Consider the following 54,656-nt stretch of genomic DNA (forward strand, 5'->3'; position numbering starts at 1 on the left):
CTGAAATTTTTATGCAAAAAAATGCGTATTAACTTGGTGCCATCCCCATTGATTAGACAAAGATATGTTTATAGGGTTCACGTCCTTTGAGCTCAATAATCATGCCGACATTGTGAACACACTGTGATTCCCACAGGGCGATAGTTGAAATAGAAGAAGAAACAAAAGATTCATCAAATCTTCGGCTCGACCGCGTAGACGGTCCTGTCCTCACCGAGGGCATCCATCAGCCCGCGGTGGCGTCTCACGCAGCTCTCGCACTCACCGCAGTGGATAGGCTTTCCGTCCTCAGTGAAGCCCTTCGGCATGTAGCAGGAGTTGGAGTACTCGTACTTTGCATTCAACTCCTTCAGAAGCCTCGCGATGCCCTTCTTGTCGAGGTCTATGAGCGGTGCAACTACCTTAACCTCCGCCATCGTCCCGTACTTTAGCATCCCGTTCATCTTTTCCACGAACTCAGGTGTGTTGTCCGGGAACGTGGCGCCCTCCTCAGCGTTGAAGCCGACTATTATGTCCCCACCCCCAAGGGCATCCAGCAGGGAAGCGGCAACGCTTATGAGGACGACATTTCTAGCGGGAACCCAGACGCTCTTCGCCGTCTCCTGAGCAACACTCATGTCCTCAAGCTCTTCTCCAGTGACCTTTGGCGTCTCCCCACCGACGAGGGTTGTCCCTCTGAGCTTTGAGAACTCTTCGAGGAAGTCGAGCCTTACTATTCTCAGCGGAACGTCCAGCTCCTTCGAGAAGAAGTCCGCCACCCTGTTCGTAACCTTCTCCTCGTTGCTGCCGTAGTTAACTGTCAGCATTATGACCTCGTCGTAGTTCTTCTTCGCCCAGTAGAGGCAGGCCGTACTGTCAAGCCCGCCGCTGAAGAGAACGACCGCGCGCTTCATTCTACCACCTCCGGAAGCAGTTTAATGCCCAGTTTCTTAGCTCTCTTCCTAAGCTTCTTGTCGTAGGTTGCAAGAGCCCCAACTTCCTTAGCTATGGTCAACACCACCGAGTCGTTGTAGTGTGTTAAGGAAAGGCTTTGGAGGGTCTCAAACGCCTTTGTCAGGTACCTCCTGTCGTCTACGGGTTTTGTTCTCTCGTCTTCAACTATCTGCTCTACGAGTTCCCTGGCCTCTTCACTTGAGAAGCCGAGCTTTCTGAAGTTCCAGACGACTTCGTAAATGACAATGGTTGGCACGATCCATTTCTCCAGAGAGGGGGAGTGCAGGAGTTCAAAGGCCTCCCTGTGGCGGGGCATCTCCTCAACCGCCGCGTATAGGAAAACGTTGGTGTCTATCACGGCCTCCATGCCATTTCCTCCTCCATGGCCTCCTCTTCGAGCCTCTCAAGCTCCTCTTCGGTTATCTTCCTGCCGAGCCTGAAGGTTTTCCACTTCCTTTTGGCCCGTTTAATCACTATCTCGTCCCCCCTGAGCTCAACGTCGAGGTACTCGCCTTCCTTTATCCCGAGGGCCTTTCTTATCTCAGCTGGAATCGTTATCTGGTAGTTGCGGGTGACCTTCGTCAGTGGCATAGTATCTCACCATAATGTAGTTATTTAATGTACTAAATAAGCATTATCACTGCCCCATCGATATCACGCGATAGTTGAAGATGGTGATAATACCAGTACACCTCCTCCTGTGATTTATAACTGTTTAGGGCGGCCATTGACATTGAGAGCCGGGAAGTGTTAACAGTCTGGATTACTCCCACCAGAAACCTGTGGATTGCCAAAGGTTCATTGGGACTGTTTTAAACTCCTGTGAGGGGATACCGGTTTTTCTGGTTGATAGGGCTGTCTGGTACCCATCTGCGTTCAATAGTTTGAAGTTGCCCTTTATTCACGTGACTTTTGGACCCAGGAATTATGTTGAGCGCTGGTTTAGAACTGTTAAGGGGCGGATTAAGCGTTTCTGGAATAATTTCAGGGGTAAAGACTGGAGGAGGGTTCACAGGTTTATCTTCCTGTTTGCCTTCTGGTATAATCTCGTTAGGACGCACTCCACGCTGGATAAGCCCCCGGGCAATATTACCGAATGGTTTCAGGAGGTGATGCCCCAGTTATCCTAACAGTATCAACTAACGATAAAGAACGTAACCAACGGACCACCTATTCGTTATTTTTCCATTACCAGGAGTTTATTTATCCCTAAATAACACGATATTAAAATCATTAAATACGATTTTTTATTATTATAAAACGGAAAATTTATAAGCTTAATAGTTTAATCATGTCATGCAGAATATTACTAAGGAGATATCTATAATGTGGAGGAAAGTGCTAGGCCTGTTGATGGGATTGTTAGTCTTGGGAGCAGGTGGTGGAATGGTTAGTGCGTCAGAGCCAGAGACAAATGCTGATTATTCATTCTCGTATTACTGGAACGGACATTTCATAGGGAAAGTTGGTATAGCTTCCACGTATCTACCTAAAGTAGCGGTAATTAATCAGGATGGCCTTGCCACACCCCAACAAACTTTTGTCCTTAGAGTGAAACTCGGAAAAGGATGGAAAAGTGGATGGAATCACTATTATTACCCGGTTAGCAGTGGGCATTGGCTTTCTGTTGAGGTTGAGGTTGTAAAACCATCAACGTCCACCCATGTTGGAGTACTAACTGGGACAAATGGCATTTTTGTTGTGGAATCGGGATCCAGCGAGTCAAAAACGGAGATGGCATATAAGGAGTTCGTTAAGAATGCAGTAGACGCATTAGCGGGAATTCTTGGATTACCAAATTTTATAGATCCTCTCTTCAATATTGGGGAAAGTGAGAGGGGAAGTTATGCTATCCAAACTTCAGGGGATGTGGCCTATGACGTCAAGAAGATAACAATTAGATTCTATGGGGATTCAAGATTTAGAGGCACTGACTATGGGGCAGGGGTAACTTGGAGTATAGTAAATCCACAGGAGGCCGATTACGAATTCAGAGTAAGTGGTGGCGCAACACTATATATTGTTGGATACTCTCATAACAGCATCCCAATACTCTCCAAAATAACTCGCATTGTTCCTTCCTCTATAATTGGAAAAACCGGAAGAAGTGCAAGTGTTACAACGGTTACAAAGGTCTATTATGGAAACAAAAACAACAACTGAGGGGGATTTTTCATGAGTACACAGAGGTTTATGGCCCTTTTGGCTATTTTTATCTTATCTCTCTCTATTTTCATTCCATACTTAAAATACCAAGAGTATAAAACACGAGAGGAAATGAGATTAGACCTCAATGTCAGTGCCAAGCTGGTTGAATCCCACTTCCAAAATTACAGAGCAAGCTACAATTCTACCTCCTCCACATACCTTAACAAGAAGGTAGATGAAGATGACAGCAGAGTTGCCATTGACCGGGTATTATTGCTCAGGAGTAAGCTGATACAGCTGAACATATCCAAAAACAAAATTGAGGATGTGGATAGATGCCTCAACAAGACCTACAACTTTTATCACACGGAAGAATTTTATGATGCTCTCACACAGGCAAGGGTCTGTGCAATACTGGCATCAGACTACCTCGGTTCCCATCTCGTGGCCACTAACAGAACAGAGTTTCTTGATTATACCTTCAAAGAACTCCAGAATATCACGATCATCAAAGATGATATTGAGGGCAGATGGGAGGAGAAGATGAAAAATGGTGTGGAGTTTACAGACTACATGGTCACTGGACTAAAAATAGAACACAATTTAATCGAAGCCGAGATCTTTTTAAACAGGTCTGCTATCTCTTTGGAAAAGTTAAAACAAGAACATACCCCCACAACCCCTGAAGAGGCAGAAAACCTAACACTGTTGGGAAGCAGAATAACAAATGACTTGGAATACGCTAGGAGCTTTTTGGAGGATGCGTTAGTACTGATGAGGCACGTGAATATGGGAAACTTCCAGCCAACGGAGCTCGAAAGCGAGGTGGACATGCTCAGAAAAAATCTATCCGAAATTGATAGACCCTGCAACATCACCGTGATGATGGCTAAAGTTGCGTGCGATTGGAAGGATTATCATAAAAGGAGAGGCATCATCGCTCTTCAAAAAGGATACTACTCTGCAGCAAATTATCACCTTCTCTACAGCATTGCCATTGCAGAAGGACTTAGGGAGTTTAAAAGCTTAGCACTGGAATTCAACAGTTCAAAAAGCTTAACAGACAAAGCTAAGATTATCCTGAGGTTAAGGGGAGAAGCCATAAACAGTCTCGAAGAATGCTCTAGGGATACAATAACATCCTTATACCTAAAAGACCCTACAGGTTGGTATTTCAAACGAGCTGAAAATACCCTTCGGAATACATTAAACCCCGAAATACCCTACAGTATATACAGGACTCACGATTATGACTCCCACATTGTTTATGACTACGAGATGACAAAAGTTCTGGCTCAAAAGTTCTGTCCATATCTTACTGTAATGACAAAGGGCTATGAATGAACTAAAAACTGTGAACAATGTCTGCTTTTATTCCCTTTGTTTTCCCTCCAAGTTACCTAAGGTTAGAACCCACCGTGAAACTTAAGCGCTGTTCCCAATTAAGAATTAAATGGGGGCTTCATTCACTCCAAAGCCAGCCCCACAATTTCCCCCACGCTTAAAAACCCTTCCTCCTCAAGGTAGCGCTCAATGCCCGCGTTTATCTCCCGGAACACCTTCCAGCCGCGGAGGGAAACGGCTGTGCCAATCTGGAGCGCTGAGGCTCCAGCCAAGAGGAACTCAACTGCGTCCTGCCAGGTAGTTATTCCACCAATGCCAATCACCGGTATCTCGAGGGTTCTCGCGAGGTCGTAGACCGCCCTCAGGGAAATTGGCTTGACGCCCGGCCCGGAGTAGCCGCCGACCTTGTTGCTCAAAATCGGCCTTCTGGCGTAGACGTCTATTGCTATCGCCTTTAGGGTGTTTATCGCCGAGACTGCATCAGCTCCCGCTCTCTCTGCCGCCAAGCCGAGCTTCGTTATGTCGTCAATGTTGGGGGTGAGCTTGGCTATGACGGGCCTATCCGTCGCGTCTTTGACAGCCCTGACGACCTCATAGACGTTCTCCGGTCTCTGCCCTATCTCCATGCCGTAGCCCTTGGCGTGGGGGCAGGAGAGATTGAGCTCGAAGGCGTCAGCAACGTCGCTCAGCTTTTCAGCAAGGAATGCAAACTCCTTGGGGGTTCCGCCGAAGATAGAAACTATAAGCGGGAAGTCGAACGTGTAACCTTCAATCATCTCGAGAAAGCCCTTCCACCCCGGATTTGGGAGGCCCATCGCGTTTATCAGGCCGTGGGGGAGCTCGACTATCGTGGGGTTGTCGTAGCCCTTTCTAGGCTCGATGCCAATAGACTTGGTAACGACTCCTCCCGCGCCTTCCTCGTGCGCCCGTATCCACTGCTCGGGAACCTTGTCATTTATCCCTGATGCGAGAATGAGCGGGTTCTCGAACTTAATTCCAAAGAGCTCGAGCTTTAGGCTGGCCATCCTTACACACCATTGGCAAAAGGGCGTGGGGGAACTTAAGTTTTTTGCATCAGAAAAGCCACACCCACTGGACATGCTAATGGCGGCGGACGCGCCCGGAGGTGGGGACCCTCCCCCGCCCGGCCTCCACCGGGACTTGTTCTCCCCCGTTTGCCCCACGAGCGCCGGGCGTCCCGCCTACCGCTGCTCCCTTCCGGGCCTGACGGGGTTCGACGGGCAAAGGGTCTTGGCACGGCCCTTCAGCCGTACCCGACCCACCGCCGGCCCCGTGGGACGAGGGATCATAACTCCTCCCGGGTTCGGCCGGACGGCTTTGGGAACCGCCCTCCGGGCTTCGGCCCCCGCATATCGACGGTTTCGGGTTCCAGGGGACGCCGAACCCCCCAGCCTAGTCCGCCGCCATTGCCTATTAGATGGGGCGGGTATATAAAGATTTGGTTCTTCTGGAACTAGCACCAAACTTGCAAAGAAGCATGTTTAGAAAAGTATAGTTAAAGGGAGTTTCACTCCCCGTCTCCTTTGCTTCCCTTCATCTCTTCGAGCTTCTTTATGAGTCTGTCCACGATTTCCATGAACGCCTTCGCCGCTATCGTATCCTCGTAGAGGACTATCGGGATTCCGTTGTCGCTGGCTTCCCTCGCCTTGAGGTCGATGGGAATCTCCCCAAGGAAGTCCACGCCCTCCTTTTCGGCGAGCTTTCTCCCACCGCCCTTGCCGAAGAGGTCTATCTCGTTTCCGCAGTGCGGGCAGATGAGGTAGCTCATGTTCTCCACAACCGCTATGTACGGAACCTCCATGCGCTTCATCATGTTGACGGCCTTCCCAGTGTCGAGGAGCGCTACTTCCTGGGGCGTGGTGACGATTATGGCGGCATCGAGCGGTATGCTCTGTGTAACTGTGAGTATCTGGTCCCCCGTTCCCGGCGGGAAGTCAATTATCATGAAGTCGAGCTCTCCCCACTTCACATCCCCGAGAAGCTGCTTGACGGCCTTGGTGACCAGTGAGCCTCTCCATATGACGGGCTGATCCTCGGGGACGAGGAAGCCCATGCTCATGATCTTTATCGGAGTCGTCTGCCCCATGAAGTCGTTCATCGGCGGGAGCATCTCAAAGCTGCCGTCCTCGCGCTTTTCTGCCAGAACGTCCGCCTTGTCAACGCCGAGCATCTTGGCGACGTTTGGACCGTGTATGTCCGCATCGAGTATCCCAACAAAGTGGCCCTTCCTCGCCAGGGCCGTTGCGAGGTTGACGGCGACAGTGCTCTTCCCAACGCCACCCTTACCGCTGAGAACGGCTATCTTGTACTTCCACTTCTTCTGCTTCTCTTCAATCCTCTGGGCGAGAGGATCGGCCCCGAGGCCACCTATGTTGAGAGTAGGAGCTTTGATCGTCATCTTAAACCACCTCCAGAGGAGGTTGTTCGGTAAACTTAAAAGCTTTGCCCCAAAATTTGACAGTATTACTCATATTTGAGTACTCAAAGGGGCACCACCACCGGAACTCCCCTCACCTCGCCTATCTCAACGTCCACACCGTAGACCTCCCTGAACAGCTCGCCGTCGAGAACTTCAATTCCTCCATCTGCCATTATCTCACCGCCCTTCATGAACACGAACCTCTTCGCGAAGCGCAGCGCAAGGTTGACGTCGTGCATCACCAGAATGGAAGTCTTCCCTTCGGAAGAGAACCCACGCGCGAGCCTCATCACCTCAAGCTGGCTCTTAATATCGAGGTTGTTTGTGGGTTCGTCCATCATGAGGATTTTCGGCTCCTGCGCCAGAGCCCTCGCCACGCTAACCTTCTGGAGCTCGCCACCGCTCAGCTTGTTTGTGGTCTTGAGGGCGAGGTGTTCTATCCCGAGCTTTCTCAACGCACTCCTCACGGCTTCCACATCCCGCTTTGAAGGCCTCAGCCCCATATACGGCCTCCTCCCGAGGAGAACCGTATCAAACACCGTCATGAACCCGGGCTCAGTCCTCTGGGGAACGTAGGCCACAAGCTTCGCGAACTCGTCCCGAGGATACGCCTCGATGGGCCTTTCAAAGACCTTAACCCCCCCGCACTTGAGGATTCCGGAGAGGCACTTCAGCAAGGTGCTCTTGCCAGCGCCGTTCGGCCCGAGGATCGCGACAAACTCCCCTCCTCCTATCTCCAAGTTTATTCCCCTCAGGACTTCGGCCCCGTTGTATGAGTAGCGGAGGTTTCTTACCTCAATGACCTTCATCTCCTCCCCTCCATTCTCACCAGCAGGTAGATGAAAGCCGGAGCGCCGAGGAATGAGGTCACTATGCCAACGGGGAGCACCATTGGGGCCAGAATCAGCCTCGCAACGGTGTCCGCTGTAACAAGGAGGAGCGCACCTGCGAGGGCAGAGAGGGGCACGAGGAAGCGGTAGTCCCCTCCCGCGACGAGCCTTATCGCGTGGGGGGCTATGAGCCCGATGAAGCCTATTACCCCAACGAAGGCGACGCCCACGGCGGTTATGAGGGCCGCGAGGAACGTGGATATCAAACGAACCCTCTCGACGTCCACGCCGACGCTTTTTGCAACTTCCTCACCGACGGCTGACGCGTTAAGATCCCACCTCTTCACGACGAAGTAGATGAAGACGGGCGTGAAAACTAGGAGCATTATCATGTCCTCCCGCCAGGTGGCCCTCCCGAGGTCGCCGAAGCTCCAGTAGACCATTGCGGCAAGCTGAAGCTCGTCGGCGAAGTACTGGACGAGCGTCGTCAGCGCCACAAAGAGGGAGCTCATTGCCACCCCCGCAAGGATTATCGCTTCTGGAGAGAGCCCTTTGAGCCTCGCGAGGAGAAGAATCACGCCCACCGCAATCATGGCTCCCAGGAAAGCGAACAGCACCACCGCGTAGGGGTTATTAAGGGAGATTCTGCCGGAGCTTTCCGCGTAGCCCGCTCCGAGGATTATGGCGAGGGAAGCGCCGAACATCGCCCCGTGTGAAACCCCCATCGTGAAGGGGGTCGCCAGGGGGTTCCTCAGGAAGCCCTGCATCACTGCACCTGAAACTGCCAGCGCCGCCCCAACCAGGAGGCCGGCCACTATGCGCGGCAGGCGGATGTTCCAGACCACGAGAGAAGCACTCTCGCTCCCCCTCCCGATGAGCGCATTAAGAACCTCCCGGATGGAGAGGTAGTAAGAACCGTGGGAGAGGGAGTAGAGGCTAACCAGAACCGTAAAGAGAAATAAAAGGAGGCCGATGGAGAGCTTTCTTGCAACGTAGCCCTCGTAGTCCATAGGCATCACGGGGAAGTCGGTAGGGAATACTTAACGGTTCCGTTCTCAAGGTCTATCTTCCCGAAGCCGCCGAACTGGTTCGCCATATCCCTGTAGACGGGCTTCCCGATGAGGAAGGAGTATATCTCGTCGGCTTTCTTTGCGGGGTCAACGTCCTCGAAGCGTCCTGGATAGAGGACTTTGCCGATGTAGTAGGCATCGGCGAGGGCCGTCCCTATGTTGGTGGTGTAGAAGTTGAAGGGGAGCAGGCCGTAGAGGTTGCCGTTCTTCACGGCCTCAAGGGAGTTGTAGAAGTCGGAGTTCTCGCTGTAGTCGTCGAGGACGAGCTTTAAGCCACCCTCGTCGAGGAAGATGTAGTCGGGCTGCCACTCAAGGAGCTTCTCCTTGTCTATGGAGTGGTGGCCGGTTCCAAGTTCCTTCGCCACGTTATCCGCGTGGACTACATTGAAAGGCGGGTAATCCCCCTCGGTGCTCTCGATGCCGTGGGCGCCCTTGTAGCCTATCCCGCCGACGTAGACCCTCTTCGGCTCAACGCCCTCGGTGCGCTTCGCGAGATCGTCCTGGGTGGACTTGATGAAGTCTATGACCTCTTTGGCCCTCTTCTCCTTCCCGAGTATCCTCCCAGCGAGCTCAATGGACTTAAAGAGCTCCTCGTCCTTGAAGATGGCAAGCTGACCGTAGCTGAGAACCACAACTGGAATGCCCGTTTTCTCTTGGATTTCATCTGCGGTCTTTTTATCAACGTAGGTCAGGAATATCACGTCCGGCTTGAGGTTTATCAGTGCCTCAAAGTTGGGGAGCTTGCCCGGCCCGCCGGGCCCTATGCTCGGCAGCTCCTTAAGCTCGGGATGTGCTATGATGTAAGGCCTCCCGAAGGAGTACTTCTTCTCGAAGTCCTCGACGCCAACAACCGTATCGCTAGCGTTGAGGTAAACTATGAGCCTAAGCGCTCCGGGCCCGGCGGCGACAACCTTTGTGACCTCGGCGGGCACTTCAACCGTCCTTCCAATCGCATCGGTAACCGTCACGGTTCCCTTCCCGGTATCAGAGCCGTTGCTGCTCCCGATGCAACCGCTGACCGCTACCACGAGAAACACGAGGAAAAGCGCCAGTAGCTTCCTCATCTTCATTCCCTCCCCCCGAGTTCAACTATTCCGCGGCCGATAACGCCTAGGTACTTCTCCCCGGCGCAGGAGAGGCAGTATGGCTTTCCATCCACGTAAACGGCCCTCGTTTCCATGACGAGCTCTCCGCAACTGGAGCAGCGGAGGCTGTTGAAGATGGGCGCCTGCTCTATCGGAGGAATCTTTACCCGCTCGATTTTGAACTCCTCCCTCGGCAGGTGGAGCATCCTCATAGCGGCCTCCTCCCACAGCTCCCAGAGGCGTTTCCTCTCCTCAGGTGTCCCTTTACGCTCCTTCACGACCCTGTTGAAGAGCTCCGTAGCACCGGACGGGTAGTACTTCGCCAGTTTCTCAGCATCAGCGTAGACCCTAACCCCCTCCCAGGTCGAGCGCTTCACGAGCGTTAAAGCCGTCTTTCCGAGGTCGAGGTAGATAAGGGAGTTGTTCCCGAGTGTGCAGCCCGTTGCGACCTGGACGCCGTCCGTGAAGCAGCTGTTGACCTCGACTATCGCCAAGATCGACTCATCGACGCTTCCTGAGTAGTCAAGCCTTCCGACGCCGAGTTCCTCCATCGCCACCAGCGACGCCCTTATTCCAAGCGCGAGGTAGGGGCATACGTGCCCGTGGAACTCCCTCGCGTACTCCAGGATGCCCTCTGCATTCCTCTCCCCAACGAGTTTGTTGAGCGTGAGCATGGTATCACCAATTTGAGATAAAGTAGCACGATTTTTAACAATTTTTTAATCTGAGTGTTATGAACAAAAGGTTAAAACCCCTTCGGAGGAGAGGCACCATTTCCCAAAATGGGAGCATTATTCAGAAAATACAGAGAAGAGTGCGTGGGCTTCAGACCAGCTCCCTGCCCGTTCCTGTCATCACGAGCTTCCCGTGCTTGACCCCCTTGAGGCTGAGCAGTCTGTCCGCTATCTCCTTTATCCTGCTCGCTTTCCCCTTGACGATGACGACCTCGAGGCAGTTGTGCTCGTCCATGTGGACGTGTATGCTCGACACTATCTCCGTCAAGTAGTCGTGCTGGAGGTCGAGGAGCTCCTTAACAACCTCCGCCTCATCGTGGTTGTAGAGGAGGGTTATCGTTCCCGCCACTTCCCTATCACCTTCCTCCCACTCGTGGCGGATTATAAAATCTCTCATCATGTCCCTTATGGCCTCGCTCCTGTTCACGTACCCCTTATCCTCGATTATCCTGTCGAACCTGTCAAGAAGCTCCTTGGGAACGGAGACACCGAAACGTATTACACTCATGAACATCCCCCTCCAAAGTACGTCAACATTCTTTTTTAAATTTAGTTTAACCTTCGGTTCTGAACCTCTGCGGAAGCCTACAGGCCGCGGTGGATTCTCCGGAGGTCATCCCTCGTGTTCACGTTGAAGAAGCTCTCCCTCCACTCCGCGGGCAGCTCTTCTATTTCAAGGTAGCAGGCGTCGCTCTCCCTTATCGCCTGGTTTATCGCGTAGTTTCCTGCCGCTATCTGTTCTCCCAGGAGCTTTTGGAACCCCTTGGAATAGGCCGCGTGTAGGGGCTCAATGTAACCGTTGGCCCAGCGGGGGACGCACGCTAGCTTTTTGGTTTCGTAAAAGCGCTCTATCATGTAATCAACGAACTCGGGAACGAGGAGGGGCATGTCTCCGGCGACCACGAAGGCATCGCCCATATCCAGTGCGGTGTAAACCCCCCCTATCGGGCCCACGGTGAGTTTGTCCACCACAACAGCGTAGCCAAGTTTCTCCAGCTCCCCGACGTTCTCGGGGGAGGTCACCAGAACTATCTCCCTAATTCCTGCGGCTCTTTCGAGCCTCTCAAGCGCGTGGAGCAGAAGAGGTTTGCCACCGACCCTGAAGAGCAGCTTGTTACCCCTGAAACGCGTCCCTCTTCCCCCTGCGAGCACCGCGCCTATCATTGTGCTCCCCTAAAAAGATTGGGGAGGAACGTTATAAACCTGCCCTTTGGAGTTCCCTTAACTCTTCGAGCCTCAAAAGAACCTCTTCCCTGTTTCTTATAAGGTTCTGCCTGGCGACCTCTTTTCCGTCCTTAAGGTAGACCAGTGTCGGGACGTTGAGGACGTCAAAGCGGTTCACCAGGTCGCTCCACTCCTCCGCATTCACGTGGATTACTTTAATTTCAGGGAACTCCTCGCTGACCTCCTTCATAAAGTTCTCCACAAGCCTGCACGGGGGACAGCCTGGGATTGAGAACCACAGCACAGCCTTCCCTTTTTCGAAGTCCACCTTTCCGTCGTACTCGACTATCATCTCGACCACCTCAAACGTTTGCCCTCTTCAGGAGCAGGGAGTTCGTGACGACGCTCACGCTGCTTACGCTCATCGCACCTGCGGCCCACTCGGGCTGGAACTCAATTCCGAAGAGGAGGAACGCCAGCCCCGCCGCGAAGGGTATGAGCATCGTGTTGTAGAACATGGCCCAGAAGATGTTCTGCTTTATCTTCCCGAGTGTCCTCTGGCTGAGCTTTATGGCCTTAACCACGTCCCTCGGGTCGTTTTTCATGAGCACGATGTCGCCGCTCTCCATCGCTATGTCCGTCGCGTTCCCGACCGCTACCCCTATGTCGGCCTGTGCCAGGGCCGGAGCGTCGTTGATACCATCTCCCACGAAGATAACTATCTCGCCCTTCTCCTGGAGTTTCTTCACCTCGTTGGCCTTGTCTCCCGGCAGAACCTCTGCCAGAATGTAGTCCACGCCGAGGGTTCTCCCTATTGCCTCCGCCGTCCTCCTGTTGTCGCCGGTAATCATGCCGACCTTCTTGCCCATCCTGTGGAGCTCCTCGATGGCCTCCCTGGCGCCTTCTTTTATCGTGTCCGCTATTCCGAGAATGCCCGCTATCTGCTCGTCTATCGCCACAACGACAGCAGTCTTGGCCTCGTTTTCGAGCCTCTGGAGGGTCTCCTCCACCGCTCCAAGGTTGAGGCCCCTCTCCACCATAAGTTTCCTGTTTCCAGCCAATACCTCCTTTCCTCCGATAACGGCCCTGACTCCTTTCCCAGTAATCGCCTCAAACTCCGCCGGCTCCTCAACCTCAAGCCCGAGCTCCTTCGCCTTCCTCACAACTGCCTCTCCCAGCGGGTGCTCGGAGCGCTTTTCAGCCGAAGCGACGAGCCTAAGGAACTCCTCTTCACTCATTCCAAGCGCGATGACGTCTGTAACCTCCGGCTGTCCCTTGGTGAGCGTTCCCGTCTTGTCGAAAAGAACGACGGTTGCCTTCCTCGCTATCTCCAGCACCTCTCCGTTCTTTATGAGGATGCCCATCTCAGCCCCTTTTCCCATCCCGACGGTCAGGGCCGTTGGGGTCGCCAATCCGAAGGCACAGGGGCAGGCTATGACGAGGACGCTGAGGAGCGTCGTGAAGGCAAATAGTACCGGCTCGTCCGCGATGAAGTACCAGTAGGCGAAGGAAAGGAGGGCTATCGTGAGCACCGCCGGGATGAAATAGGCCACGATTCTGTCAGCGAGCCGCTGTATCGGCGGCTTCGTGTTCTGTGCCTCCTCGACGAGCCTTATTATCTGGGCCAGAACCGTGTCCCTGCCAACGCGCTTTGCCTCAACCTTAAGCACGGAGTTCCTGTTTATCGTTCCGCCTATGACCTCGTCGCCCTTCCTCTTCAGGTTGGGCACCGGTTCGCCGGTTATCATCGACTCGTCGACGTAGCTCTCGCCCTCGAGGACAACCCCGTCAACCGGAATTCTCTCGCCGGGTTTGACTATCACGATGTCGCCGACTTTTACCTCACCTATCGGAACCTCGATCTCCTTCCCGTCCATTAAAACCAGGGCTTTCTTCGCCTGAAGACCCATGAGCTTCTTTATGGCCTCGCTTGTCCTCCCTTTCGCCCTCGTCTCAAGGAACCTGCCGAGCAGAAGGAAGGCCATGAGAAGAACGCTGGCCTCGTAGAAGTTGAACTCCTCAGGAATTATCCCGATGGTTGCCAGGACGCTCGCAAAGTATGCCGAACCTATGCCGAGGGAGTACATGACCTCCATCGTCAGCGTTTTATGCTTGAGCGAGGAGATCGCCTTCCCGAATATCCCCCTCCCCGCGTAGGCTATTGCTACCGTTGCCAGGACGAACTGGATCGGCATTAGGTATGGTATCTCTATCCCAAAACGGTCCACCTGCATGGAGGCGAAGAGCGCTATCCCGATGCTCCACGCAACGGCCAGCTTCTTCTTCATGTCCCTGAGGGCCTTTTCCCTAAGCTCCCTCTCGACGTCGTGGGTCTCTTCTCCCTCCACACCAATGAACTGGTAGCCGACGCTCTCAACGGCCTTCCTGATGTCCTCCAGATCTACAACGCTCGGCTCATAGCTTACTTTTGCGGTCTCCGTTCCGAGGTTGACGCTTGCTTCTAGAACACCCGGGAGTTCTTTAAGGGCCGCCTCTATCGTCTTGGCACACATGGCACAGGTCATTCCACCTATCTTGACCACCACATCCTTCCTCTCGCGAACCACTGTGTAGCCGACGTCCTCAATGGCCTTGATAATCCGGTTCAAACCGACCTCGGACTCGTTGAAGCTGACGAAGACAGTTTCTGTTCCTAGATTTGCTTTGGCGTCCTTCACGCCCGGAAGTTCCTTTAGGGCGGTCTCTATGGTTTTAACGCACATGGCACACGTCATACCGTTGACCTTGAGAGTGATCTCCATTTTCTTCACCGATAGTTATTACGCTGCCAGCCTTATGGGGGTTATTTTTTACACTTTGAAAAATTCAAGCGAAGAATTTTTATAGTTTGAAAACAAGATATAGGCGGTGACTGGAATGACACTGGATGAACTGGACCTAAAGCTTATCTACCTCCTGATGGACAATTCGAGACTCAGCATCTCCGAACTGGCCGAGAGGCTTGGCGTAAGCAGGCCCACGGTAAGGGCAAGGCTGGAGAAGCTTGAGAAGGAAGGGATGATACAGGGCTACACGATAAAGCTCAACCCCGACCTGCTCAGGGCCCACAACGTCGTTGCCCTAATCGTAAAAACGGACGAACCGGATAAGATGAAGGGTTTTGAGGAGATAATCGAGATAAACCGCTTCACGAGCAGAAAGTACCTGATAAAGATCGCGGTTGAGAGCATGGAGGAGTTGAGGAAAGTCATTGAGGGGGCAGGTTTTGAGGTGCTCGAGATAATGCCAATACTGGAGAGCATAGAGAAAAAGACCCCACCCAAGGTCAAGGTGCCCTTTAAGTGCGACTACTGCGGGAAGGAGATAGTGGGCGAGCCCATCGTTTACAAATACCGCAACAAGGTGTACTTCTTCTGCTGCCCGACGTGCTTCAGGGAGTTCAGGAAGACGAGGGAGAACCTGGAAAAGCTAAAGAACCCCGAGGGACACCATGAGCATTGATTTCTCCTGCCCCTTCAACCTTTTGCAGTCATCCTAACTAATAAAAAGAGCGGGGAAGGAAGAGAGTCACTCCTCCGGCTTCGGGAGGGTGACTTCGACACCGAGAACCTTCCACATTGCCTTGATCTGCTCGCGCATCTCGTCTATGGCCTCTGGCTGCTTGAAGAGGTGCTTGAACCTGCCCTGGTACTTGAGGTACTCCTCGATGGGCTTCTTGAACTCAATGGCGACTATCTTGCCGCCTTCGCGTTTGACCTTGGCGCCTCCTCCCGGTGCCTGTATTTTGATGTTGTGGAAGTCGCCGTTCTCGATCTCGAAGAGCGGCCAGACGCCGGTCTCGATGGCGAGCCTTGTTATCTCTACACTCTTTTCAGGTGGAGCACGCCACCCCGGCACACAGGTACACTGTACCTGCACAAACGCCGGTCCGTCGACCTTGGCCGCTTTCTTCATCTTCCTCACGAAGTCGAAGGGGTTGGCAACGCTTGCAGTGGCAACGTACGGAATCTGGTGGGCGGCCGCTATCAGAGCAACCCACTTCTTGGGCTTGTCCTCACCGATGGAGAGCTTGCCCGGCGGGCTGGTGGTTGTCCAGGCACCGTAGGGGGTGGAGCTTGACCTCTGTATTCCGGTGTTCATGTATGCCTCGTTGTCGTACATGAGGTAAACGACGTTGTGCCTCCTCTCGAGCATACCGCTCAAAGCCTGCATACCGATGTCGGCGGTTCCGCCGTCACCGCCTATGGCGAGTATCTTGCCCTTTCTGCCGAGCTTCTTCCAGGCCGCCTCAACACCGCTTGCCGCGGCCGCGGCGTTCTCGAAGGCCACGTGAACCCACGGGGCCCTCCACGCGGTGTACGGGAAGACGGCGCTAACGACCTCCATACATCCGGTGGCCTGGGCTACGGCGAAGGCGTTTGGATCTCCGAACTTCTCTTCCATGGCCTCGCTGAAGGCCTTGGTGGCGAGCTTGAGAGCGATGGCACAGCCACAGCCTGCACAGGCTGCATGCCCGGGTGCCCAGTACTCGCGGGTGGTAATCGGGGGTTTCCTAACGGCCATTTTCCTCACCTCACAGTATCTCCTTCCTCAATCCAATCCAGGTGACCTCATCAACCTTCTCGCCGTTGAGGGCCTTCCTGCTTATCTCAAGGACTTCGTCGAGGTTCTGGAACGTGACGTCCCTTCCACCGAGCCCGAGTATGAAGTCGAGGATTATCGGCTTCTCCTTGCAGTTGATGAGGGCCCTGCTGAAGTCTTGGAAGAGGGCTCCACCGACGCTGAATGTGACGTTCTTCTCGAGGAGCGCGAGAACCTTGGCCTTCTTTGCCAGCTCCCTAACCTCTTCAACCGGGAACGGCCTGTAGACGGTGAGCTTCGCCGCTCCGACCTTGATGCCCTTCTCCCTGAGAGCATCAACGTACTCCTTGACGGTACCGGCGAGAGAACCCATGGTGACAAAGATTATCTCGGCGTCCTCAGTGCGGTACTCCTCAATCTTCTGGTACTTTCTGCCGAACTTCTTCTCGAACTCGGCGAAGACCTCGTCAATGACCTTCTTGGCGTTCTCGTTGGCCTCCCAGACCGTGTATCTGGCCTCCATGTAGTGGGCCGGGAACGCTAAAGTTCCCTGGGTTATCGGCCTGCTCGGGTCGAGGTAAGCATATTTGGGCTCGTACTCACCGAGGAACTCATCAACGACCTCCTGGTCGGGTATCTCGACGGGCTCGACCGTGTGGGTGAGGATGAAGGCGTCGAAGCCGACCATTGCCGGAAGGAGAACCCTCTCATCCTCGGCGACCTTAAAGGCGGCGAGGATAAGGTCAAGGGCTTCCTGGTTGTTCTCGGCGTAGAACTGGAGCCATCCGGTGTCGCGCTCGCTTATCGTGTCCTGCCAGTCGTTCCAGATGTTGATGGGAGCGCTGAGTGAGCGGTTTCCAACGGCAATGACTATAGGAAGCCTCATTCCCGCTGCTATGAAAAGTATCTCGTGCATCAAAGCGAGACCCTGGGAGGCGGTGGCGGTGAAGGTTCTAACCCCAGCGGCGCTTGCTCCAACACAGGCTGAAATAGCGGAGTGCTCGCTCTCGACCTTGATGAACTCCGCGTCAAGCTCACCATCGGCGACGAACTCACTTATCTTCTCTGGAACGAGTGTTGACGGAGTAATGGGGAAAGCGGCTATAACCTTTGGCTTGGCAAGCTTAGCCGCCCAGGCGGCCGCTTCGTTAGCTTTCATAACCTTTCTTATCGGCATCCTTACCACCTCACTTGCTCTCCCTAACCATTACGATTGCATCAACCGGGCACTCGTTGGCACATATACCACAGCCCTTACAGTAGTCGTAATCGAAGACCGGGTAGCCCTCCTCATCGAGGTAGATGGCCGGCTCGGGGCAGTAGATGTAGCAGAGGTAGCACCGCGTACACTTGTCGCGGTTGAACTCGGGCATGAAGACTCTCCAAGAACCCGTTTTGTTTATTACGCTGCTCCCCGGGATAGTGGCTATCGCTCCGGGGGTCATCTTTTCGCTATACTCCTTCGCCACCCTTTCGATGTTTTCCTTAAAGGGAGTTTCAACCATATACGTCACCTCCGGTGATACACATTAATGCTCCCGCCTTCCTTTATATGCATTGCGAAAATTAAAGGGGGTCAGCCGAACACCTCGGCCTTCTTCTTGAGTTCCTCCCACTCCCTGAGCACCCACTGCTGGAGGTTCTCAATGTCCTCCTTGGTCATGTACTTGAACCTGCCCTGGTACTTGAGGTACTCCTCGATCGGCTTGGGTTCCTTCTTTGTTGAGGGCATGTTGATCTTGTACCTGCCGTTCTCGTACTCGAAGAGCGGGAAGTAGGCCGTCTGAACGGCCAGCCTTGCCAGCTCAATGCTCTTGTCCGTTGGGGCCCTCCAGCCCGTTGGGCACGGGGCGAAGAGCTGAATGAAGCTCGCACCCGGAGTTTCCCTCGCCTTCTTGAGCTTCCTCATGAAGTCCTCGGGGAAGGCTATGCTGGCCGTTGCGGCGTAGGCTGGCTTGTGGGCTATCACTATGTCAATGACCTTCTTCTTGGGCCTCTGCTCGAGGAAGTGCTCCTTTCCTCCGGGGGTGTTGGTTGTCCAGGCACCCTGGGGGGTTGAGCTTGAGCGCTGTATTCCGGTGTTCATGTAAGCCTCGTTGTCGTACATTATGTAAAGGCCGTCGTGATTCCTCTCGAGGAATCCACTGAGGGCCTGAAGGCCGATATCGGCGGTTCCACCGTCGCCGGCCCAGCCAACGACCATAACTCCATCCTCGCCCTTGACCTTGTAGCCCTTGGCTTTTAGCGCCGCCTCGATACCTCCCATGACCGCTCCGGTGGTCTCGAAGGCGGTGTGGAAAAGTGGTGCTCCGAGGGTGGAGTAAGGCCACGGTCCAGCAATGATTGTTGAACAGCACGCGGGGATTGTGAAGATGGTTTTCTTCCCGTATGCCTTGAGCACGTACCTCAATCCGAGGGCAGCGCCACAGCCCTGGCAGGCGGTGTGGCCGGCGTAAAAGTACTCCTCTGCCGGAAGGCTAAGCCTCTTTTTAACGTTCTCAGGAATCTCCATTTTTCTCACCTCTTAAGGTGGTACCAGTCCACCTCTACATCCACCTTGCCGCTCTCCATAACCTTCTTCATATCCTCTGCTATTGCCTTGACATCGTAGGTCGTGAAGTCCCTGCCTCCAAGGCCAACGATGTAGTTCTTCATTACGGGCTTCGCGTCGGTGTTGTAGAGTGCACCCTTGGCCTCTGTGAAGAGTATGCCCTCCATTCCGAAGGAGTAGTTCCTGTCGAGGACCGCTATTCCCTCAACGCTCTTGGCTAATTCGTAGAGCTCCTCGGTCGGGAAGGGCCTGAACCAGCGGACCTTTGCCGCTCCGACTTTGTATCCCTCCTTCCTGAGAAGGTCAACGGCCTCCTTGACGGTACCCATGAGTGAGCCCATTCCCATGAAGACGAAGTCAGCATCGTCAGTCCTGTAAAGCTCTATCATCTGGCTGTAGTCCCTTCCAAAGCGCTCGCCAAACTCCTTACCGACTTCCTTGATGACCTTCTTGGCCTCCTCGTGGGCCTTGGCGAGCTTGTAGCGGAACTCGTAGTAGTCGTTCGGCGTCGCAAGGGCACCGACGGAAATCGGGTTGTCAAAGTCCGTAAGCGTGTAGAGTGGCTTTCTCGGCGGTAGGAACTCATCCACGAGCTCCTGCGGTATCATCTCGACAACGTCGTAGGTGTGGCTCAGGATGAAGGCGCTCTCGATTACCATGGCCGGCACGTTAACGGTCTCCGCAACCTTGAAGGCCATGAGAACTCCATCGTAAACCTCCTGGTTGTTCTCGGCGTAGAACTGCATCCAGCCGGTGTCCCTCTGGGCGAGTGAATCCGTCTGGTCGTCCCAGACGCTCCATGGGGGAGCCATGGCCCTGTTAACGTCAACCATGACTATCGGGAGCCTAGCACCGGCCGCCCAGTGGAGCATCTCGTGCATCAAAGCGAGACCCTGGGCTGAGGTGGCTGTGAAAGCCCTCGCACCCGTTGCGGAGGCGCCTATACAAGCAGCCATGGCGGAGTGCTCACTCTCGACGGGCACGTACTGGAGGTTCTCGACCTCGCCGTTGGCTATGAAATCGGCTATCTTCTCAATGATGCTGGTCTGGGGGGTAATCGGATAAGCGGCCACAACCTCAACGCGGGCATGCTTGGCCGCATAAGCAGCGGCATAGTTTCCGCTCAGAACCTTCTTAATCGGCTTGTACTCCATGGCCAACACCTCACTTCTCCTCTCTCTCCATGGTTATGGCTTTGGTCGGGCACTCGTTGGCGCATATACCGCAGCCCTTACAGTAGTCGTAGTCTATGCCCACGTATCCGTCCTCGCGTATGTATATTGCCGGCTCGGGGCAGAACTTCCAGCAAATGTAACACTTGACGCACTTGGAGTCGTCAACTTTGGGTATGAATGTACGCCAGTCTCCAGTAAAGTTTATTAAGGTCGTGCCAAGAGAAACCGGTGCCTCAGGGTATTCACTCTCGGTGGTGAATACCATTCTCTTGGCCTCGGCCTTTTGCTTTCCAAACAGGGTGTTCAAATGCCTCCCCTCCTTTTATCTTTAACTTATCAAGGCTTTAAAGAGAGATTAAAGCTGGAAAAGTCAGAGCTCGAAGACCTCTGTCTTCTCGAAGGCTTCCCTTGCGGCCTTGGCGTTCTTCTCACCAAGGGCTCCCGAGAAGGTCTCCTTGATCGCTGCCTCAACGCTCTCGATCTTGACGAGGCCGGTGGCCTTGGCGATTGCGCCGAGGATTGAGGTGTTTGTAATCGGCAGTCCAAGGACGTCGAGGGCTATGCCCGTAGCGTCAACGATGGCGAGCTTCTTGGGCTTTCTCTTGAGTATCTCGAGAACCTCGTCCTTGCTCTTCTCGGTGTTGACTATTACGATTCCGCCCTCCTTGAGGCCTGAGGTGACGTCAACAACCTCAAGGAGTGAGGGGTCGAGGACAACGACAACATCGGGCTCGTATATCTGGGTCTTAATCCTTATCGGCTTGTCGTCTATTCTGGTGAAGGCCGTAACTGGCGCTCCCCTCCTCTCAACACCAAAGAACGGGAAGGCCTGGACGTACTTGCCCTCGGAGAACGCTGCAGCGGCTAATATGTTGGCGGCTGTAACCGCACCCTGTCCACCTCTACCGTGAAAACGGATTTCCATCATCTTCTTTGCCCCCTAAAAGTTTTCAAGTTCTCATTGATGAAAAGCATTTATTTAGTTTTCGGTATATAAAGAAAGGCGGTTCGACAGGTGTCTTTGGGTAGAAATGAACACACCCCATGTCTGATGCATTTAGTAGGTCATGGCCATTCCACAAATGACCAATTGACAAATGTAAAATCCTCGTTCCCCCATTTCCAACCTTCTGGAAATTTTCCCGCTTGGGCAAAACACTAAAAAGCCAAGCACGGATATATTGTCTATATTGACTATATACCCGGGAGAGGGATGGGTATGGATGCGCTGTGGCTTGCGGTGGTTTCAGTGGGCTTTTACATTGCGTGGAACATAGGCGCCAACGACAGCGCGAACGCCATGGGAACCGCGGTAGGGGCGGGGGTCATCACCTTCAGACAGGCCACCCTCACGATAGCGATATTTGTCCTCATGGGTGCGTACCTCGAGGGCTACCGCGTTATGAAGACCGTTGGCAAGGGAATAGTGCCGGAGGGCTACCTAACGCTGGAGCTGGCGGCTATAGCCCTTCTTTCCGCAGGGATATGGGTAACGATAGCCACCATAAAGGGCCTCCCGGTCTCCACCACGCAGGCGATAGTGGGCGGCGTAGTTGGCGTTGGTATATCAATAGGGGCCCCCGTGAGGTGGTACACCCTCACGAAGATTGTCCTCGCGTGGGTGCTCTCTCCAGTCATTGCCGCACTCGTCTCGATAATTCTGTACAAGTTCTATGGCTTCATAATAAACCGCATAAAAAGCGTCAAGAACATTGAGCTCCTGTACAAGTGGTCGGCCGTCCTTGGAGGCTCGTACATGGCCTTCAACTTCGGGGCCAACGAGGTTGCAAACGCCACGGGCCCCCTCGTCGGCGCGGGCTTTATGGCCCCAAAGGTGGCGGGGATATTTGGGGCCTTGAGTCTGTCCCTAGGGGCTTTAACCTTCAGCTACGCCGTTATGTACACGGTTGGCAAGAAGATAACGTCCCTCGGCCCGATTTCAGCTTTTGCCGCCCAGTTCGGCTCCGCCATGGCGGTGAGTGCGGCGAACATCCTGGGCCTCCCAGTGAGCTCGAGCCAGGCCATAGTGGGCGGCGTTATCGGCGTGGGCCTCATCACCGGCCACGGGGTTGAGAAGAGCACCATTAAGGACATAGTCTTTGGATGGGTTGCAACGCCCCTAACGGCCGTCGTGATTTCGCTCGCGGTCTTCAACCTCTTCAAGATTGCGGGCCTTCTCCCGGGGCTCTAATTTCTACGCCCATCCTCGTCAGTTCCTTTATCATGCCCACCTGGATCCTCGCCCTTATCACAGTTTTCTGGCCGTACCTTACATCAAGCACGTCCCCGATTTCCCGTACGATGGAGAGAACCCTCGGAACGTCCTCCGCGTCGGCGATTATATCAAAAACCCGGAACTTCGGGAGTGTGACTATAACCCTCTCCAGGGCGTTGAAGAGCTCCCCAAGCTCCCCCTCCCTTGCGGAGACTGCCACTACCTCAAAGGGTGCCATTCTCCCCTCAGCCAGCGCCAGAAGTGCCGCCCTCTTGTCCTCCACGTCCTCGGGTGTTGTGAGGTCAATCTTGTTGAGCACCACGATTATCGGCCTGTCCATGGCCCTTAGTTCTCTTAGAACCCTGAGTGATGCCAGGAACTTTCTCTTTATTTCACTCCACGGCTCACTGACGTCGAGGACGAGTAGTATCACGTCGGCCTTCACTATCTCCTCGAGCGTCGAGTGGAAGGCCTCGACTATGAAGGGGGGCAGGTTGTCTATGAACCCCACAGTATCGGTCACGAGAACCTTCTTGTGCCCAACGCGAAAGCTCCTGGTGGTGGTATCGAGCGTGGTGAACATCTGCGCCTTCGCCTCTACCTCCTCCCTGGCGAGGGCGTTTAGGAGGGTGCTCTTGCCGGCGTTAGTGTAGCCGGCCAGGGCGAACAAGATAAAGCCCGCTTCCTCCCTGCGCTTCCTCTTGACCTCGCGGTCGGCTTTGACTCTCTCCAGCTCTTTTCTTATCTTCCCCATCCTGTAGCGGACGTGTTTGAGGTACTGCTGTGTCTGGTACTCGCCCATACCCTTGAAGCCGGCCCTGTCTCCGAGCCTTATCCTCCGGATGGCCTCCTTAACGAGTGGAATCTCATACTGGAGCTGGGCGAGCTCGACCTGGAGCTTGGCCTCCTTTGAGTGGGCGCGCTTCTCGAATATCTCAAGGACCAGCTGCCACTTGTCCATAACCTCTACCCTGAGCTCCTTCCATAGGTTGTAGGCCTGACTGGGAGTTAGGCGGTTGGCGAAGATAACCCTGTCCGGCCTGAGCTCCTCAACAAGGGTTTTGAGTTCCTCGAGCTTACCCTTGCCTATGTTGTAGCGCGGGTGCTCCTCGCGGTTCTGTTCTATTATTGTAATAACCTCGTAGCCTGCGCTGGTAAGGAGCTCCTCAAACTCCTTCTTCCGGACCCTCTCACGGGGGTCTATCCTTATGACTCCTACCGCTCTCATTGAGAGGGCATATCGGGGTGGCATATATAGGCTTTTTGCAGACTGGAAGAACATAATGTTACCTTTTTTCCCGAAGAATCGCCCTCATGTGCTTTCTCCTCCCGAAAGCCTGAACATTATCTACGGTGCATGTGCCCGTGAGGGGCAGAATGACCGCGATAGGCTTAAATAAGGTCGGTACAAATATTTTTTGAGTGATGCTAATGCCGTGGGTGCCCGTCTTTCTTCTCACCCGAACGACGTTTATAATTGACAAGGAGGCCCTCCGGGAGGATGTAAAGCGCTGGAGGATGGCCGATTTAATGGAGCTAATATCCGAATCCAAGAACGTTCTGGAGATTCTCCACGACTTCCTTAAGGATGAACCCCTAGTGCGGAAAAACACCCTGTATCTTCTGAAAGAGCTCGTGGAGAAGGGCATTATCGGAAAGGGGGAAATAGAGGAATTCCTCGATGAGATTATAAAAGCCTCTAAGGATAGGGACGAGAGGGTGGCCCTTCAGGCCGTGGAACTTCTGAATGTAATTCTGGAGAACGTTGATCTGGACGAGAATGACTACGACCGCGTTAGTCATGCTCTCATGGACGTCCTGAGCTCGGGAAGGGCAATAATAAGCGAGTACGCGGCAGAGGGGCTTGGAGTTCTGGGTTCGAAGGTACTGGCAATAGCGCGCAAGGTCGTGGGCTGGCTATTCTCCCTCATCGCAGGTTCCGATAAGCATGAGGTTCAGGGTGCGGCCATTACCGCTCTCACAGAGATGGCATCGAAGAGCTCCCATGGCTCCATAGTGTCCGAGATTTTCGCGGGAATGGCCGACCTCCTCGAGAGCGACGACAGCTACGTCCGGGAGAGGGCTATGCTCTCCCTCAACAGGATAGCAACTAGGAGGGACGCCCTGTCCGAGAGGGTCATAAAGAGAGTCCTTCCCAAGGTCAAGGCCGTGCTGAACGACGACAGACTTTCCCAGAAGGCCTCTCTTCTCCTGGCCCGCCTTGAGGCCTCGGACGAGACGGTGCCGGTGGAGGAGAGCGTGAGGAAAGCTCTCGTAGGGGCGGAGAAGTACTCGGTGGAGGACATCGAGAAACTTTTCGAGCAGGAAAAACACGAGATTGTGGCCGAAATGGCTAGAACGAATCCCGAGGCCCTTGCGAGGGTTATGGAACTCCTGAGGTCTGAAGAAAAAAGCCTCAAACTTGACGCCCTCTGGGTTCTGAGCAGGGTGGTTGACCACCTCACCCCCGATAAAGCCTACTCCGTCCTGCCAACGCTTGGCGAGCTCCTGAGGAGCAGAAACGCGTGGACGAGGACAACGGTTGCGAAGACCCTTGCCGAGATGTTCGTACTCTACCCTGGAACCTCCAAGTTCATACTCTCCCTCATTGATACCCTGTTAAACTCGAACGACCCAAACGACCTCAGGGCAGGCCTCGAAGTGCTGGCTGAGATAAACAAACGCCTCCCGGATAACAGCCTCTTCAGGGCGGGGATTATCCTCCTGGCCCCCAGACTCCTCGAACCGGCGATAAGGAAGGTCATACTTTCGTTCCTCGCGGAACAGGCGGAACACATACCCATGCTCGATGCCGAGACCCTCGAATACCTCGGGGCCTACGCCTCCAAAGCCTACTCCATGGCCTCTCCCGATGAGAGAGAGGTACTGTTAATCCTTCTCGACCTGCTCCATACTCTGAAATCCGGAGGAGAGATGCATGAGCCATGAGGAGATTATCGAAGCCCTGAGGGGCTGGCACCTGAGGGAGGTCGTGAAGCGGGCCGAGAAGCCAGAGGTATTCTCGGCTATACTGGAGGCGTTGAAAAAGCGGGACCCGGTGCTTCAAAAAAACGCTCTCTACGTTATAAAAAAGCTCGCACTGAAGGGAAAACTCCGGGGAGAGGCCGCAGAGAGGGCCGTAAAAAGCGTGATGCGCCTAATCCACTCCAAGGATGAGAGCGTGGCTCTCCAGGCGATCATGACGCTCAACACGGTACTCTCCACCACGGAACTCCCGCCAGAGACCTACCCCGAGGCGATGGAGGTTTTGATGGGCATAACCTCCTCGGGGAAGATGCTCCTCAGTGAGTACGCCGCCGAGGGGCTCGGGAACATCGGCGCGCGAATTTTAACTCTCGCACGCAGAATACTCTCGTGGGTTCTCTCCATCGTTGGGGAGGAACGGAACCCCGAGGTGAAAGCTGTGGCAATGGAGGTTCTCTCCACTATCGTGGAAAGGACGGAGAACCCGCAGATACTTGAGGAGGGTCTCAACACTGCCCTGAAACTCCTGGACGAGGAGGATTCACGCATCAGAAACATTGCCCTGGATATCGTAGACAAAGCCCTTCGGAGGGAGGGAATGCTCTCGAGGGAGGCACTCCAAAACGCTTCCGATGCCCTCGATCGTGCGGGCCAGGCTTCCCTGAAGGAGCGCGCGGATGAGCTCCTCACGAGGGAGACGAAGGTGGAAATGGAGCCCGTTGAGGTGGAGGAGCACTCGGTTGAGACCATAAAGCGCATGTTCGAGATGGAGAAGCACCCCTACGTGCTGGAGCTGGCGAGAAGGGACTATGAGGTGTTAAGGCTCGTGATGAGGATATTCCTCTCCGAAGACCTCATGACCAGGCTGGATGCCCTCTGGGTGCTTTCAAACGCGGCATCTTACGTAAAGCTCGACGATGCGCTGAAGCTCGTCCCCGTGCTTGAGGAGATGGGCCAGAGCGACAACCCGTGGATACGCTCAACCTCGATCAAGGTCTTCGGGACGCTCGCCATCAAGTACCCCTCGATAATGGAGAGGGCGGTTAACTTCGTGCTCTCGGGTCTCGACTCGGGGGAACCTTCGAGGGCCAGGGGGGCTCTTGAGCTCTTCGACTTCCTGACCTCGCGGGTTGAGAACCTCGGCCTTATGAGGACGGTGGTGGAGAAGGTCCTCCCCCTCCTGGAGAACGACGCCCTTAGGGAGGCGGTTGTGGAGTTCCTTAGAAAGCACGAAGATAGGATAGAGGGGCTCGATCCCGAACTAAAAAAGAGGGTTGCGCTCGCCCTTTCGAGGGCGGCCCTGAAGGAAAAGCTCAGGACTGGAGCCGGATGATGGCCTCGGCGAGGTCTCCCCCCGTTTCCTCGAGGGCCTTCTTTGCGGTCTCGTAGTCCACCCCTGCCTGCTCCATGACGAGCTTTATGTCCTCCTCGCTCAGGTTGAGGATTCCCCTGACCTCTTCCTTGCCCACTATCTGGTAGCTCTTCTCGCCCATGGCCGTTATAACCGTCACCTGCGGGTTGGCAATGATTATCTCCTTGTTCTCGAACCTTATCACGACCTCTTTGACGCCCTCGAGCTCATCCATCTTTATCCCGAGCTGGCGCATCATCCTCTGCATCTGCTTGGGGTTCATTCCTTTCATCGGGAACATCTTCACCACCACACCTCATTCTTTCAGCAGGGCTTTAACCTTTTCCACGGCATTTCCAATCTCTACTGCATACTGCTCTCCGCTCACCATGTCCCTCACCGTGACCCTTCCCTCGCTCAGGTCGCGTTTCCCAACGATTACGGCAACCTTCGCACCGATTGAGTTCGCGTAGTCGAGCGCTTTGCCGAGCTTTCTCCCCTGGATGTCGTACTCGGCCTTTATGCCGGCCTTCCTGATGGCCTGCGTGAGCTCGATAACGGCCCTCTTCACTTCGCGTTCCTTTCCGATGTAGGCCACGAAGACGTCGCTCCCCACCCTGAGCCCTGGAATGAGCCCCTTCCACTCGAGTATCGGGATGAGCCTCTCGATACCTATGGCGAAGCCCGTGGCAGGGGTGGGCCTTCCGCCAAAGACTTCTATGAGGTTGTCGTACCTCCCGCCGCCGCCTATCGAGCCTATTCCGAGGTCGTTGGGGGCTATGGCCTCGAAGACCACGCTCGTGTAGTAGTCAAAACCCCTGGCAATGCCGAGGTCTATCCTTATCCAGTCGGAGACACCGTAGGCGTCGAGCAAATCAACGAGCTCGTAGAGCTTCGCTATTTCGGCCTTGGCTTCCTCGCTCGTGAAGAGCTCCTCCGCCTTCGGGAGGACTTCATCGGGGCGGCCCTTTATCTCGATCAGGGTGAGAACCTTCTCAACGCCCTCATCGTTGAGTCCGAACTCTTTGAGCGAGGCTATGAAGTCCTCCTCGCTCATCTTGTCCTTCTTGTCTATAAGCCTCATCAAACCAACGTCGTCCTCGACGCCGAGCATCCTTGCGAACTCGTCGAGGAGAACGCGGTCGCCGATGTTGACGGTGAAGTTCTTCAAACCCGTCGCGAGGTAGCTCTCCACGAAGAGCGCTATTACCTCTGCGTCCGCCTCCACCCTACCGCTACCCAGGAGCTCAACGCCTGCCTGCCAGAACTCCCTCAAACGGCCGCTCTGGGGCTCCTCATAGCGGAACATGTTCGTGATGTAGTACCACTTCACGGGCTTCGGGGCCGTCTGGAAGGAGTTGACGTACAGACGAGCAACGCTAGATGTCAGGTCCGGACGGAGTGAGAGGTTCCTTCCTCCCTTGTCCTCGAAGGCGTAGAGCTGGTTGACAACTTCCTCACCGCTCCTGAGCTGGAAGAGCTTGGTATACTCGAAAGTCGGGGTGAGTATCTCCTTGAAGCCGTAGCGCTCGAATACGTCCCTGATTCTCTCAAAGACCCACCTTCTCTTCACCATGTCTTCTGGAAGAAGGTCGCGCGTTCCCTTAACCCTCGCTATTTCCTTTCCCATTATCTTCACCTGGAGGGAGAAACGGGAGCGGGCTTATAGTCTTTTTGCATGAATCAAGAAGGGAAGACAAAAGCAAAAATGGGGAATTCAAACCGGGGTGACGTGACCCCACTTCTCCAATGCTCTGGCGAGCTCCTTGTGGGTCTTCGCGTACTCGTCGAGCGGAATTCCCTGCATTATGGCATCGATTGCCTGCCTCACGGCCCTTGCACCGGCCGCCGGCCCGTCCGGGTGACCCATGGTTCCGCCGCCGAGCTGTAAAACGATGTCCTTTCCGAGGGCCTCTATGACGGGCTGGATGTTTCCTGGGTGGAGTCCACCTGAGCTCGTCGGAAAGACCGGCTTCATGTGATAGAACTTCTGCTCGAGGTGGAATACGTCGTTCTCGTCCGGCACGTAGTGGCTCTCGGTGATGACGCGCTTGTACTGTATAACGTCCCACCTGCTTCCCTCAAGTTTGCCCGCTCCAGCCGTCCCAACGTGGAGCTGGTCAACACCGATGACCCTCGCGAGCTTGGCTAGGACGAACATAGACATGCCGTGCATCGGGTTCCTGTCGAAGGCGGCGTGCATGGCCCTGTGGGCGTGGAGGGCTATGCCGTAGTCCTCAGCGAGGTCCCTTATGTAGTCGAGGACGCCCCAGCCGAGCACCACTATGTCAATCATCGCATGGGGGACGCCGTAATCTGCAAGAATCTCAAGCCGCTGCTCCATCTCAAGGATGGGTGCGGTTATGTTGGCGAACCAGGTCTTCTTCTCCCCGGTCTCGGCCTCGGCCTTTTCCATGGCCTTCGTGACGACCTCAACGCGCTTCTCGAAGCGGTTGTACCACGGGCCGGTGAGGTTCTCGTCGTCCTTGAGGTAGTCGGCGCCGCCAAGGTAGAGGTCGAGGGCCAGCTTGTAGAGCTCCTCCGGGGAGTAGCCTATCTTGGGCTTTGGAACGACACCGTAGAGCGGCCTGTCGTAGATTTCGAGCTTCTTCCTGACGCCCTCGATACCGAAGGCCGGGCCGGGGTAATCCCTGAGGAACTTCTCCGGGAGATAGAGATCCTCAAGGCGGAGCCACTCGACGCGCTTCATCCCGAAGATGTTGCCCGCGACGCTCGCTAAAAAGCCGGGCATGTTGCCCTCCTCAAAGATGTGCTCGGGATAGGCCACCCTTACAATCCAGCTGCCGTCGCCCATGTCTGTGAAGTGGTAGGCCTTGGCGGACATGTCGGCCCATCTCTCCTGCTCGTACCACCCATAAAGGGTCGTCCAGGTTCCGGTAGAGCTCTCCGCAGCAACCGCTCCAGCAGCCTGCTCGATGGTGTAGCCCTTCGCGGGAGTAACTCTAAAAACGGCCACGACGTCTCTCTTCCAGTTCGGCTCGTAGGACTTGTCAACATAGTAGTCGTATATCTTGTCAAACTTTTCGGGCATTTTTCACACCTCCTTTCCAATTAGGTTCTCCTAACTCTTAAGTCTTCCGGCTTATAGGCAAAAAATTTGGGGGTGAGGGCTTATTAAGTTTTCGAAAACTTCAGAGGGCAGATATGTGGAATAACCCCTCCATCAGCCTGCCGAATAGGTAGCTCAGGAAGGCCGCCCCGAGGCCAGTCGTGACCATCTCCACCACCTTCGTTCTTATCGAAATCCCTGAGAGCACCGATATGAGCGTCGCCACGATGGCCAGAGCCGTTCCCGCAAGGAGTATAGAGAATGGAAGCGCCACTAGGGAGGATGAGGCTAAGAAGTACGGTAGCACGGGAAACGCCACCCCCAGAATGTATGCCAGACCGGTGTACACTGCCGAGCGAACCTCGTTCTCGTTCCCATCTTCGCCGGTGAGGAGCTTCAAAAGGGCCTCGTGGTTCGATGACAGCTTCCCCGCCACTTCGCCGGCTATTTCCTCGGGCATCCCGCTCTCGCGGAGCCTTGCGAGCAGCTCCCCCCTGGCCCTCTCGGGCGAGACCTTGAAGAGAACCTCCATGCGCTTCCTCACGCTCTCGTTAACCTGCCTCTGGGAGCGCACCGAGATGAAGGCCCCTATGGCCATAGAGAGGGCCCCCGCAACTCCAACTATGAGGCCGCTTATCCCCACTATCCTGGGGGTGCTAACGTAGACGGCGGAGAGCCCGGTTACCGCACCCAAAAGCTCAACGAGACCGTCGTTCATTCCAAGAACAAAGTCCCTTATGTTCTCCGTGTGGAACCGCCTCTTTGTTTCGGCGAAGAAGTGCTCGTGCTCGAGCTCGTCGAGTATGACCTCCGAAAGGGCCCTCCTCTCCGCTTCCTCCAACTCAAAGTTCGTGAGGAACTCGAAGTACTTCTCAACGGCCGAGTTCTCCCCCATCTCGAGGAGCGAGGCAACTGCCCCCGGCCCGAGGAGTTTCCTCAGGACCCTTATCGAGAGAACCCTCAGCCTTCCGACCTTCACCCTTGGAGGGGAGGCGTTGCGTTTTGTGAGGAACTCGTGCCAGAAGCTCGCGTGCTTTGATTCTATTTTTGACAGCCTTAGAAACTCCCTCTTGAGTGTCTCATCCTTCTCTCCCTTTGCCAGCCTCGCGTAGAGGACTGAATCCTGGTATTCATCCTCATAGAATTTCTCTGCTAGTTCAACCGCCCTCATGGTAGACCCCCTTTATTAAAAAAGAAAAGGACGTTATAAATCACTCGGCGGGAGCGTAGTAGCAGCGTTTCGGGGAGATTACCTTGCCCTCTTTCTTGAGCTTCCTTATGGCCTTGTCAACCTCTTTTTTATCGAGACCCGCCAGCTCCGCTATCTCCGCAGATTTGAGAGGCCTTCCGGCATCCTTGAGGACTTTAAACACCATCTCCTCCATTAGAACCACCCGTCAGCTTAAAAAGGAATAGAAGGGAATCACTCAAGCGCGACCTCGTTCTCCCAGAGACCGTGGATGTTACAGTAGCTGAGCGCGTAGAGCTTGCCCTTCTTGGCCGTCCTGAAGAAGAAGACCGCCTTCGGTTCGGTGAGCGGGTCGGTGTGGTTGGTAAAGGCGACCCTGCCGACCATTATGGGGAAGGCCCCGTCCTCGGGATGGAAGTAGAGCTCGATCCAGGCTATGTGGTGCTCCGGGGTGTTCGGATGGGGAATCTCCTTGCCGACGCTGACCTCGACCTTGACGAGGTCGCCCTCCTTCTCGTACTCTATAACGGGAACGTGCTTCTCCCCCTTCCAGTCTCCGCTCTTTATGGTTCCGCTTATCATCTCTACCACCTCACTCAATTTTTTCAAACATGTCCTTGGGAGCACCGCAGAGCGGGCAGACCCAGTCATCCGGAAGGTCCTCAAACTTGGTTCCAGGGGCGACTCCGCTGTCCTCGTCCCCCGCGTCCTCATCGTAGATGTAGCCACAGACTATGCATTTCCACTTGGCCATTTCTTTCACCACCCTAATGTTGTTAGTTCGACCTTATAAAGTTTGCGTTCCAAACCTGCAAAATGAAAAAACGAAAGCCTCACTCGAACACCACGAACTTGTCCCTTGGGGCACCGCAGACAGGACAGTACTCCGGGGCTTCATCCACCGCGGTGTACCCGCAGACTGGGCAGATGTACACCCTCTCTATCTCTATGTCCTTTCCGCTCTCCGCTGTCTCCTTGGCCTTCTTGTAGAGCTCGGCGTGTATCTTCTCTGCCTCAAGGGCGTAGCGGGTCGTCCTAACCGCGTCCTTCTCACCCTGGAAGTCGGCGGCGTTGTTGTAAACCGGGTACATCTCCTCGACCTCGAAGGTCTCGCCCTCTATCCCCATCTGCAGGTTCTCTGGAGTCTTACCAAGCTTGCCGAGGGCTATGAAGTGGTTCTTGGCATGGACAAACTCGGCGTGCGCTATAGCCCTGAATAGTTTGGCTATGTTGTGGAATCCTTCTTTCTCAGCCTTCTCAGCGAAGATGAGGTACCTCATATGGGCCATACTCTCCCCAGCAAAGGCATCCTCCAGAAACTTCCTTGTCATTGCCCTCTTAACACCCATGCTATCACCTTCGAAAATTTTCAAAATAGTATGGGTATCCATGTATAAAAGGGTTTTCTAAACCTCAGGTTCATGCTCGTTATTAGAACCCCTGAGGAGGTACTCCACCACGTAGCGGCCGTGCTCAAACTCGTCCTCTTCCGCCTCAAGAACCTTCACTGGCTCGAGCTTAAGCCCTGAGTCCATTGCCTCCCACGTGATGTCCTCAAAGTAGTCGTATAGGCCGCAGGTCGCGCAGAAAGAGCCTTCAAACTCGATAACGACCCTCCCTCCTCCTGCCTCGACGATCCTCGCCTGTGCCTCGCTCCCGTGAAGCCTGTTGAATTCTTTAATTACATAATTAAGCTTTTCCATAGTTCAGTCCCCGCCTATGTAGTCGAGGGTTTCCTCCACGAAGTCCTCAAACGCTTCCTCATCAATCTCCTCCAGCTTCAGCTCGAACTCCCTTCCAAGGCTCCACCTCACGGCCACATCTCCAAGATCCGTCTCCGCGAGAACAAGTCCAAAGGGCATGTCCCCGGCCCAGTGGTGTTTGGAAAACCTAACGTTAAACCCCTCCCTCTCAAGGGCGGATAGTATCTTCCTGTAGGCCCCAAGGGGCCCCTCTGAGGTTTTGGCCAGTCCAACGTACGGCATCCCCTCACCTCCAAGTATAGTTTGATATCAAAACTTAAAAGGTTTTCTTAATAGAAGTATATCCACGATAGAAAAACTTAAATTGGAAAACAGCCAAACCACCGAGGGTGAACGGCATGGGGCTCCTCGAGGTAAGGGTTCGGGATGAGGAGGGCAACGAGCTCACACTGGGGGAGGTTATCTCAGGGAGATGGACGGTTCTCTACGTCTACCCAAAGGACAACACGCCCGGCTGCACGACGGAGGCGAAGGAGTTCACGGAGCTCCTCCCCGAGTTCGAGAGGCTCGGCTTTCAGGTTATTGGGGTTTCCAGGGACTCCGTGAAGAGCCACCACAACTTTAAGGAGAGGCATGGACTCAGGGTAAAGCTCCTCAGTGACCCCAATGCGGAGCTTATCAAAGCACTTGGGGCTTGGGGCAGGAAGAAGCGTTACGGCAGGGAGTACGAGGGAGTTATAAGGAGCACATTCATCATCAGCCCCGAAGGTGAAATCGTCTGGAAGAAGCTCAACGTCAGGGCGAAGGGGCACGCGGCTAGGGTTCTTGAGGAAGCGAAACGCGTGGTGGAAACTTAGCACGATGGGCACTCAAAGGGGTTGGGGCATGGGTTCCGGTGTGGAGCTTCGCGTCTGCACCTTCAACCTGCACGGAAAGCAGGAGAACGACGATGTTAGGTTCCTTCGCATAGTGGATATGCTCCCGGGGTTCAAGCCCGACCTCTGCGCCCTCCAGGAGGCGATAGAGGACGGTGAAAGAAACATGGCGGAGGGACTCGCGGAACTGCTCGAAGAGAAAAAGGGGGAGAAATACCAGGGTCACCCCGTCGGGACAGACCTTTTCTACGGGGAATACCCCGAGGGAGTTGCAGTTCTCTCAAGGCACCCCTTCATAAACAGATGGGCGGTGGACTTGACCGAGGTTCCCGTGCCCCCGCTCCTCCCGAGGAGGGCCGCGGTTGTAAAGGTCGCGATAAAAGGAAAACCACTCATTTTCGCCTCCGTCCACCTCGACCATCACGAGAACCTTCACCTGCCCTTGGGCTCTTGAGGGGGGAGGGGCTTTCTCGATGCCTACCACGCTCTCAACGATGACCCGGGCCACACCTTCCCCGCGGAAGAGCCGAAAATGAGGATAGACTACGTAATGGCGAAGGGCAACGTCGAGGTAACCTCCTCCAGAAGGATAATGGGGACGAAGGGGCTTAGCGACCATCTTGGGGTTTATGCAGCCCCCAAATGGGAAAGTAGTACTCTACTTCTCAAACACGTAGAAGTACCTCTCCAGACTCTTGTGAACCCTCTGGTAGTATTTGCCCACGAGATTAAAGCCCACTCTTTCCGCTTCTTCCTCCCCGTCAAAGTCCGTTGGAAAAGCTATCGCCAGCCTCCCGCCTTCCATGAGAACGCTGTACATACTCTTCAGGGCCTTTCTGTAGAGCTCGCCCCTCTCCCTTCCGGCCAGGGTCGCGGATGTGCCGTAGGGAGGGTCGGTCGCTATCGCCTCGAACCTCTTTCCCGGAAAGAGTTCCTCAAGCCTCGTGGCATCGCCGAGTTTCAGGGTGTAATCCTCGATCCCGTAGTGTCTGAGGTTCATTTCGGCCCCTTCCACCATCTCGGACTTTATGTCAACGCCGTAGACCTTCAGGCCGAGCAGACCTGCCTCCATCAAAACCCCACCGGCGCCCATGAATGGGTCGAGGATCTCCTTTCTCGCTTTCGTCAGGTTCACCAGCGCCCTTGAAACCCTCGGATGAAGGGAAATCGGCCTAAAGAAGGGCCTGTGGTGGGCCTTTCTTCTCTCGAAGTCCTTGGGGCTGAAATAGTGGAACCTTATTCCCGCGTAGAGCTTCTCGCCGCAGTAAACTCTAACCAGCGTGTCGGGCCTTGAGAGGTTCACCCTGAAGCCCTGGGAGTATATGACCGCACCGAGCTTCCTCGGAAGGTCGAGGACGCCGTGTCTGCAGTTTGCCATGGTCTCGGTGTCGACTTTGAATTTGCCTTTAATCGGCCACTCGACTTCCCCCGCCCTCTCCAAAAGCTCCTCGACTGAATCCGCCTCGATTATCAGTTTTCCGTACTCGTGGGCCAGGCCGAGTCTGTCTAGGTATGGGAAGGCCTCTTCTCCCGCGTCGAGCTTCAGGAGCAGGTAGTCCCGGCCAGCGATCCCTCCACCTGCCAGCTCCAGCATGGCCTTAACTTCGTCCCTTGCCATCTCCCTGAGGTTTCCGAGTATCTCCACGTAGAGCATGGTGTGGGGTTATGGCTCCCCGTTAAAAACGTTTGCCCGCGGTCAGTGCCATATACATGTAATAACCTAACGGTTCCACACAACCCCTGGTAAAAAGAGGGTTCAGTGGTGGCAGCCGCCCATGTGGTGCATCCTGTGGTGGGAGTGCCCAACACTAACGTACTTCCCGGGGTTCGCCTCGAACTCGGCCCTACACCCCAGCAAACGGAAGTATTAAACCTTCCCACCGTACTCGAGCCTAAAACCAGCGTTCTCGCTAACTTCCGTCCCGCGGACGATGCCGGTATGTATTCAACCCACCTCCACCTCGTAACCATACTTCTTGATGGCTTTAATCACATCCTCCAGCCTCGTTTTTCCGGGGTCGAAGTCAACCACGGCCGTTTTGGTTTCGAGGTCGGCCCTTCCATCAGCCCCAGCACTCTTTATGGCCTTCTCTATCCTCATGACACAGTGCCCACAACTCATGTTGGGTATCTTCAAAACAACCCTCATAACATCACCGGTGGAACATCAACGGGAGGGTTTATGGGGCTTATTCTTTCCAGAATGTAAAGAGAAAATGCGGAACAATTGAGAAATCGAAATCAGAGGGAGTCAATGATTGCAATAACCCTCTTCTCCATGGGCTTCATCAGCTCAGCCACCCTTTCTCCGGCTATCCTCCAGGCGACGCTCGGCAAAGTAACGCCCAGGTAGTTCCCATCTTCCCTTCTGTAACCGAAGCCCGTGCACGGGAGAAGGGCGCCTATGTTAGCGTCAATCTTGACGAGCTCCGCCACCAGTTCTTTGTCACATATGAAGAGGACGTGGTAATCTGCGATAATTCCATCCTCGCGCTCCACTATCGCCACGGGTATCCTCTCCCCTATCAGAAGGAATCCTGCCTCCTCAAGCCTCTTCTTGAAGCGCTCCCAGATGAAGTCGAGATCCTCCTCAAAGCGCCGGACGTAGTAGAAACTCACCCCTGTCACCTCCGCATCCCAGATGTCTCGACCATTATGCACCTTCCAAAGCTGTACTCAACCCCTTCTCCATCAAGCAACCTCGCTATCTCATCGCTCTCCGCTCCGGGCTGGAACCAGAGCCGTTTAAAACCAGCTTCAACGGCTTCCTTTGCCACGTTAAGACCTGCTTTTGGGGGAACGACAAAGACGATGACATCCACGTCCCCTGGAAGTTCCTTAACATCCCTGTAACACTTGAGGCCTTCAATTTCCTCGTGCTTGGGATTAACGGGCAGAACCTCGAAGCCCTTTCCCAAAAGATCCCTCAGGATGATATTCCCGTATTTGTCCGGATTCGGACTCGCCCCGACGATGGCTATCTTTCTAACCTCCTTCACATTCATTTTCTTCACCGAGCTTGAATATGTTTTCACCCTTTTATACATTACTGGGCAAAAGTGGGTATCATTCTTCGACTAAGAAAAGCTCCCCGAGCCTTTCCGCATCTCCCTCATCAACTAAATATGTTCCGGCGTCCAGAAACAGCAGAACACCCTCTTCTCTGGTGGCCTCCTCCACCATCTCCTGAACCTTTTTCACCTCAAAGGCTCCCTCAACAACGGCGATAATCTTGCCGTTGTAGAAAACCGCTGTTGTTGGGATTCCCCCTATCCCTACCATCCGGTGGAGCTCTGAAAAAAGGGCCGAGTTCCTTTCGTTGCCCTCCAGCTCGTAATACACAAGGGCGTCCCCACCGTAGGCTCCCATTATCCTCTCTCGCATCCTCCTGCAAACGGGACACCAGTGGGCCCCATACATGTAGAACCTGAGCTTGGAAGGATCGAAATCCATACGCGCCACCTTCTACACCACCACGTGAAAGAAAAGTGAAAAAATCAGGAAGCGCTTCTGGAGCGAGCCTTCTTTGGCCTCATTGAGGGTTCCTTCCCGTAGGCCCTCAGCACGAGGTAGAGTGCAACTATCAAATATCCGAACTGGACTATCACCCTCCCCCACTCCATACTGGTAGAGTAGCCGAAGAGCACCGCAAAGACCGAGCCCACAGCCCCATTGTGGTGCCACAGGCTGTCACTTGGAATTCCAAGATCGTAGGCGGTCTCCTCAAGCACCCCAAGGCTGAAACCCTCTTCCTCGCCCCACTCTATGAGCTCGTGAGTTCCGTATCCGGCCAAACCGGCCGCCACGAATACGAGCAGTATCGAACTGTAGTAGAAGAACTTCCTGAGGTTTATCCTCATGCCGACCCCGTAGATGAGGTACGCCAGCAAGAGGGCACCCGCCAGGCCGGCCGCGAGACCAAGGAGCGTTCCGCCGGGGCTCTGAGTCATGAAGGGCGTGAGGAAGAGCACCGTTTCAAGCCCCTCCCTGAAGACGACTATAAACGTAAAGCCTATGAGGGCGAGTGGAGCTATCGTCTGGCTGACTTTGCTTTCTATTTCCGCCTTGATGTTCCTTCCCTTGGTCGCCATCCAGTAGATCATGCTCGTGAGGACTATAACGGCCAGATAAGACGCTATCCCTTCAAAGAGCTCCTTCTCACCTAACCCACCGTAGAACTTCAGTATACCGATTCCAAGAAGGGCGCTGACACCAATCGAAAGAGCCGTCCCTATCCACACGTCCTTTATCTGCCTCTCCCTCCCGGTTCTGCGCAGGTAAGCGATTATTATGGCCACGATTATCGCCGCCTCCAGGGCCTCCCTGAAGGTTATGAGGAAAGCGCCAACGCTCATGGGTTCACCTCCAAATTTGTTAGGACAGTCTAAAATTAGTTGGCCCACTTATGAGTTTTATTTTTGCCAAATTGAAACTTCGAACCGGACTGTGAGAATTTACCAAAATTAACTTGATATGACAGGCGTCAAACCTTTAAGGTTCGAACATTGGAACGAGTACAAGCGAAATCCGCACTAGATACACGCCTTTGGGAAGTACACAGCCCTGGGCACTTCAATGTGGAATGCGAGGACTCCAATAGATTTTCAAACTTGAAAGCAGACCCTTAGAAAAGTCAGGTTTTTGAAATATGAGGACAAAAACGAAAACGGCAGAGGAAATCAAAGTTTCCCGACAAGGTCGAGGCTGACCTCCAGAGCCTCCTTACCCGGCTCCCAGCTCGCGGGACAGACCTGGCCGGGGTGCTCGCGGACGTACTTGGAAGCCCTGAGCCTCCTCAGGATTTCCTTCGCGCTCCTGCCTATGCTGAGGTCGTGCATCTCCATGTGGACAACCTTCCCGTCCGGGTCTATTATGAACGTCGCCCTCCAGGAGACGCCCTCCTCCTCGATGTAGGTGCCGAAGAGCCTGCTTACCTTCCCGGCTGGATCCGCCAGCATCGGGTACTTTATCTTCCTTATGCCCGGGGATGAATCGTGCCAGGCCTTGTGAACGTAGGCAGTATCGGTTGAGACGCTTATTATCTCCGCACCTTCCTTCTTGAATTCCTCGTAGTAGTCGGCCAGCTCCTCAAGCTCCGTGGGGCAGACAAAGGTGAAGTCCGCCGGGTAGAAGGCTAAAACGACCCACTTGCCCCTGTAGTCAGAAAACCTCAGCTTTCCGATGTCGTCCTTCTCCGGGAAGTAGGCATCGGCCTCAAAGTCCGGAACCACTTCTCCAACCTTGACCATGGGTTTCACCTCACATTTTATTAGACCTCCCTAATTTAAAAAGGTTGTTCTAACAAAATGAGAAGTTTTGAATTTAGAATGCTTTCACTTTGAAAGTCAAATTTAAATAACTCACAAGATAAACCTAGTTCGGTGATAACATGAAGGTTAAGACAATTCTCGGAACGGCAAGAGAGGGGAGGAAGAGCGAGAGGGTGGCAAGGTATCTAACTAAAAAGGCCTCCGAGCTCGGCTGGGAGGCAGAACTGATAGACGTCAAGGATTACCCCCTCTGCTACACCCACCGCTGGAAAATAACTCCCGAGATGGAGCGTTATAGAGCAAAAATCTTCGAGGCCGATGCCCTCATCATAGTGGCCCCGGAGTACAACGGGAGTTATCCTGGCGAGCTTAAGATACTCCTCGACACGATATTCGATGAGTACGAGGCCCTTCCAGTTGAGATAGTGGCCGTCTCATCAGTTACCGGGGGAGTAAGGCTCCTCCAGGAGCTTAGATTGGCGGCCGTAAACTACCGCATGCTTCCCGTTGGGCAGGTGCTGTTCTACAAAGTTGATGAGCTCTTTGAGGGCGATGAGCTGAGGGACAAGAAGTACAAGGAGAGGGTTGAGAGACTCCTCAAGACTCTCGAGAAGTACGCGAGGGCGTTGAAGCCGATAAGGGACGAGGTAAGGGAGAGGCTGAAGGAAAAAGAAGAGCACCTTTGACGTCTTTTTGATAGATTAGCATTAGCTCCAGAGAATAGAAGAATAGACAGCAGAAAAGAAAAAGGCCCATCACGGGCCGAATATCTTCTCCACCTCTTCCGCATCGGGAGCGGCGAAGGTCGAGAAGTCTATCTCCGCCTGGCTGGTTATTATGGTCGTTGACCTTATGTCTATGATGCCGTCAGCGCCGAGGAGCTTGAAGGCTATGACCCTAACCCTCTCGCCGTTCTGCGGGTTCCTTCCCGTGTAGACCTCCACAAAGGTTCTGTCGAGGTAGTTAACGGCTATCCTGTTCGTGTTTAGCTTTCCTTTCTCTCCACCGATGCCCGGGTCGTCGAGCGCTATCATGGTGTTGCCCTTTGAGTCCGTTACCGCGTAGACGGTGATTACCGTGTCCTTGTCTCCAAGCTTATCCCACTGGACGGGGACTACCGGGATGAAGGGCCCGTTTCCAAAGGTTATGTTTATCATCCTGGCCTCTGGAATTTCATCGAAGGGCCATTCTCCGAATTTGTCGTCGAAGATTGCCCTGAGGGGCGGGCTCGTTGGCGGGAAGTTCCCGCTCTCTTCCCAGTCTTTTGTGCCCGTGTCTGTCCTCTGGGCGTTTTCAAAGGCTCCCTTCAGGAGCTCGCTCACCTTAGTTGGGGTTTTAGCAGATACCTTCGTAACCTCTCCCTTGACCGTGAGGCTGACGAGCTGTTCGGCCAGCTGTTTAAGGTCCGCCTTCATGGCGAAACCGGTTATAGTGTACTCTCCGGGCCTGAGGTAGGACTCCTCGAGGGAAGCCGCTTCGATTGTGCTCTCGTTCGAGGGTTGGAGGATTATTGGCATCATGGCGCTCGTTTGGCCGCAGTCCAGTGTGAACTCGATCTCCTGCTCGGGAATAGGCTGGAGAGGGGCGATGGTGGGGCCATTCAGCGGTCTGTAGCAGAAACCTCCACCTAGGGGATCCGTCTCCGCAACCACATCACCAAACCCGCCGATTGGGGGTATGAGATAGGTTCCGTTCTCGTCCGGGTGGATTCTGGCTATTTCTTTGCCTGTTTCAGGGTCTATGAGGACGAGCGATATCTCCTTGCTCCCACCGATTAGGGTAAGCTCTGTCCCGTTCTCGGGGACGCCGATCTTGACCGCTCCTATCTGTCCCGCTCCGACAGTTCTTCCGCCTTCGCGAATTCTCGTTAAGGCACTCCCCGTGCCGGCGTGGTATATCTCAAGGTCTCCCTCGCTGTAGCCCTTAACGGCGGCCATTCTTTCAACCATCCCCCTGCGGTCCAACTTCTTCACCTCGCCGTTCGAGACGTAGAAGAACGAACCGTCTTCCCGGTAGAACGGCTCTATCGGCTCGCCGGTGGTGGCGTTCTCCCAGTAGGCTGTTTCGACGGCGCTAACTTCCACGAGGGCCCTTAGGTTGAGAACCTCATGGTACTTGAGCTGCGCCACTTCCTGGAGTATGGCTACCCTGGCCTTGGCGTCATCTTCTTTCTCCACGGCCTTCAGCATGACTGCAGCGCTCTCTTCCCAGCCGCTTATCTCGGGGCTTTCAAGCCCGAAGTCCAGCTTTTCGAGCTTCTCCTTGGCATCGGCTATCTCTTTGTCGTAGGTATCTATGAGGGCGCTAAGCTCCGCCTCGTCCGCTTCCCAGTCGTACTGAGGAGGAAGGGGCGTGGGTATCGTGTTGAACGAAGAGGTCTCGCTTATGGGAAGTGAGACAACTCCCAGTTGCCCGTCCTCTATGAAAGCGGTCGCCCTGAGCCCAACGGTTCCATCGGTGTTTAGAACCTTGAAGGCGATTACCTTGAGCTCCTTGCCTGTCTGAGGGTTCCTGCCGGTGTAGACTTCGAGGAATACCCTATCGAGGTAATCCGCTGCAAGTCTCCTGGTGCTTGGGGCCATGGATGCAAACCTCGGCTCGACCTCTCCGAGTTCAGCGTCTTTAACTCCGGGATCGCCGAGTATCACGGTGGTTCTGCCCTTCGTGTCGGTTATGGCGTAAACAATTACCTCAGAGCCAGCCTCTTTGGCCTTCTCCACCGGAAGGGGAATGAACGGCCCGTTTCCAAAGGTGATGTTGACAACCCTTGCGTCCGGGAGCTCGCCGAATGGCTTCTCGCCGAACTTGTCCATGAATATTCCGTCGAGGAGGGGGCTTATGGTACACGAGCAGAGCTCGCTTGGGGTCTGCATCGAGGCCTTCAAGGAAGAGTCCGTTATGGCGCTCTGGAAGGCATCGAGGGCCCTCTTCGCATCCTTTGCCTCGAAGTGAGTGCTTCCAACTGCCATGTTCAGGTTGACGAGCTGCTCGGCCAGCTGTTTGAGGTCGGCCTTCATTGAAAGTGCCGTAATTGTGTACTGGCCTGGCATGAGGTAGAGGTCTTCCATCGGGGTGGGGTCATAGGGTCCTGTATCGCTATCGGTCGGCTCAAAGACAAAGGGTGCTATCTGCGCGTTCAAATTGCATATCGCCTGGTCTATGTCAAGGGGTTCGTCCTGGACGTCCAGGAGGTCAAGGTAGTTGTTGTCTGGAGGTAGAAGTCTGTAACAGAAGCCGTCGTCCGCTATTCCAAGGAGGGTAGTGTTTATCGGCGGAACCGTGTAAACTCCACTTTCGTCCGGGGCTACCTGCATAACCGTCTCACCAGTGCTGGGGTCCACCATCTTTAAAACTCCGAAGCCCCCAGCAGGGGCCTTTATCTTCATGCCGCTCTTGGCGTGGAGCTTTATTGAAGGATAGACCTGGCCCGCTCCAACCGTCCTTCCGCCCTCACGGATAGCCACCAAAGCGCTTCCGGTGCCGACGTGGTATATCTCAAGGCCCTCTATCTGGTAGCCTTTAACCGCCATCATCTTCTCGACCATCGCCTCGCGGCCCAGCTTCGATATCTCACCGTTTGAGACGTAGAAAAACTCGCCGCGCATGTTGTAGAAGTCCGTTATCGGCTCTCCATTGCTGGCGTTCTCCCAGTAGGAGGTTTCAACGGCACCCACTCCTACGAGCGACCTCATGTTCAGGGCCTCGTAGTACTTTAACTCTGCCAAGTTCTGAAGGATGTAGACCCTCTTCTCAACGTCGCTCTCGTTGGCGGCCATCTCCGAGAGAACCTGAGCGGATTTCTCCCAGTTCCGGATTTCGAGGCTTTTAAGCTCAAGGCCGAGCTTTTCAAGTTTTTCCTTCGCGCCGGCTATCTCCTTGTCGTAGAGCTCAATTAACCCATCGAGCTTCTCCTCATCGGCCCCCCAGTCGGGCTGGAGGTTAGTCTCCGTTGGGGCGTTCGTGGTTGTCTCTTTGGGCGTTGTAGTTGTGGTCTCCTTTGGCGTTGTCGTAGTGGTTGTGGGGTTGGTGGGCGTTGTCGTGGTTGTTTCTTTGGGAGTCGTGTTCGTTCCTGTTGAGTTTCCCTGGTCAATACACCCTGAAATGAACGCGCCGAGCATCACGACGCTTAAAAGCAGGGCAAAGCCTGCAAGTTTTTTCGTTTTCATCGTTAAAACCTTCTTTCAGTCACGAAGCGGCAAAAAATCAAGAAGAAACATCAAGTGACCTATAGAGATAGTTAGTCGAAGGGGTTATTAACACTATCGGTTGCATATCAAAACGAGTTAAGCATTTTAGCTTTCGTTTCTCAGCGCCACTAGGAGCGTGAAAGCCATTACCAGCGCTATCTCGTAGGTCTCTCCGAGGGCCACTGAGGGCCACTCGATGAAAGTTCCAAACAGGGCAAGCAGAAAGATTAGAATGGATCCGTATCGGATTTCCCTCCTCTCGCTTCCAGCACCGTAGACCAGTGCCCCGAGGAAGAACTGGACGAAGAAGTAGGTCGAGACGAAAACGTGGGGCCTCGTTCCCCCGTGGAAAATCCCGATGAGGGCCAGAAATATCGCCGAGATGCTGGCGTAGGCCCCGCCAACCGTCTGAAGCTTATTTTTAGCAGTCAGGATCAGATAGAGGGCAAAGGTGAAGACGAAGAAAGACGTAACTATCAGTCCATAGTTGTATATCCACGGTGCAGTTGCCTTCGACGGGTCGCCGAGGTCGCTGAGAGCATTACTGAAGAAGGAGAACCACCCGTTTCTGCTTATACTCCACGCGACGAAGAGCCAGTAGACTATCCCTGCGGTTATCCCTGCGCACTTCAGCCACGTTAGGGGTATTCTCTCACCCTGTTTTTCCAAAATAGCCGTCATCGAACTTCGCCTTGAGGTGGCTGTAGTCGCAGAAGGGCTTGTTCTTTGAGTTGCCACACCTGCACAGGGTCATGCGGTTCCGGGCCTCGTAGGTGTAGCCGTCCGCAGACACTACCGGCACCCCTCCGCGCACCCATATGGGGCCACTCACCTTGTATTGGGGATCCTCTATCAGGCGGAGGGATGGCTTTAACTCTGGCTCGAGCGGCTTTCCCTCCTTGTCCTGCACCACAAGCCGCCCGGAGGGGCACTTTTGAGCCTCATCAATCGCTATCCTCATCTTCTCCGGGTCGTCCGACTCTTCCACGAGCTTCCACGTGCCTCCGGCCCTGTAGCAGAAGCGGGCTGCCGCACAGAGCTCCTTCGCGTCGGTCAGGTCGATTCCGGGCCCCTCGTACCTCCTCGCCATCTCAATGTAGCCAACCCTACGGGCCGTCTCCGTCCCATCAAAGCCTACCCTCGCGTGGGTGCCATCACAGAAGGGCTTGTTCCCGGAATGCCCGCAGCGGCAGAGGGCGTAGACGCTCCCCACCTCGAACTCGTCCTCCTCGCGCCACTCGATGGGGTTACCGTCATCGCCGATGATTATGACTGCCCTCGCGAGCGGGAGCCCATAGACCATGTACGGGCCGTCTTTAGAAACAACGATCTTCTTTTCCAACTCTAGACCTCCACGGAGAGTATGTTCTCATCGTATTTATGTCTTCCGCGCTTTTGGCCATTTCTGGCCAGAAATGTTTATAGGGCCTCAGGAAGAGTTAGAATCAGTGAAAAATATGATTTTGAAGCTTTCCATCATTGGAGTGGGTATTTCACTGGGCCTGTTCCTCAGGGGGACGACCCTACCCGCCGTAGGCATCCTCCTGGCGAGCCTCCTCGGCCTCTACTTTGTCCTGGGTAGCACTGCCCCAAGGACCGAGGTTCCCTGCGATCCGCGCGAGGACATGAGCACATACAACCCTAAGCTCCTTTGATCAGTATTCCGGTTTTTGATAGACGGAGCGGAGCATGAGTTCCTCAACCCTAACCTCAGGTGGGAGCTTTAGGAGAGGGCGGAGTGCCTCGGCAACTTCCTCCGGCTTGAGGAAGCCGTGCTCCTTTGGCTTTCCCGGCCTGCTCCCCGCGAAGTACGTGTCCACAGCCCCAGGCCTGAGCTCCAGGAAGCGAACCTCCGGATTCTCCAGCTGGAAAGTCCGGACTAAAGCTCTCGCCGCCCACTTCGTGGCCACGTAGGCTCCGCCATCCGGGAAGACCCTTGCCGAAACGTCCGAAGTTATCGCTACAACAATCCCCTTCCTCTCCTTCAGGCTCGGGAGAAATGCCTTAATCGTCCTCCAGAGGCCTAGAGTGTTCACCTGGAGCATTCTCTCAAAGTCTTCATCCCTTATCTCCTCAAGCCTGCCGAAGTAGCCAACGCCGGCGTTCGCAACGACCAGGTCAACCCCACCAAAGCGTTGGAGAACCCTGCTGGCAAAGTTATCAACGCTCTCTGGCTTTGAGACATCAAGGTGCTGGTAGAAGACCTCTGTTTCCAAGCCTTCAGCGAGCTTTTCCAGCTCTTCGACGTTCCTGGCTCCCAGGACGAGGGAGTAGCCTTCCTCAGCCAGCATCTCCGCTATCGCCCTGCCTATTCCCCGTGATGAACCGGTAACAACTGCAACCTTCATGAAAACACCCTCCCCGTTTTCCCGCGAGTACTTAAAAGGGATGCGGAAGGAAAAGAGAAAAATCAAAGGAGCTCCTTCATTGCCTCATATCCCAACTCAAATGCCTTTACGTTGGCCTCCACAGCCTTCTCGGGCACGCTGGCCTTCACCGCTTCGAGCATCGTCTCTTTGTCTATTGGAAAGTCTGGAAGGGCCGTTAGGGCACCGACAAGGACGACGTTCTGGGCGAGGGCAGTTCCTGCTTCTTCAGCCAGCTTGAGTGCATCTATTTCATAGAGCTTTGCACCAGATTTCTTTATGTTCCCCACTATCTCTTCGTAGGTCACGTACTCCTCTATCTTGCCCTTCACGAAGTTTTCCGTCTCGTAGGGGTGGTGGATGAGGCGCGTGTTGGTTATGACCGTCCCGCCGGGCTTGAGGAAGTAGACGTAGCGAAGGGCCTCCATCGGCTCGAGGGCCAGAATCACGTCCGCCTCACCGTAGGGAATTAGCGGTGAGAGGCCTTTCCCTATGCGCTGGTGGACTATGACCGAGCCGCTCCTCTGGGAGAGGCCGTGGAGTTCCCCGCTCACCACGTGGAGTCCCTTCCTCGCGCAGGCCTCGCCGACTATGTTGGACATGAGCACTATTCCCTGCCCGCCGACGCCGCAGTAGATGACGTTCATGGCTTTTCCCTCCTGAGCACTATCTGCTCAAGCTCGCGGTAGTCCTCTATCGTCACGTAGGGCTTGTCTTCGCCGCCGTAGAGGATTGCCGTCGAGTGAATGGCGTTGTGAGGACACAGCTGGGCGCAGACGCCGCAGCCGACGCAGACCTCCGGCAGAATCTTCGCCTTTAAATCATTCTCGTCTATGACTATTGCTGGACACCCAAAGTCCCTTATGCAGTTATAGGCCCTTTCGCAGGCGTCTTTGTCAACGAAGTAGGGGACGATCTTTCCTCCCGCCCTTCTGTATTCGCGGAAGTGGTAGAGGGCGCACTCTCCCCGCGATATGACCACGGAGAGGCCGTCGTACTTCAGAGCTTCTCTGAGCTTGCCTATGTTCTTCCTCGCCTGGAAAGAATCCACAACCACTATCTTCTCGACGCCTAACCCACGGAGCACGCTCTCTATGTCTATGCGCTTCTCGTAGGGGTTCACCTTCTTCGGACTGCCGGGGTGGGCCTGCTGGCCGGTCATAGCCGTTACAGCGTTGTCGAGGATTACAAGAGTCATTTTTGCGTTGTTGTGGATGGCGTTGACTATTCCCGGAAGGGCGGCGTGGAAGAAGGTCGAATCGCCTACAAGCGCCACCACCCTCTCCTGGGCAGAATGCTGAACGCCGTGAGCTATTCCGAGGGAAGCACCCATCGCTAGGAGAGAATCAGTCCAGCCGATGTGCTCTAAAGCCAGCATCGAGTAGCACCCGATGTCGTTGGCCAAGTAGTAGTTCTCAGGCCTGCCCATCGCCCTCCTGAGAGCCCAGAAGGTCGCTCTATGCGGACAGCCGGCGCAGAAGGTTGGCATCCTCGGCGGGGCCTCCTTTGCAAGCTCCCACATTCTCTTGAAGTGCCCCTCGTAGTCAAAGGGGAGCTCCTTTCCGAGAACCTCTGCGAGAACCTTGATGACAATGGGAACGTTGTACTCTAGCATCTCAGGGAAGTGGCCGCTCTTCTTGCCTATAATCTCGATGTTTGGATTCCTCTCCTTGGCAATCTGCCTCACGAAGCCCTCTATGTAGGGGAACAGCTCTTCAACCACCACTACCTTATCAAGGCCCTCCATGAAGTCCCCAATGAGCTTCTCCGGGATCGGGTTGAGGACTCCGAGCTTGAGGACGTAGGCCTCTCCTCCGAGCTTCTGGAGGCTCTCAAGGACGTAAGAGTAGGCAACTCCGGAGGTGATGATGCCGATTCCCTTCGCCTCTTCGGGCTTTGCCTCCTTCGCTTCCTTGCCGTCGAAGTACTCCACACGGTTCAGAGCCAAGAACTCGGGGTCTTCCTTCATCTTCGCTATCTTCTCCAGAAGCTCCGCTTTGAACTTCCTCGCGAGCGAACCCACGGTCGCGTAGCTCCTCCGGTTCTCCTTCCACGAGAGCCTGTCGAAGGGCGTCCTCTCGAGCTTTCCGACCTTTACAAGGCCGCTCTGGTGGTTCACCCTCGTCGTGGTTCTGACCAGAACGACGCTGCCGTACTTTTCACTCAGCTCGAAGGCCTTCTTTACCATCTCGTAGGCTTCTTGGGGGTTGGAGGGCTCGAGCATCGGGAGGTAGGCGGTGTATCCGAACCACCTGCCATCCTGCTCCGACTGGGAGGAGTGCGCATAGGGGTCGTCCGCTATAACCACCACGAGCCCGCCTTTAACGCCGGTGTATGCGAGCGAGTAGAGGGTATCCGATGCCACGTTTCCGCCAACGCTCTTCATTGAAGTGAATCCCCTGAGGCCGACGAAGGCGGCTCCGGCAGCTGTCTCAAGGGCAACCTTCTCGTTGGCGGCTATCTCAACAACAAGGTCGTCTCGGTAGTGGGAGACCCTGTCGAAGGTATCTAGGATTTCCGTCTGGGGCGAACCCGGATAGAAGGCGGTCACCTTCACGTCCGCCTCGAGGGCGGCCCTGACGATCGCTTCGTTGGTCAGCATATACCCCGTGTGGGGCTCCTCTTTCAGAACCTCTTTAAGGGACATGGAAACACCATATAGTTTAGGAAGCGAACCTATATATCCTTTTTCTGGACAGAAAAAGGCAGTGTTAAACATTAATGGAATTGAAAAGTGAAAATGCTAAACACTCCAAATTCCAAGGCAAAAAAGACAAAAACGAAAAAGAAAGACTCACAACAGCTCCTCGACGAGCTCCGCTGTGGCGCTTCTAGCTTTGCTCCTGAGCCTTTCGAGGTGGGAGCTGAGGGCCTCGCCTATTCCGTGAACGAAAAGGCTCAGCGCCTCCTCCCTGTCGAGCCCGCGGGAGCGGAGGTAAAACAGCGCATCCTCGTCGAACTGCCTGACCGAGGAGGAGTGAGAGGCCGCCTCTATCTCCCCTGTGTCCACCTCAAGCATCGGCACGCTCACACCGAGGGAGCCTTCGTCCATTATGGTCACCTCAGAGACCACGACGCTCGATGAATTCCTGGCCCTCTCAAAGACCTTTGCAGTTCCCCTGTGAACAGTCCAGCCGTTTTTGTAGGAAAAGCCGTGGACTCTGGTCTCGCTCTTACTTTCTTCACCGTACTGGAGCACGTTGGTGAGGTAGTCAACCGCCGAGCCTATTCCAATGGGTATTCCCCTCAGGAAGAGCTCGCTTTCCTTTCCTTCGAGCGAATAGTCCTCCCTGTGGTGGCTCATCCTGCCTCCATAAACCGCGGTGAATGCCCTAATCCGACTCTTCCCTCCGAGGCTGGCCCTTAGGAGGTAGTGGGATAGACTCCTGTGCTTCCCGACGGTGAGGAGCTCTATCTCCGCGTTTCTGGCCTTCAGCTCGACCACGAGGGACTTAGTCCCATCTTCGGCCATGTCGTAAATGATTATCGGCACTCTGGCGTTCTCGACCTCTATGCTCAGGTGGTGGCTTATAAAAGCCCTCTCCGAGAGGTGGGAGACTACCACGAGCGGCTCCGCAAGGTTTTCCTTGATCTTGAGACTGTAGGCATTTTTGAGGGCGTAGAAGTGGAAGCCCAGAATCCTCGACTCCTCGGGCTGTGAGAGGCCTAAAGTCCCCTCTGTGAGCTCAACTCCATTGGGCAGGTCAAAGCTCGCCTCGCTTCCCGAAAAGGCAACGTGCCCCCTAACCGGAACTTCACCCGCTTTTGCTTCCGTCGGGAGCTTTAGGGGCGAGTTCTCCTCGAAGAGCTTCCACTTCGTGTAGCTCCTTATCGTCGGACTGTCGCCGTACTTCTGGTAGGTGAGATTTTCAAGTGCCTCACGGGTTATAATGGGCTTGTTAGCGCGCTCGTCAGAGAGTCCTAAAGGACGCTCGTTAGAGAGCTCGTTAGAGCGCATCACCCAACACCCCCAACCTCGCTGAACTCAAGCTCTATGACCTTCTTGAGCACCTCGACGTACTCAAAGGGCAGGCCCTCAAGCACCTCGCTGATAAAGCCCAGAACGATGAGGCTCTTCGCTTCCTCCTCCTTTATTCCCCTGGAGTTCATGTAGAAGAGCTTATCTTCACCGAGCTTTCCGGTGGTTGCCTCGTGGATTATGCTCGCTGAGGGCTCGTCGTTCTGGTTGTGGGGATAGGTGTAGGCCTTGCTCTTCTCATCGAGGATGAGCGAGTCACATGAGACTGTTGCGGTGGAGTTTTTGGCTCCCTTTATTATCCTAACGAGACCGCGGTAGATGTTCGTCCCGCCGTTGGCGCTTATGCTCTTCGAGATTATCTTCGAGCTGGTGTTTGGAGCTAAATGCCAGGTTTTGGCACCGGTGTCCTTGAGGTAGGGCCCGTTGCTGAGCGAAACCACGTACTGTGCCGTTCTTGCCCCCTCTCCCTTCAGGACGCTTGACGGGTAAGTATAGGTTATGTGGCTCCCTATACTGCCCTCTATCCACTCGACGTATGCGTTATCCTCTACTATGGCGCGCTTGTTGTTGAAGTTGATGACGTTCCTGCTCCAGTTCTGTATGGTGGTGAACTTGACGGTTGCTCCCTTGTGGGCGTATATCTCGACCATGCCGTCGTGGAAGGAGAAGCCCTTGTACATTGGAGCGGAACAGCCCTCTATGAAGTGGACGTAGCTGCCTTCATCCGCTATCAACAGGGTGTGCTCGAACTGACCCTCCAAAGCCGAGCCTATGACGAAGAAGGCCTCAATCGGGAAGGGAACCCTTACCCCCTTGGGGATGTAGACGAAGGCCCCACCGCTCCAGAGGGCATGGTGTAGAGCGGAAAACTTGTGCTCTCCCGGAGGGAAGACCTTCCCGAAGTACCTCTTGACCAGCTTGGGGTATTTTTTCACAGCCTCCTCCATCGGAACCATTATGATGCCCTTCTTCTCGAACTCCTCCTTGAGCTGGGAGTAGACGCTCTCGCTGTCGAAAACCGCTGTGAGCCCCGAGAGGAACCTCTTCTCTATCTCGGGTATGTTGAGCCTCTCGAAGGTCTTCCTGATGTTCTCCGGGAGGTCGTCCCAGTCCTTAATCTCGTTTCCAACCTCGGGCTTTGAGTAGAGGGAGAAGCTCTCGACGTCGAGCTCGTCTATTCCAACAACCCACTTCGGCATCGGCAGCTTCTTGAACAGCTCCAGAGCTTTAAGCCTGTGCCTGAGCATCCACTCCGGCTCGTTCTTTATCCTTGAAATCTCCCTGACAGCATCTTCCGTAATCTCGCCCCTGAGCTCGATTTCCTTCGGGTATGGCACCGCTGTTCCCAGAATCTCCTCGAGGGAACCCGCTTTTAGGATTTCCTCAAGCTTTGAGTGCTCCATCGCTTTCCACCGCCGCAAAGCCCTTCTCCTCTATGAGCTTGACGAGTTCCATACCACCGGAGACCACGAGCCTGCCCTCCTTAAGAACGTGAACCCTCTGGGGGTTTAGGTACTCCAGAATCCGGCCGTAGTGCGTGATGAGCAGTATTCCCGTTCCCTCGCTGTGGAGCCTCGCTATTATCCCCGCTATCACCTTGAGAGAGTCGACGTCAACACCGCTGTCCGGCTCGTCCAGAATGAGGAGCTTCGGCTTTATAAGGTACGCCTGGAGCATCTCAAGTTTCTTCCTCTCGCCACCGGAGAAGCCGACGTTCAGTCCCCTTGAGAGAATAGAGTCGTCGAAGCCGAGCTCCTCGACGGCCTTAAAGATGAGGTCGTACGCCTCTATCTCATCAATGCCTTTGAGGTTCTTGAGGACCCTCTGGAGGAAGTGTATGACCTTAACGCCCTCTACCTCAACCGGATGCTGGAAGCTGAGGAAGATGCCCCTCTTCGCTCGCTCCTCGGGCTTCGCTCCTGTTACGTCTTCCCCTTCGAAGGTTATCCTGCCCTCGGTTACAGTGTACTTTGGATGCCCCGCTATTGTGAGTGCCAGAGTGGACTTACCGCTACCGTTGGGCCCCATAACAACGTGCAGCTCCCCGGGCTCGAGAGTGAAGGCAACGCCCCTGAGAATTTCCTTATCTTCGACTTTCACCCTCAGATTTTCCACAGTTAACATGACCATCACCGTCCATTATCGGTACAGTTTTGTGTAGAAGAGAGGTACTTTTAAAGATTTCTACCCAAAAATGAGTAATAGAGCAAAGGAGAAGGAAATCACTCCCCCTGCAGGAGGAGACCCGGAAGCCTCGGAGCCCTAACCTTAAGCTCCCTGTCGAGCATAAACACCATCTGGGGGCTGTCCCTGGCGAGTTTGAGCTGGTCGAGAATCTTCTTCACGTTGGCCTCCTCCTCGACCTGTTCGTTTATAAACCACTCGAGGAAAGCTCTCGTTGGATAGTCCTTCTCCTCCTCGGCAAGGGTGGCAAGCTCGTGGATGGAGCGGCTTATGAACTGCTCGTGCTCGTACGCGGCCTCAAATGCCGCTGTAGGATTCTCCCACTCCTTGGGCGGCTTGGGAATTTCACCGAGCTCAACCCTGCCGTTTCTGTCGTAGATGTAGTTGTAGAACCTGAGCGCGTGGCCGAGCTCCTCCTCCGCCTGGGCCTTCATCCAGTTGGCGAAGCCCTCAAGGTTCAAATCGTCGAAATACGCCGCCATAGCGAAGTACAGGTAGGCAGAATAGAGCTCCCTGTCAAGCTGCTCGTTCAGAGCCCTAAGCATTTTTTCACTCAGCATTTCCATCACCGTGGTTATGTTCTCATCCGAAGTATTTAAGTTTTGGTTCTGCTCAGAGGATGCCCTCTTTCTCAAGCTCTCTCCTAACACTCTCGAACTCTTCAAGTTTGCCTCCCGTAACAACCCTCTCGGGCCTGAAGGGGCAGTCGCAGTAGGGGTACTCGAGGAAGGCCTCGTAAGTCCCGATTCTCCTCGCTATCGCGACTATCTCCTCCTTGTCCATGCCAAGGAGCGGCCTGTGGACGGGGAAGTCCACACTCATAGTCTCGAAGTAGAGGTTGGCGAGTGTTTGAGAGGCCACCTGACCGAGGGAATCCCCAGTGACTATTCCAAGGGCGCCCCTCTCCCTCGCTATCTCCGCAGCACGCCTTAGCATTGCCACCTTGCAGACGACGCACGTCCACTCGCGGAGCTTCGCCTTTGCCAGCGCGGAGGCGTAGGGTTTGAGGACTTCAAAGTGGTTCTCCACGATGAGCTCTATCGGCTCGGGTGAGTAATCACTCAGTATGTCAACGACCCTCTCAACGACGCTCCTGGCGTTGGTCCCCTGGTCGAAGTGGAGCGCTATTACCTCCGCTCCCCTCTTGAGCATGAGGAAGGCGGCAACGGGTGAGTCTATGCCGCCGCTCAGGAGCACAACAACTTTTCCCTGCGTGCCCACTGGAAGGCCGCCAACGCCCCTTATCTTCTCGAAGAAGACGTGGGCCCTGCCGTTTATTATCTCAACCCCCACCGTAAGTTCCGGGTTCTCAAGGTCAACCTTCCACCCGAAGTTCTCGACGATGAAGGCCCCTACCTCACGGTTTACCTCCATCGAGGTCTTCAGAAAGGTCTTGTCGAGCCTCTGCGTTTCCACTTTGAAGCTTTTAGGATTCAGTCCCTTCAGAGCCTCCTTGAGGTACTCTGGAACCTCCCCGTACTCCATGACCCTCGCTGGAGAGACCGACACTACCCCGGGGACTTTGGCGATTATCTCCGCCGCCTCGTCGGGTGCATCAACGAGTATCCTGCCCCTCACAATTCTCGCCTTCCCCTCAATTCCTTTCCTCTTTAGGGTAGCCAGTATGTTGTCGCGGAGCTTTCTCTCAAACTCCCGTCTCTTCCCGCCTTTAAGTGCAATCTCGCCGTACCTCACGATTATCACGTCAACCACCCAGGTAGCGGGCGAACACGTTCTTGGCCTCGTTCTCGTCCTCCACGCCCCTGATCACCATCCTGCCGCCCTGGAAAATCATAATCTCAAGGTAGTCGTCCTCGAACTGGATGAACTGGCTCGTCTTGAGGGCCTCTATCCCGAGCTTCCTGAGCCTCTCCTCGAGCTCGTCGAAGTTGACGTTCATCCTCACCGGCGGCGTCACCTGTATGGAGCCGTCGCAGAGGCGCTCTATCTTGATCTTCTTCTCCAAGAACTCGAACTTCCTGAGGGAGCATGCTGGACAGTCCTCCCTCCTCGGCACCTCAACCTTCTCGAAGTCGAGGGTCTTGGTGTCGAAGAATATGAGCTCGCTCCTAACTTCCTCACCGAGGAGCATCCTGGCCGCGAGGCTCACCGCTAATGAAGCGGCCAGAGGTGGGACATAGCTCATTATTCCGGCAACGGCGCAGGTTGGCATGGGGCTCTCGGGAAGCTTCGGAATGAGACAGCGGAAGCAGGCCGTCTTTCCGGGGACTACCGGCATGACGTTGCCGTACGTGGAGAGGACACCCACGTATATCCACGGCTTGTTGTTTTTCACCGCATAATCGTTTATCACCTGCCTGGTGTAGATGTTGTCTGTTCCATCGAGTATCAGGTCTGCCTCATCAAGCAGGCCAACCGTTCCTGGGTTGAGATCCTCAAAGTGGCCGACCACACCAAAACGCTCCTTCAAGACCTCTACCTTGGGCTTTCCAACGTCCTCCTTCGTATAGATCGTCCTTGGAAGGTCGCTCTCGTCCACGAAGTCCCTGTCAATGACGATTATCTTCCCAACTCCAAGCTTGTGGAGGAAGTAGACCTCCCAGCTACCCAGCGCGCCGGCCCCGACAACTGCTACCCTGCTCTCGCTCAGCTTCCTCTGTCCCTCGATGCCTATGATGGGGAAGTGTCTCGAAAAGTCCATCTCAACCTTCATACCCTCACCAAAACTCGCTGGGAAAAGAGGGATAAAAAGGGTTTTGGAAACCAAAGGTTTATGAGATTAGCCCTTACTCACACAGCCTATGAAGGCCTCCCAGACCTTGAAGGGTCCCCTCAGGCAAGTCACGTAGCAGTTGCAGTTGAAGCTCCCATAGCGGCATTCAAGAGCGCTGCAGACCGTAGAGGGATCCTTTGGGTTGAGGCCGTCGAGGGGAGCTAGGCAGGGGTGGATGTTCCCCCATCCCGGGTTTGGAAGGTTTTTCTCGATGTCGTCGGCGTAGGAGTTTATAGAAGCTCCCGTTATGACGGCGTTCGTCTCGGGCATCGGGGGCCAGGGGGTAATGCATGGATAGCGCTCTATGGCGTCCCATATCAGGGAGAAGTAGCGGGCGAAGATGGTAGCGGGCAGGAAAGTTCTTCCCTGTATGCAGCACAGCCGGCAGGATTCTCCCTCAACAACGCCAACCATGGCCGCTTTGAGCTTGCAGAGCTCGCACTCCTCTTGCGTTGCATACCCTCTCCCCGCCATCGGGCCCCTGGGGAAAGTGTTGGGATGGAGGGTGTTGAGAGCCACCTTTCCAAAGCTG

The 54,656-nt window shown here is 54.6% G+C and carries 61 protein-coding genes, 1 other RNA gene and 1 pseudogene (1 of these 63 running past the window's edge); 11 read left to right on the top strand and 52 right to left on the bottom strand.

The window, feature by feature from the left end; genetic code table 11:
• Positions 1–173 precede the first annotated feature (173 nt).
• From queC to PFER_RS00050, 3 genes are read right to left on the bottom strand one after another with little or no spacing between them, the layout of a single operon-like run.
• Complete coding sequence (gene queC, locus PFER_RS00040) at positions 174–893, bottom strand: 7-cyano-7-deazaguanine synthase QueC (RefSeq protein ID WP_048147714.1); 720 nt, start codon at positions 891–893, stop codon at positions 174–176.
• Complete coding sequence (locus PFER_RS00045) at positions 890–1,300, bottom strand: PIN domain-containing protein (protein WP_048147717.1); 411 nt, start codon at positions 1,298–1,300, stop codon at positions 890–892. The genes queC and PFER_RS00045 overlap by 4 nt, the downstream gene beginning before the upstream one ends.
• The gene (locus PFER_RS00050) at positions 1,288–1,524 is read right to left on the bottom strand and encodes an AbrB/MazE/SpoVT family DNA-binding domain-containing protein (RefSeq protein WP_011251211.1); all 237 of its coding nucleotides are present in this window, start codon (positions 1,522–1,524) and stop codon (positions 1,288–1,290) included. Before PFER_RS00050 ends, PFER_RS00045 begins: the two co-directional genes overlap by 13 nt.
• Positions 1,525–1,653: 129 nt before the next feature.
• Between PFER_RS00050 and PFER_RS00055 the strand changes: the two are divergent.
• From PFER_RS00055 to PFER_RS00065, 3 genes and pseudogenes are all read left to right on the top strand, one after another.
• Positions 1,654–2,063: pseudogene (locus PFER_RS00055) on the top strand (IS6 family transposase); the annotation flags it as partial.
• A 166-nt stretch (positions 2,064–2,229) separates the two neighbouring features.
• On the top strand, positions 2,230–3,096 hold the full coding sequence (locus PFER_RS00060) for a hypothetical protein (RefSeq protein WP_157254959.1): 867 nt from the start codon (positions 2,230–2,232) through the stop codon (positions 3,094–3,096).
• Between the two features lie 12 nt (positions 3,097–3,108).
• Positions 3,109–4,425 (top strand): 1-deoxy-D-xylulose-5-phosphate synthase, encoded by a 1,317-nt coding sequence (locus tag PFER_RS00065; RefSeq protein WP_245612362.1) that lies wholly within the window; start codon positions 3,109–3,111, stop codon positions 4,423–4,425.
• A gap of 122 nt (positions 4,426–4,547) precedes the next feature.
• Here the strand turns inward: PFER_RS00065 and PFER_RS00070 are convergent, their stop codons facing one another.
• The 11 genes from PFER_RS00070 to PFER_RS00115 all read right to left on the bottom strand — a co-directional run bounded on the left by PFER_RS00070 (position 4,548) and on the right by PFER_RS00115 (position 14,510).
• The gene (locus PFER_RS00070; RefSeq protein WP_048147721.1) at positions 4,548–5,450 is read right to left on the bottom strand and encodes a dihydroorotate dehydrogenase; all 903 of its coding nucleotides are present in this window, start codon (positions 5,448–5,450) and stop codon (positions 4,548–4,550) included.
• An 83-nt stretch (positions 5,451–5,533) separates the two neighbouring features.
• An RNA gene (ffs, locus tag PFER_RS11960) (signal recognition particle sRNA) lies at positions 5,534–5,849 on the bottom strand.
• Between the two features lie 104 nt (positions 5,850–5,953).
• Entirely contained in the window at positions 5,954–6,844 is an 891-nt protein-coding gene (locus PFER_RS00075) for an Mrp/NBP35 family ATP-binding protein (RefSeq protein ID WP_048147723.1), read from the bottom strand.
• Between the two features lie 83 nt (positions 6,845–6,927).
• On the bottom strand, positions 6,928–7,674 hold the full coding sequence (locus tag PFER_RS00080) for an ABC transporter ATP-binding protein (RefSeq protein WP_048147724.1): 747 nt from the start codon (positions 7,672–7,674) through the stop codon (positions 6,928–6,930).
• A complete protein-coding gene (locus PFER_RS00085; protein ID WP_048147727.1) occupies positions 7,671–8,705 on the bottom strand; it encodes a FecCD family ABC transporter permease in 1,035 nt (344 codons plus the stop codon). The genes PFER_RS00080 and PFER_RS00085 overlap by 4 nt, the downstream gene beginning before the upstream one ends.
• 5 nt (positions 8,706–8,710) lie before the next feature.
• A complete protein-coding gene (locus tag PFER_RS00090; RefSeq protein WP_084593880.1) occupies positions 8,711–9,829 on the bottom strand; it encodes an iron ABC transporter substrate-binding protein in 1,119 nt (372 codons plus the stop codon).
• 2 nt (positions 9,830–9,831) lie between these two features.
• Positions 9,832–10,524: an FmdE family protein gene (locus PFER_RS00095; RefSeq protein WP_048147730.1), complete on the bottom strand. Its 693-nt coding sequence runs from the start codon at positions 10,522–10,524 to the stop codon at positions 9,832–9,834.
• Positions 10,525–10,675: 151 nt separating this feature from the next.
• Positions 10,676–11,092: a nickel-responsive transcriptional regulator NikR gene (nikR, locus tag PFER_RS00100; RefSeq protein ID WP_048147732.1), complete on the bottom strand. Its 417-nt coding sequence runs from the start codon at positions 11,090–11,092 to the stop codon at positions 10,676–10,678.
• A gap of 77 nt (positions 11,093–11,169) precedes the next feature.
• Complete coding sequence (gene mobA / locus PFER_RS00105) at positions 11,170–11,748, bottom strand: molybdenum cofactor guanylyltransferase MobA (protein WP_048147734.1); 579 nt, start codon at positions 11,746–11,748, stop codon at positions 11,170–11,172.
• 31 nt (positions 11,749–11,779) lie between these two features.
• The gene (locus PFER_RS00110; protein WP_048147736.1) at positions 11,780–12,100 is read right to left on the bottom strand and encodes a thioredoxin family protein; all 321 of its coding nucleotides are present in this window, start codon (positions 12,098–12,100) and stop codon (positions 11,780–11,782) included.
• Between the two features lie 10 nt (positions 12,101–12,110).
• Positions 12,111–14,510: a heavy metal translocating P-type ATPase gene (locus tag PFER_RS00115; protein WP_048147738.1), complete on the bottom strand. Its 2,400-nt coding sequence runs from the start codon at positions 14,508–14,510 to the stop codon at positions 12,111–12,113.
• Between the two features lie 115 nt (positions 14,511–14,625).
• On the opposite strand from PFER_RS00115, the gene PFER_RS00120 reads away from it, so the two are divergent.
• On the top strand, positions 14,626–15,210 hold the full coding sequence (locus PFER_RS00120; RefSeq protein WP_048147740.1) for a TRASH domain-containing protein: 585 nt from the start codon (positions 14,626–14,628) through the stop codon (positions 15,208–15,210).
• Between the two features lie 66 nt (positions 15,211–15,276).
• Here the strand turns inward: PFER_RS00120 and porB are convergent, their stop codons facing one another.
• From porB to PFER_RS00155, 7 genes are all read right to left on the bottom strand, one after another.
• Positions 15,277–16,272, bottom strand: a complete 996-nt coding sequence (porB, locus tag PFER_RS00125) for a pyruvate synthase subunit PorB (RefSeq protein WP_048147741.1) — start codon at positions 16,270–16,272, stop codon at positions 15,277–15,279.
• 10 nt (positions 16,273–16,282) lie between these two features.
• A complete protein-coding gene (gene porA, locus PFER_RS00130; RefSeq protein WP_048147742.1) occupies positions 16,283–17,467 on the bottom strand; it encodes a pyruvate synthase subunit PorA in 1,185 nt (394 codons plus the stop codon).
• Positions 17,468–17,477: 10 nt separating this feature from the next.
• The gene (gene porD / locus PFER_RS00135) at positions 17,478–17,795 is read right to left on the bottom strand and encodes a pyruvate synthase subunit PorD (protein WP_048147743.1); all 318 of its coding nucleotides are present in this window, start codon (positions 17,793–17,795) and stop codon (positions 17,478–17,480) included.
• 71 nt (positions 17,796–17,866) lie between these two features.
• Positions 17,867–18,802 (bottom strand): 3-methyl-2-oxobutanoate dehydrogenase subunit beta, encoded by a 936-nt coding sequence (locus PFER_RS00140; RefSeq protein WP_048147744.1) that lies wholly within the window; start codon positions 18,800–18,802, stop codon positions 17,867–17,869.
• 5 nt (positions 18,803–18,807) lie between these two features.
• The gene (gene porA, locus PFER_RS00145; protein WP_048147745.1) at positions 18,808–19,995 is read right to left on the bottom strand and encodes a pyruvate ferredoxin oxidoreductase; all 1,188 of its coding nucleotides are present in this window, start codon (positions 19,993–19,995) and stop codon (positions 18,808–18,810) included.
• A 10-nt stretch (positions 19,996–20,005) separates the two neighbouring features.
• Positions 20,006–20,323, bottom strand: coding sequence for a 3-methyl-2-oxobutanoate dehydrogenase subunit delta (locus PFER_RS00150; protein ID WP_048147746.1), 318 nt, complete (start codon positions 20,321–20,323; stop codon positions 20,006–20,008).
• 63 nt (positions 20,324–20,386) lie between these two features.
• Positions 20,387–20,944: a pyruvate/ketoisovalerate ferredoxin oxidoreductase subunit gamma gene (locus PFER_RS00155; protein WP_048147747.1), complete on the bottom strand. Its 558-nt coding sequence runs from the start codon at positions 20,942–20,944 to the stop codon at positions 20,387–20,389.
• A 291-nt stretch (positions 20,945–21,235) separates the two neighbouring features.
• Here PFER_RS00155 and PFER_RS00160 point away from each other — a divergent pair, with 291 nt between their 5' ends.
• The gene (locus tag PFER_RS00160) at positions 21,236–22,207 is read left to right on the top strand and encodes an inorganic phosphate transporter (protein ID WP_048147875.1); all 972 of its coding nucleotides are present in this window, start codon (positions 21,236–21,238) and stop codon (positions 22,205–22,207) included.
• On the opposite strand, the gene hflX is transcribed toward PFER_RS00160, so the two are convergent.
• Positions 22,176–23,459, bottom strand: a complete 1,284-nt coding sequence (gene hflX / locus PFER_RS00165) for a GTPase HflX (RefSeq protein WP_048147876.1) — start codon at positions 23,457–23,459, stop codon at positions 22,176–22,178. The genes PFER_RS00160 and hflX overlap by 32 nt on opposite strands.
• A 194-nt stretch (positions 23,460–23,653) precedes the next feature.
• On the opposite strand from hflX, the gene PFER_RS00170 reads away from it, so the two are divergent.
• Together PFER_RS00170 and PFER_RS00175 are read left to right on the top strand one after the other, a co-directional pair.
• On the top strand, positions 23,654–25,180 hold the full coding sequence (locus tag PFER_RS00170; RefSeq protein ID WP_157254961.1) for a HEAT repeat domain-containing protein: 1,527 nt from the start codon (positions 23,654–23,656) through the stop codon (positions 25,178–25,180).
• On the top strand, positions 25,170–26,549 hold the full coding sequence (locus tag PFER_RS00175) for a HEAT repeat domain-containing protein (RefSeq protein WP_048147749.1): 1,380 nt from the start codon (positions 25,170–25,172) through the stop codon (positions 26,547–26,549). The genes PFER_RS00170 and PFER_RS00175 overlap by 11 nt, the downstream gene beginning before the upstream one ends.
• Here the strand turns inward: PFER_RS00175 and PFER_RS00180 are convergent.
• The 10 genes from PFER_RS00180 to PFER_RS00225 form a co-directional block, all read right to left on the bottom strand.
• Positions 26,530–26,868, bottom strand: a complete 339-nt coding sequence (locus PFER_RS00180; RefSeq protein WP_048147750.1) for a nascent polypeptide-associated complex protein — start codon at positions 26,866–26,868, stop codon at positions 26,530–26,532. The two genes, PFER_RS00175 and PFER_RS00180, sit on opposite strands and share 20 nt — an antisense overlap.
• A gap of 15 nt (positions 26,869–26,883) precedes the next feature.
• Positions 26,884–28,197, bottom strand: a complete 1,314-nt coding sequence (hisS, locus tag PFER_RS00185) for a histidine--tRNA ligase (RefSeq protein WP_048147751.1) — start codon at positions 28,195–28,197, stop codon at positions 26,884–26,886.
• 87 nt (positions 28,198–28,284) lie between these two features.
• Positions 28,285–29,619, bottom strand: coding sequence for a type III ribulose-bisphosphate carboxylase (gene rbcL / locus PFER_RS00190; RefSeq protein ID WP_048147752.1), 1,335 nt, complete (start codon positions 29,617–29,619; stop codon positions 28,285–28,287).
• Between the two features lie 100 nt (positions 29,620–29,719).
• On the bottom strand, positions 29,720–30,808 hold the full coding sequence (locus tag PFER_RS00195) for a VIT1/CCC1 transporter family protein (protein WP_048147753.1): 1,089 nt from the start codon (positions 30,806–30,808) through the stop codon (positions 29,720–29,722).
• A gap of 40 nt (positions 30,809–30,848) precedes the next feature.
• Positions 30,849–31,022, bottom strand: a complete 174-nt coding sequence (locus PFER_RS00200) for a helix-turn-helix domain-containing protein (protein WP_048147754.1) — start codon at positions 31,020–31,022, stop codon at positions 30,849–30,851.
• Between the two features lie 38 nt (positions 31,023–31,060).
• Positions 31,061–31,408, bottom strand: a complete 348-nt coding sequence (locus tag PFER_RS00205) for a class II SORL domain-containing protein (RefSeq protein WP_048147755.1) — start codon at positions 31,406–31,408, stop codon at positions 31,061–31,063.
• 10 nt (positions 31,409–31,418) lie between these two features.
• Positions 31,419–31,580 carry a rubredoxin gene (gene rd, locus PFER_RS00210; RefSeq protein ID WP_048147756.1) on the bottom strand — a complete coding sequence of 54 codons (162 nt, stop codon included), beginning with the start codon at positions 31,578–31,580 and terminating at the stop codon, positions 31,419–31,421.
• 79 nt (positions 31,581–31,659) lie between these two features.
• On the bottom strand, positions 31,660–32,175 hold the full coding sequence (locus PFER_RS00215; protein ID WP_048147757.1) for a rubrerythrin family protein: 516 nt from the start codon (positions 32,173–32,175) through the stop codon (positions 31,660–31,662).
• 57 nt (positions 32,176–32,232) lie between these two features.
• Positions 32,233–32,529, bottom strand: a complete 297-nt coding sequence (locus PFER_RS00220; RefSeq protein ID WP_048147758.1) for a hypothetical protein — start codon at positions 32,527–32,529, stop codon at positions 32,233–32,235.
• Positions 32,530–32,532: 3 nt separating this feature from the next.
• A complete protein-coding gene (locus tag PFER_RS00225) occupies positions 32,533–32,811 on the bottom strand; it encodes a hypothetical protein (RefSeq protein ID WP_048147759.1) in 279 nt (92 codons plus the stop codon).
• Positions 32,812–32,927: 116 nt separating this feature from the next.
• Between PFER_RS00225 and PFER_RS00230 the strand changes: the two genes are divergently transcribed.
• Together PFER_RS00230 and PFER_RS00235 are read left to right on the top strand one after the other, a co-directional pair.
• A complete protein-coding gene (locus PFER_RS00230; RefSeq protein ID WP_048147760.1) occupies positions 32,928–33,386 on the top strand; it encodes a peroxiredoxin in 459 nt (152 codons plus the stop codon).
• A gap of 28 nt (positions 33,387–33,414) precedes the next feature.
• Entirely contained in the window at positions 33,415–33,858 is a 444-nt protein-coding gene (locus tag PFER_RS00235) for an endonuclease/exonuclease/phosphatase family protein (protein WP_048147761.1), read from the top strand.
• Between the two features lie 204 nt (positions 33,859–34,062).
• Here PFER_RS00235 and PFER_RS00240 read toward each other — a convergent pair whose 3' ends face one another.
• The 7 genes from PFER_RS00240 to PFER_RS00270 form a co-directional block, all read right to left on the bottom strand.
• Positions 34,063–35,058 carry a TIGR01177 family methyltransferase gene (locus tag PFER_RS00240; protein ID WP_048147762.1) on the bottom strand — a complete coding sequence of 332 codons (996 nt, stop codon included), beginning with the start codon at positions 35,056–35,058 and terminating at the stop codon, positions 34,063–34,065.
• A 291-nt stretch (positions 35,059–35,349) separates the two neighbouring features.
• Positions 35,350–35,553 carry a heavy-metal-associated domain-containing protein gene (locus PFER_RS00245; RefSeq protein ID WP_048147763.1) on the bottom strand — a complete coding sequence of 68 codons (204 nt, stop codon included), beginning with the start codon at positions 35,551–35,553 and terminating at the stop codon, positions 35,350–35,352.
• 92 nt (positions 35,554–35,645) lie between these two features.
• The gene (locus PFER_RS00250; protein WP_048147764.1) at positions 35,646–36,023 is read right to left on the bottom strand and encodes a DUF302 domain-containing protein; all 378 of its coding nucleotides are present in this window, start codon (positions 36,021–36,023) and stop codon (positions 35,646–35,648) included.
• 5 nt (positions 36,024–36,028) lie between these two features.
• Positions 36,029–36,409 (bottom strand): CoA-binding protein, encoded by a 381-nt coding sequence (locus tag PFER_RS00255; RefSeq protein ID WP_048147765.1) that lies wholly within the window; start codon positions 36,407–36,409, stop codon positions 36,029–36,031.
• Between the two features lie 61 nt (positions 36,410–36,470).
• Complete coding sequence (locus PFER_RS00260) at positions 36,471–36,866, bottom strand: thioredoxin family protein (protein ID WP_157254963.1); 396 nt, start codon at positions 36,864–36,866, stop codon at positions 36,471–36,473.
• Between the two features lie 35 nt (positions 36,867–36,901).
• Entirely contained in the window at positions 36,902–37,759 is an 858-nt protein-coding gene (locus PFER_RS00265) for an FTR1 family iron permease (RefSeq protein WP_048147766.1), read from the bottom strand.
• Positions 37,760–38,083: 324 nt separating this feature from the next.
• Positions 38,084–38,653: a peroxiredoxin gene (locus PFER_RS00270; RefSeq protein ID WP_048147767.1), complete on the bottom strand. Its 570-nt coding sequence runs from the start codon at positions 38,651–38,653 to the stop codon at positions 38,084–38,086.
• A 140-nt stretch (positions 38,654–38,793) separates the two neighbouring features.
• Here PFER_RS00270 and PFER_RS00275 point away from each other — a divergent pair, with 140 nt between their 5' ends.
• On the top strand, positions 38,794–39,360 hold the full coding sequence (locus PFER_RS00275; protein WP_048147768.1) for an NADPH-dependent FMN reductase: 567 nt from the start codon (positions 38,794–38,796) through the stop codon (positions 39,358–39,360).
• Between the two features lie 69 nt (positions 39,361–39,429).
• On the opposite strand, the gene PFER_RS12330 is transcribed toward PFER_RS00275, so the two are convergent.
• The 3 genes from PFER_RS12330 to PFER_RS00290 all read right to left on the bottom strand — a co-directional run bounded on the left by PFER_RS12330 (position 39,430) and on the right by PFER_RS00290 (position 44,203).
• Entirely contained in the window at positions 39,430–42,840 is a 3,411-nt protein-coding gene (locus PFER_RS12330; RefSeq protein ID WP_052696146.1) for a hypothetical protein, read from the bottom strand.
• A 126-nt stretch (positions 42,841–42,966) separates the two neighbouring features.
• Positions 42,967–43,542: a DUF998 domain-containing protein gene (locus tag PFER_RS00285; protein WP_084593873.1), complete on the bottom strand. Its 576-nt coding sequence runs from the start codon at positions 43,540–43,542 to the stop codon at positions 42,967–42,969.
• On the bottom strand, positions 43,514–44,203 hold the full coding sequence (locus tag PFER_RS00290) for a CDGSH iron-sulfur domain-containing protein (RefSeq protein WP_211255065.1): 690 nt from the start codon (positions 44,201–44,203) through the stop codon (positions 43,514–43,516). Before PFER_RS00290 ends, PFER_RS00285 begins: the two co-directional genes overlap by 29 nt.
• A gap of 106 nt (positions 44,204–44,309) precedes the next feature.
• On the opposite strand from PFER_RS00290, the gene PFER_RS00295 reads away from it, so the two are divergent.
• Positions 44,310–44,516, top strand: a complete 207-nt coding sequence (locus tag PFER_RS00295) for a hypothetical protein (RefSeq protein ID WP_157254965.1) — start codon at positions 44,310–44,312, stop codon at positions 44,514–44,516.
• Here the strand turns inward: PFER_RS00295 and PFER_RS00300 are convergent, their stop codons facing one another.
• The 10 genes from PFER_RS00300 to PFER_RS00345 form a co-directional block, all read right to left on the bottom strand.
• Positions 44,517–45,209, bottom strand: coding sequence for an SDR family oxidoreductase (locus tag PFER_RS00300; RefSeq protein WP_048147880.1), 693 nt, complete (start codon positions 45,207–45,209; stop codon positions 44,517–44,519). It lies immediately after the preceding gene.
• Positions 45,210–45,271: 62 nt separating this feature from the next.
• Positions 45,272–45,874 (bottom strand): indolepyruvate ferredoxin oxidoreductase subunit beta, encoded by a 603-nt coding sequence (iorB, locus tag PFER_RS00305; RefSeq protein WP_048147770.1) that lies wholly within the window; start codon positions 45,872–45,874, stop codon positions 45,272–45,274.
• The gene (locus tag PFER_RS00310; protein ID WP_052696147.1) at positions 45,871–47,874 is read right to left on the bottom strand and encodes a thiamine pyrophosphate-dependent enzyme; all 2,004 of its coding nucleotides are present in this window, start codon (positions 47,872–47,874) and stop codon (positions 45,871–45,873) included. Before PFER_RS00310 ends, iorB begins: the two co-directional genes overlap by 4 nt.
• A 147-nt stretch (positions 47,875–48,021) precedes the next feature.
• Positions 48,022–49,185 (bottom strand): SufD family Fe-S cluster assembly protein, encoded by a 1,164-nt coding sequence (locus PFER_RS00315; RefSeq protein ID WP_084593875.1) that lies wholly within the window; start codon positions 49,183–49,185, stop codon positions 48,022–48,024.
• Positions 49,185–50,609 (bottom strand): Fe-S cluster assembly protein SufB, encoded by a 1,425-nt coding sequence (gene sufB / locus PFER_RS00320; protein ID WP_048147771.1) that lies wholly within the window; start codon positions 50,607–50,609, stop codon positions 49,185–49,187. The genes PFER_RS00315 and sufB overlap by 1 nt, the downstream gene beginning before the upstream one ends.
• Positions 50,590–51,330, bottom strand: coding sequence for a Fe-S cluster assembly ATPase SufC (gene sufC / locus PFER_RS00325; protein ID WP_048147772.1), 741 nt, complete (start codon positions 51,328–51,330; stop codon positions 50,590–50,592). Before sufC ends, sufB begins: the two co-directional genes overlap by 20 nt.
• A 98-nt stretch (positions 51,331–51,428) precedes the next feature.
• The gene (locus tag PFER_RS00330; protein WP_048147773.1) at positions 51,429–51,950 is read right to left on the bottom strand and encodes a ferritin; all 522 of its coding nucleotides are present in this window, start codon (positions 51,948–51,950) and stop codon (positions 51,429–51,431) included.
• Between the two features lie 52 nt (positions 51,951–52,002).
• On the bottom strand, positions 52,003–53,094 hold the full coding sequence (gene thiI / locus PFER_RS00335; protein WP_048147774.1) for a tRNA uracil 4-sulfurtransferase ThiI: 1,092 nt from the start codon (positions 53,092–53,094) through the stop codon (positions 52,003–52,005).
• Between the two features lies 1 nt (position 53,095).
• Complete coding sequence (locus PFER_RS00340; protein ID WP_048147775.1) at positions 53,096–54,064, bottom strand: HesA/MoeB/ThiF family protein; 969 nt, start codon at positions 54,062–54,064, stop codon at positions 53,096–53,098.
• A 66-nt stretch (positions 54,065–54,130) separates the two neighbouring features.
• Positions 54,131–54,656, bottom strand: partial view of a hypothetical protein gene (locus PFER_RS00345; RefSeq protein WP_245612364.1) — the 3' end only. Its footprint extends 1,886 nt past the window's final position; 526 of the gene's 2,412 nt are visible here — the last part of the coding sequence; its start codon lies off the right edge, out of view; it ends in the stop codon at positions 54,131–54,133.

This window comes from Palaeococcus ferrophilus DSM 13482 (genome assembly GCF_000966265.1).
GTDB classification, from domain to species: Archaea; Methanobacteriota_B; Thermococci; order Thermococcales; family Thermococcaceae; genus Palaeococcus; species Palaeococcus ferrophilus.

Excerpts from the sequence above, each read along its gene's own strand:
- queC (WP_048147714.1), bottom strand. The coding sequence starts at position 893 with ATGAAGCGCGCGGTCGTTCTCTTCAGCGGCGGGCTTGACAGTACGGCC.
- PFER_RS00045 (WP_048147717.1), bottom strand. The coding sequence starts at position 1,300 with ATGGAGGCCGTGATAGACACCAACGTTTTCCTATACGCGGCGGTTGAG.
- PFER_RS00050 (WP_011251211.1), bottom strand. The coding sequence starts at position 1,524 with ATGCCACTGACGAAGGTCACCCGCAACTACCAGATAACGATTCCAGCT.
- PFER_RS00060 (WP_157254959.1), top strand. The coding sequence starts at position 2,230 with ATGCAGAATATTACTAAGGAGATATCTATAATGTGGAGGAAAGTGCTA.
- PFER_RS00065 (WP_245612362.1), top strand. The coding sequence starts at position 3,109 with ATGAGTACACAGAGGTTTATGGCCCTTTTGGCTATTTTTATCTTATCT.
- PFER_RS00070 (WP_048147721.1), bottom strand. The coding sequence starts at position 5,450 with ATGGCCAGCCTAAAGCTCGAGCTCTTTGGAATTAAGTTCGAGAACCCG.
- PFER_RS00075 (WP_048147723.1), bottom strand. The coding sequence starts at position 6,844 with ATGACGATCAAAGCTCCTACTCTCAACATAGGTGGCCTCGGGGCCGAT.
- PFER_RS00080 (WP_048147724.1), bottom strand. The coding sequence starts at position 7,674 with ATGAAGGTCATTGAGGTAAGAAACCTCCGCTACTCATACAACGGGGCC.
- PFER_RS00085 (WP_048147727.1), bottom strand. The coding sequence starts at position 8,705 with ATGGACTACGAGGGCTACGTTGCAAGAAAGCTCTCCATCGGCCTCCTT.
- PFER_RS00090 (WP_084593880.1), bottom strand. The coding sequence starts at position 9,829 with ATGAGGAAGCTACTGGCGCTTTTCCTCGTGTTTCTCGTGGTAGCGGTC.
- PFER_RS00095 (WP_048147730.1), bottom strand. The coding sequence starts at position 10,524 with ATGCTCACGCTCAACAAACTCGTTGGGGAGAGGAATGCAGAGGGCATC.
- nikR (WP_048147732.1), bottom strand. The coding sequence starts at position 11,092 with ATGAGTGTAATACGTTTCGGTGTCTCCGTTCCCAAGGAGCTTCTTGAC.
- mobA (WP_048147734.1), bottom strand. The coding sequence starts at position 11,748 with ATGATAGGCGCGGTGCTCGCAGGGGGAAGAGGGACGCGTTTCAGGGGT.
- PFER_RS00110 (WP_048147736.1), bottom strand. The coding sequence starts at position 12,100 with ATGATAGTCGAGTACGACGGAAAGGTGGACTTCGAAAAAGGGAAGGCT.
- PFER_RS00115 (WP_048147738.1), bottom strand. The coding sequence starts at position 14,510 with ATGGAGATCACTCTCAAGGTCAACGGTATGACGTGTGCCATGTGCGTT.
- PFER_RS00120 (WP_048147740.1), top strand. The coding sequence starts at position 14,626 with ATGACACTGGATGAACTGGACCTAAAGCTTATCTACCTCCTGATGGAC.
- porB (WP_048147741.1), bottom strand. The coding sequence starts at position 16,272 with ATGGCCGTTAGGAAACCCCCGATTACCACCCGCGAGTACTGGGCACCC.
- porA (WP_048147742.1), bottom strand. The coding sequence starts at position 17,467 with ATGCCGATAAGAAAGGTTATGAAAGCTAACGAAGCGGCCGCCTGGGCG.
- porD (WP_048147743.1), bottom strand. The coding sequence starts at position 17,795 with ATGGTTGAAACTCCCTTTAAGGAAAACATCGAAAGGGTGGCGAAGGAG.
- PFER_RS00140 (WP_048147744.1), bottom strand. The coding sequence starts at position 18,802 with ATGGAGATTCCTGAGAACGTTAAAAAGAGGCTTAGCCTTCCGGCAGAG.
- porA (WP_048147745.1), bottom strand. The coding sequence starts at position 19,995 with ATGGAGTACAAGCCGATTAAGAAGGTTCTGAGCGGAAACTATGCCGCT.
- PFER_RS00155 (WP_048147747.1), bottom strand. The coding sequence starts at position 20,944 with ATGATGGAAATCCGTTTTCACGGTAGAGGTGGACAGGGTGCGGTTACA.
- PFER_RS00160 (WP_048147875.1), top strand. The coding sequence starts at position 21,236 with ATGGATGCGCTGTGGCTTGCGGTGGTTTCAGTGGGCTTTTACATTGCG.
- hflX (WP_048147876.1), bottom strand. The coding sequence starts at position 23,459 with ATGAGAGCGGTAGGAGTCATAAGGATAGACCCCCGTGAGAGGGTCCGG.
- PFER_RS00175 (WP_048147749.1), top strand. The coding sequence starts at position 25,170 with ATGAGCCATGAGGAGATTATCGAAGCCCTGAGGGGCTGGCACCTGAGG.
- PFER_RS00180 (WP_048147750.1), bottom strand. The coding sequence starts at position 26,868 with ATGTTCCCGATGAAAGGAATGAACCCCAAGCAGATGCAGAGGATGATG.
- hisS (WP_048147751.1), bottom strand. The coding sequence starts at position 28,197 with ATGGGAAAGGAAATAGCGAGGGTTAAGGGAACGCGCGACCTTCTTCCA.
- rbcL (WP_048147752.1), bottom strand. The coding sequence starts at position 29,619 with ATGCCCGAAAAGTTTGACAAGATATACGACTACTATGTTGACAAGTCC.
- PFER_RS00195 (WP_048147753.1), bottom strand. The coding sequence starts at position 30,808 with ATGAGGGCGGTTGAACTAGCAGAGAAATTCTATGAGGATGAATACCAG.
- PFER_RS00200 (WP_048147754.1), bottom strand. The coding sequence starts at position 31,022 with ATGGAGGAGATGGTGTTTAAAGTCCTCAAGGATGCCGGAAGGCCTCTC.
- PFER_RS00205 (WP_048147755.1), bottom strand. The coding sequence starts at position 31,408 with ATGATAAGCGGAACCATAAAGAGCGGAGACTGGAAGGGGGAGAAGCAC.
- rd (WP_048147756.1), bottom strand. The coding sequence starts at position 31,580 with ATGGCCAAGTGGAAATGCATAGTCTGTGGCTACATCTACGATGAGGAC.
- PFER_RS00215 (WP_048147757.1), bottom strand. The coding sequence starts at position 32,175 with ATGGGTGTTAAGAGGGCAATGACAAGGAAGTTTCTGGAGGATGCCTTT.
- PFER_RS00220 (WP_048147758.1), bottom strand. The coding sequence starts at position 32,529 with ATGGAAAAGCTTAATTATGTAATTAAAGAATTCAACAGGCTTCACGGG.
- PFER_RS00225 (WP_048147759.1), bottom strand. The coding sequence starts at position 32,811 with ATGCCGTACGTTGGACTGGCCAAAACCTCAGAGGGGCCCCTTGGGGCC.
- PFER_RS00230 (WP_048147760.1), top strand. The coding sequence starts at position 32,928 with ATGGGGCTCCTCGAGGTAAGGGTTCGGGATGAGGAGGGCAACGAGCTC.
- PFER_RS00235 (WP_048147761.1), top strand. The coding sequence starts at position 33,415 with ATGGGTTCCGGTGTGGAGCTTCGCGTCTGCACCTTCAACCTGCACGGA.
- PFER_RS00240 (WP_048147762.1), bottom strand. The coding sequence starts at position 35,058 with ATGCTCTACGTGGAGATACTCGGAAACCTCAGGGAGATGGCAAGGGAC.
- PFER_RS00245 (WP_048147763.1), bottom strand. The coding sequence starts at position 35,553 with ATGAGGGTTGTTTTGAAGATACCCAACATGAGTTGTGGGCACTGTGTC.
- PFER_RS00255 (WP_048147765.1), bottom strand. The coding sequence starts at position 36,409 with ATGAATGTGAAGGAGGTTAGAAAGATAGCCATCGTCGGGGCGAGTCCG.
- PFER_RS00265 (WP_048147766.1), bottom strand. The coding sequence starts at position 37,759 with ATGAGCGTTGGCGCTTTCCTCATAACCTTCAGGGAGGCCCTGGAGGCG.
- PFER_RS00270 (WP_048147767.1), bottom strand. The coding sequence starts at position 38,653 with ATGGTCAAGGTTGGAGAAGTGGTTCCGGACTTTGAGGCCGATGCCTAC.
- PFER_RS00275 (WP_048147768.1), top strand. The coding sequence starts at position 38,794 with ATGAAGGTTAAGACAATTCTCGGAACGGCAAGAGAGGGGAGGAAGAGC.
- PFER_RS12330 (WP_052696146.1), bottom strand. The coding sequence starts at position 42,840 with ATGAAAACGAAAAAACTTGCAGGCTTTGCCCTGCTTTTAAGCGTCGTG.
- PFER_RS00285 (WP_084593873.1), bottom strand. The coding sequence starts at position 43,542 with ATGACGGCTATTTTGGAAAAACAGGGTGAGAGAATACCCCTAACGTGG.
- PFER_RS00300 (WP_048147880.1), bottom strand. The coding sequence starts at position 45,209 with ATGAAGGTTGCAGTTGTTACCGGTTCATCACGGGGAATAGGCAGGGCG.
- iorB (WP_048147770.1), bottom strand. The coding sequence starts at position 45,874 with ATGAACGTCATCTACTGCGGCGTCGGCGGGCAGGGAATAGTGCTCATG.
- PFER_RS00310 (WP_052696147.1), bottom strand. The coding sequence starts at position 47,874 with ATGTCCCTTAAAGAGGTTCTGAAAGAGGAGCCCCACACGGGGTATATG.
- PFER_RS00315 (WP_084593875.1), bottom strand. The coding sequence starts at position 49,185 with ATGCGCTCTAACGAGCTCTCTAACGAGCGTCCTTTAGGACTCTCTGAC.
- sufB (WP_048147771.1), bottom strand. The coding sequence starts at position 50,609 with ATGGAGCACTCAAAGCTTGAGGAAATCCTAAAAGCGGGTTCCCTCGAG.
- sufC (WP_048147772.1), bottom strand. The coding sequence starts at position 51,330 with ATGTTAACTGTGGAAAATCTGAGGGTGAAAGTCGAAGATAAGGAAATT.
- PFER_RS00330 (WP_048147773.1), bottom strand. The coding sequence starts at position 51,950 with ATGCTGAGTGAAAAAATGCTTAGGGCTCTGAACGAGCAGCTTGACAGG.
- PFER_RS00340 (WP_048147775.1), bottom strand. The coding sequence starts at position 54,064 with ATGAAGGTTGAGATGGACTTTTCGAGACACTTCCCCATCATAGGCATC.